Source organism: Rhodohalobacter mucosus (genome assembly GCF_003150675.1).
Classification (GTDB): Bacteria; Bacteroidota; Rhodothermia; order Balneolales; family Balneolaceae; genus Rhodohalobacter; species Rhodohalobacter mucosus.
Genome location: NZ_QGGB01000001.1, coordinates 1 through 57,671, shown reverse-complemented (window position 1 = coordinate 57,671; position 57,671 = coordinate 1). Strand labels below are relative to the sequence as shown.

Below are 57,671 nucleotides of genomic sequence, written 5' to 3'. Positions count from 1 at the left end.
CAGATGAAATTCGGGTGCGGCAGCCGTGCCGCGGTTTTCGAGAATGTAAACATAAGAGGAGCGCCGGTCCGAGGGGTCAATCTTGTTTGCCAGCAGGATGTCGATATCCCCGTCTCCATCGATGTCTCCGGCTGCGGGGATCGACTCCTCCCCGATGTCGATCATTGTGAGAAATTGTTCACTTTGAAGTGTGAAATCACCGTTTTCCTGTTCAAAAAAGAGAAAATTCTCGGCCGTGGTTTCAATGGCGTTGTAGGCCCCGCCAAGCACGCCCAGGAAGAGATCGGTATCACCGTCGTTATCCCAGTCGGTGAGAGTGGGGGCATTGTAGCCGCTGGTGCTGGCAGGATTACCGATCGGAAACGGACGCGGCTCGTTCTGAAATCTCGGATCTCCGCAGCTGCCCTCATTTTCGAGCAGCAAGATGCTGGGCTCAAAAAAATCGCCCCAAAACAGATCCTGGTCGCCGTCTCCATCGATGTCCTGAAACGCCATGCTGTTGGCTCCGTGCATGGTGCCGAACTGTTGTACGATCTCAATGTTCTCAAACCGGTCGGTCACAAGTTCAAATTGCGGCACTCCCTCATCATCCAGTCCGATCGATTCATACCGGGTCAGCGTACCGTCAAGACGGCCTATAAAGAGGTCCAGAAAACCATCACAGTCGATATCGGTAACATTGGGAATATTTTGCCGGTCGGAAAAGATCGGTTCGCCGTTTACATCACGGAGAGAATCGCGCGCAGGCACGAAGACGGGATTTTTCGCTGTACCCTCATTTCGATAGTACCGAATGTAGCTGTAGGGCTGCTCGGCCAATAAGTCTGGGTCTCCATCCTGATCCAGGTCCACAAACCGAAACCACTCTCCAACACTCAGATCCAAAAACTCGTCACTCCTCCAGACCAATGGGAATCCTTCTTCAGTTTCAGCATATTCAAAAAAGATCACCTCGTCTGTGTTCTCCTGCACAAAGAGATCAGTATCGCCATCCCCGTCAATGTCCGTAAACTGCGGACGGGGGGCATTGAAGCCACCCATAAATGGAAAAGAGATCCGGTCTCCTTCCGAATTAAATACCGGGTAGGCGGTTACGTCTCTTATAAATTGATCTTCTGGCTCACCTTTTTGAAGTGGTCCTGCAGACCGGCATGCCGTGAAGAGCACGAACGCAGCCATCATGAGCATACAAAACCTTATGGGACATACCATCAATAAGTGCGTATCTTCTTCGACCTTCAAACGATTGATTCAGAATTTTAAATTACCAGTTTCCGGTTCCGATACCTGTTGTGTTTTTGCCCGTTTCAATCACCTTCACGATTTCGCGCTTCTCCGTGTCGATCACCGTAACGGTTCCCGGCAGATCCGTTTCATCATCTGATGCACCTTCGGGCCTGTAGCTTCCATTTAAATTATTGCTGGTGACAAACAGGTATTTGCCGTCTGAGGAAAGTGCGGCGCCATGCGGCTGGGCAAGGCCATTTCCTTCGATTACCGCATCCACCGTCCGGTTTTCCATATTTAGAACCGTTACGGTATTGCTGCCTTTGTTCGCAAAGTAGACAAACTTTCCGTCTGGTGAAAAGACGGGGTGCCATGGCATCGGGTTTACATCAACTGTATCGGTGAGGAGGGGTGCCATCGGGTCAGAAAGGTCGAAAATGAGTGCATACCCGGATACCTGTCCGGTAAGTATCATTGTGTTTCCATCCGGTGATATGGCAAAATTGATAAAAACATGTGTGTCGCCCTCAAGTGAAATAAGGTCGGCCTCGCCGGTTATAATGTTTCGAGCCAAAATCTGGTTGGAAGAGAGGCTTGAAACGTAGATCCACTCCTCGTCGGGGGATACCGCAATGGCGTGAGGGCGGGTGAAAAAGAGGTCGACCTCCTCCTGATCGGTCATGCCGTAAAAATTTACTTCAGTAAAGCTTTGGGGCGGGTTCACTGCGCTCATTGACCGGCCCACAAAGAGTTTTCCTGATTCCGGAGCCATGGCCATCAGACCGGGTACTTCAATCTCCGCCTGTTCCATCAGCTCATTGTCGCGATTGAATCTGAGCACGCGGTTTTCACCAATCAGCGTTACATACCAGTGCGACCCGTCCGGCTCCGCGATGGCGTGATGCGGACGTGCCATCGCTGAGAATCCAAATTCCCTCAGATCCACAGTCTCCACAACTTCAAGGGTCACGGCATCAATCACAGTCACGCTGGCGCTACCCTGGTTGGTTGCATAAATACGCTGATTGTTGTCATTGGCCGGTTCTGCATTGAGCTGCAGCGGTAAAATAATCAGCGAAAATGATGTCAGTAGTCCGCTAAGCAGACCCATGTTGAGATTGAAGTAACTCAGGAGTGAATTCATATCTGTTGAATGTTATGGGTTGCCCGGCTCCGTGGTCCCGAAGCCGGTTTTTGCAGCTGCCGGTGCTTAGGGTAGATTTACCTGTGGCTGTACGTCCAGGATAAAGAGCCCCTCCCTTCCGCTGGTCATAACAACGATTCCGCTTTTGAAATAAGGATAATTGCTCCAGGTTCCGGAGAAACCGGGGCTGTCTGGTGTAAACGGATGGGTATCGAATGAAGCCACATGCTTCGGATTGGCAGGATCCGAGACATCTACAACCTGCAGTCCGCTCACGTAATTGGATTGGTACATCAGGTTGTCCTTGATGTAAAGGTTGTGATCAGATGAAGGTGTATCGATAAAGAATTCACGAACAAACTGTGGATCATCCAGATCGGCAAGATCCCAAACCAGTGTCCGGGTTCTGTCTACCGCACCCGTCAGCTCATCCAGCTCATCGTTTTGAAAAAAGTAGCGGTGGTCTTCGGTCAGCCAGCCCTGGTGCACGTAACCGTAATCCGGGTAAGAGGCCGTTGAGAGCGGAATCGGGTTATCTTTATCGGTCACGTCCGCAACGCTGATTGCGGTCTCGTTGGATCCGATGCAGATCTCCTTGCCCTTATGCTCCTCATCCGGTCCGTCATAAATCACGCACTGCGCATCATGGCTGTAGCCCGTTCCGCTTCGTCCTGTTGTGGCATCGGCAAAGCAACCCTCAAAAGTGGGATTCACGGGATCTTGAATATTTACCATGTGCAGTCCGCCGCCACAGGTTTCGCCCCCGCCGCTGCTGCCTACGATGTAAGCATAGCCCGTATCCTCATTGATCACAATATTGTGTGCACTTCGGATATTGCGGTAGTGTGCTGTCTCCTCAAATTCGATCGGTTCGCCGCTAAACTCTCGCAACAGCGCCAGGTCCAGCACCTGCATTCCGTGATCGCGGGCATTATCGGCCACAATAAACACATGATCTTTATATACCTTCATGTCGCGCCACACGCTCTGAACGGCCGTCTCCGGCATTTGAAGGTTGCCGATGTAAACCGGATTGTACGGATCGGTTACATCCACAAAAGAGGTTCCCTCGTTGCGCCCAACGATAGCATATTCGCGATCAGTCAACGGATCTGTCCAGCCCCACATATCGTTCAGGCGAACGCCGCGGTTACCGCCAATTTCATGTACCGGCAGGAATGAGATCAGATCCACATTATCGCATCCGAAGAGAGTGGCCTGTCCATCCTGGCATTCAACTCTGCCGTTTGTTACACGCTGCAGTACCGCATCTGAGGTGCCAATCACGATGTTCTGTGCAATCCACTCTCCATTCTCGCTTTGCTGAAGAATTGCGGCCGAACCTGCACCGTAGTCAGCGCCCGTCAAGCCTGCTACGGCAAGTGATCTATCGGCAGCCAGTGTCGCGGCGAAATCGTCGCCGGGTGAACTCTCCGGGAGCGTCACTACCTGAACACCAGACCATCCATCTGCCTCCTCATTTTGGCTGAATTGATAAACAAGTCCGCGGCCTCCGTCAGCGTTGGGAGCTCCGATCCAGAGTCCATTGTTTGTCCATGTAATTGAGCTTCCAAACTGGTATCGTGGCTGAGCATCAAATGCAAGCAGGCGCCCTGTCTGTGTCCAGTTACCCGACTCCTCATCTTTCTGATAGTGATAAACTGCACCTGAAGCTGTATTTTCCCGTGGTGAGCCGATAAACAGGTGGGAGTCGCGCATCAGCATAGCTGACCCGAATCGTGCCCTGCTGTCTGGTTGATTGTTTGTGAGCATCGTCCTCTCGTTCCACGTATTGCCCTCTTCACTGTAGATATAAACGGCACCGCCACCCTGTTGTGGAGCGGCTATTGCCAGATTTGAACCGTCAAAAGATAGTGTGGAGCCAAAACCACTTTCGGCAGATGTATCCGGGCTAGCAATGATTGACGTCTGCGACCAGCCTTCATCTCCGAGACGGTATACGAAGACGGCTCCAAGTTCTTCATTGTAGCCGGGTGCACCGACAAATGCGTGATCTCCGTGAATCAGAACGCTTTCTCCAAACCGGCTTCCATTGGCTCCGTATGGCAGCGCCATTCGTGCCGTTTCACTCCATGAACCCTCCGCGTTTTCAAACAGGTAGGCTGCACCATCGCTTCCACTCAGGCCGGGAGCTCCAATAAAAATCCGGTTGGCGTCAACCGAGAGTGAGGTGCCAAAGCGGTCTTCAATCTCGCCGCCCGATGCCATCAATTCGGCCTGAGAGATCCATTCACCCTCAGCTTGGCCAAACACATAGACAACACCCGCCCTGTGCACATTCTGGGGTTCACCTATAAAAATATTCCCATCTGACACCGCCACGGCCTGAGCAAAGCCTCGCATCTCGCTGAATTGTCCGCCTGCCATCGTTTGTGCCGAAAGCGTAAGCATCGGTGTAAGAAACATAAAAAGGAACATGGATAAACTCTTCATGAGGTAGTTGATTTGGTTGAAGGATTTACGTCAAAATTTAAAAGTCGAAAATAAGGCACAGCGTTCAAATTTGAATCAATTTCCGACGAATTGTTCAATCTATTAACCGAATTTTACTTTTCGGGTTGCGAAAGTTCTGATCTCAGATGTTATTCAGATGTTGTAATAATGGGTGCGATGCCTTTAAAAAGGAACCGCGCCCAATGTGATCATACAGTAAATCTGAAAATTATTAGCTTGGAGAGTAGTGTAATGATCTATGATGAAGGATTATTCGCAGGTTGCCATCATCATCTTTCATATAGGCAAATGAATACTCATCTTTGGTTTCGCTACCGTCGGTTCCGGTTAAGAAATAGTTGCCCATGGCCACCGCCATGTCTCCATCTTCGTCAATAACCGTACCCTCATTTTCCCATCGCACATTGGTATATGGAGCAATGGCAAACCCACCATCCTCCGTACCCTCAGTACCGACGAAATAACTCAGTGCCTGATCAAAATCTTCACGGAACTGATCTTCTGATGCCAGAGTAGGTTTGAACAGAATGGTTTCATCTCCATAGGCGTAGAATTCCCGTACGTGGTTGGATGCCACTTCACGATAATCTTCATTGTTCTTGTAAGCCTGCCCAATTTCTACAATCCCTTGTCCCCATGCTTCCTGTACTGCCTCAGTGATTAGCTAAACGACGTTTGAAGGAGGGCCTCGGAGGTAAAATGAAAAATGTATGAACTGATTAGAAAGGCAGCCCTGATATATCGTTACAAATCGACACGTGTCGTTCGATCGTAAAGATGCACTTTAGCAAAGGTCTATTTTGACATGTTTTTTAAAATACACTCAGGACACTCAGGACACTCAGGACACTCAGGACACTCAGCGTGATCATCGTGTTGTTCTGGCGATTGATCATTAAAAGCGATTTAGAGATGTTCTGTTTAAACCTGCATTTGAGAAGGGCAACAGCCCGGAAGCCATCGAGCACATTCCAGGCGAAGAGTGGGTGGAGTGCCAGGTCTGTGTCGAGAGCCACACTGCGTAAACGGGTTCACTGCTCCGCACTTATCTTTTTCCTGCTTTAAGCGACCTATTTCGGCCATATTTCATATCCAGACCGAGGTGTTAGTCTTTCAAATTTTATTTTTAGCTTAGGCTAAATATTATTTAAATTTGTGCATGATTCGGACGGCAGCCTCCGGTATACAAACTGCTTCATTCACATCAGAAAGGATTATGAAACCGCTATACGCTTTACTTTTTTGTACACTATTGAATCTTAACGAGTTCAGTGCTCATGCACAAACAGCCTTTTCAGGTACCGTTGTGGAAACCGGAAGCGGAGAGCCTGTTCCGGGGGCCACCGTTTTCATTGAAGCTCTGCAAAAAGGCGCATCGGCTGATGACAGCGGGCGGTTTTCACTGGAAAATCTGGATCACGGAAAATGGACCTTAGAAGTGCGCTCTTTGGGCTTTGAGCCGCTCATTGTGGAGATCAGTCATCCTTCGGAAGAAGAAGCTGTCTTTGAACTCCGTGCCTCAGTGGTACAATCGGACGATGTCATCGTAACCGCCTCCCCGATCGGACGCTCGGTTCAGTACCAGCCGGCACAGTCGCTCAGTGCTGAGCAGCTGCAGCAGCGTGCTGCGCCCAGCTTGGGAGAGATCCTGGACGGCAATCCGGGCGTGACTACCCGCTCCTTCGGTTCGGCCCCGGCACGTCCCGTTATCCGTGGTTTTGATGGCGACCGGGTGCTTGTATTGCAAAACGGTGAACGCATGGGCGACCTCTCGGGTACTGCCGTTGACCATGCCGTAGGCCTGGATCCCCTGGCTATGGACCGCGTGGAAGTGGTGCGCGGCCCTGCAAGCCTGATGTATGGTTCCGGCGCCATTGGCGGGGTGGTGAATCTATTTAGCGCCGATATGCCGCGTGAGTGGGATCCCGGTTCCCGTTCGGCGCTTGCCTCCCACGTTTCCAGCATGAACAGCATGGGGGCAGGACTCGTAAGCACGCGCTACGGAACCGACCGGTTTGCGGTGACCGGACGCATGATCTACCGAAACGGCGGTGATCTCACCACGCCGGATGGTACGCTTCCCGATACGGCGCTTCGAAACCTCAGCTTTGGAGGCGGGCTGGGATATCGATTAGGCCCCGTGGAGACGGGCCTCTCTATCACCGGTATGAACTTTGATTATGGTCTGCCGGAAATGATTGATGATCTGAACGAGTCGATCGAAATCCGCATGAACCGTCTCAACATCCAGAGCATATCAACCATGGATATGGACCGCTTTTTTGAGCATGCGGAACTGCGTATGCACTACAGCGACTACAGTCACGACGAAGTGGAGATCAGCAGGGTTCCGCAGGGCACTGTGGAGGAGTTTGTGGCGATAACCTTTGCCCAGCAGACGCTGAGCAGCTCCCTTCTCCTGCGCCATCGCAAAACCGGCCCATTCGAGGGAGCCCTGGGGCTGAGTTTTAACCGGTCGGCCCTGCAGCTTGGGGGAGGGGATGCACTCACTCCCAATGCAGCGGGTACGTTTCTGGCGGGCTTTATCTATGAGGAGATCGGGCTTACCGATGCACTCTCCATGAAAACCGGACTGCGTATGGAGTGGAAAGATACGCGCGTGAAAACCAATGAACTGTTCAGGGATGCATCCATATTCGAAGACCGAACCGACTTGATCTTTTCCGGTGCAGTGGGGCTGAACTACTCACGAAGTGACCGTTTTACGACCGGATTCCAGGTGGCGCGAGCCTATCGCACGCCTACCATCGAGGAGCTCTACTCCTTCGCCCCGCATGCGGCGGCCGGATCGTTCGATCGCGGCAACCCGAATCTGCAAAATGAAATCAGCCTGGGTGCGGATGCCTTTGCAGACTACAGCGGCGAGCGGATCAGCTGGCAGATCTCTCTTTTTGCCAATCGAATCAGCAACTACGTTGATTTCTTTCCCACGGGTGAGACACATCAACCCTCCGGACTTCCGATTTTCGAGTATGGATCCAAAGATGCAATCCTTTATGGTTTCGAGATAATGGCAGGCCTCAGGCTTAGCCGGACATTGTCGGCGGAAGCGGGAGCCGATTATGTGCGCGGGTACGAGTATACCGGCAACCGCAACGATCTTACCTTTATTCCCCCGTTCCGGGTTTACGCTTCCCTCAGGGCCGAACAGGGAAAATGGCATGCGGGTCCGCGCGTACGGATTGTGAGCCGGCAGGACCGTGTCGCACCAAATGAACGTCCGACAGATGGCTATGTACTGATCGGTGCAGATGCCGGCTACCGGCTTGGCCACGGAGTTACCCTCAGCATGCGCCTCGACAACCTGCTCAACGAGCGCTACCGCGACCACCTCAGCCGCGTTGAAAACCGCAACGCCCCCATGCCCGGCCGCAATGTGAATGTGATGCTCCGGTGGGAGTTTTAAACAGGCGTTATATGGTTATCATTTCGGCAGGCACAATTGCTGCGGTCTCTTCTCAAAGAAAAATATGGGTAAGTAATGCGTTTTCAGTGTCCTTCGAAGTACTTTCTTTTCTTCAGAATGATCCAAACTACAGGAGCATTTTGTAGCTTACATAGCTTAGCAGAAGGGTAGTGCATGAATTTGGTATATTTCATGAATCGGAACGTGAGAGTGCTTAAGCTGATGACGAATTCAGGTTATTTGGCCTGATAAAACTAAATCATCAGCTCATTCAAATGAGGGATACACATTGAATATTCTGCTCACAATTGGCTTGATTCTTATCATTGGGTACACCGCCGGATGGGCTTTTGACAAAATGGGCTTACCCAGGATCATCGGGTACATTGCCACAGGGATCCTTTTCAGCCCAAATACCTTCGATTTTGTTCCGGCAGACATTATGGAGAGAACCTTTCCACTCATGGAAGTGTGCCTGGCTTTCATCACATTTGAGGTAGGGGGAGCACTGCGATGGTCCAAAGTGAAAAAACATGAAAAGGAAATTATCAGCATCACCATGATGGCAAGCATGGTTCCTTTGTTTTTGGTTGCCGGTGGTGTTTTGGGGATTGGGCTGGTTTTTCCATCATCGCTCCCTTTCGATACCACTGCACTTCTGATGCTGGCTCTTCTGCTGGGCGCGGTGGCCATTCCCACAGAGCCAGCGGCAACCTTTGCCGTGATGCACCAATATAAAGCCAAAGGGAAAGTATCGGATACGATTCTGGGTGTAGCGGCGCTTGATGACGTACTCGGTGTGTTGATGTTCAGCCTTACGATTACCGTAATTTTCTTCTTTGCGGGGGGCGAAGCCGGATTGTTTGGAAATCCTGCGCTAAATGGTCTCTATGAAATAGTGATCGCCATTCTTATCGGGATTGTGGTTGCGCTTTTCATTGATCCGATTGCGAAGTTTTTCAAGGTAGAAGGTGAGGGACAATGGGTGGTGATTATATTTTCGCTGATTATTTTTTGTGTTGGATTGGCGAAAGCGATACATGCAGATCTTCTTCTGGCTACAATGACCATGGGGATTGTGGTTGTCAATAAGTCGGGGAATCAGAAAGTGATATTTGAAATTATTGAGCGCTATACGGAGGATCTTATCTTTCTTTTCTTCTTTCTGCTGAGCGGTATGCAGCTCAATATTTCAACTATTCCTCAGGCAACACTGTTGATAGTACTGTTTGTAATTCTCAGAACGGTCGCGAAATTTCTGGGAGCGGGCCTGGGTGCAAAAATAGTCAGCGCAAAACCTGCAATACAAAAATATACAGCGGGCGGATTACTGCCTCAAGGGGGTATCGTAATCGGGTTGGTTTTAAGCATTTACCAGCAGGATACTTTTACCGCAATCTCTGATTTACTTCTGGCTGTGATTATGGGTGCCGTGGTAATCCACGAGCTTTTGGGGCCCGTGGCTGCGAAATATTCCCTGATCAAAGCAGGTGAAATAGACCCTGAAAAAACAGAAATAAGCTGACCTGAACCTTCAACGTAAAGCTTCATTGCCACGGAACAACGGGTACCCGCAGCGTATGGTTTGAACAGGAATTTCCTCCCCAACCGATTTCTGCTATATTCCGTCGTAGACCTTTAACAAAACGATTGAACCTGCTCATGTTCAGAACTCTTTTTTCCATCTTTACCGCCTCTTTGTTCCTGTTTATTAATATGAATCCGGCCGCCGCTCAGGTCGATGCGCCCTACTTCACATCCCACCCAACCCTTACGCCCGACGGTGAACACATTCTTTTCAGCTACGAAAGTGATCTCTGGATGGTTCCCTCACAGGGCGGGCAGGCCGTTCGCCTCACAGCCATGGATGGGATTGAAACCCGGCCGGAAGTGTCGCCCGATGGACAGTGGGTTGCCTTTTCATCAGAGCAGTACGGAAATATGGATGTGTATATAATGCCCATTGAGGGGGGCGAGATTCGTCAGCTCACGTTCCACCAGGCCGCAGATGAAGTGGAGGGATGGAGCTGGGATTCGCAAACCATCCATTTCACCTCAAGCCGTGAGAACCGGTTCAGTACATGGCAGATCTCCCTCAACGGAGGCACCCCTGCACGTGTCTTCAGCCACTACCACAATACCGACCATAATGCAGCCGCTCATCCCGACGGCCGCATCTTTTTCAACACCTCCTGGGAGAGCAAAAACCAGGCACACCGCAAGCGCTACAGGGGTTCCTTTGCACCGCAGATAGAATCCTGGAATCCGGAAACCGGGAAGTACGAGGTTCATACGGACTTCAACGGAAAAGACATGTGGCCAGCGATCGACCGTACCGGGACGATCTATTTTGTTTCGGATGAGCATAACGGAGAATACAATCTCTACCGGCTCACTGCCGGCGGAAAGGAGCGTTTGACATCGTTTCCAACCTCCATCAAACACCCGTCTGTCAGCGCCAATGGGGAGAAGGTGGTGTTTACCCGCGACTACCGGCTTTGGGTGTTTGATACAGCCCTTGCGGAAGCTTCACTGGCAGAGGTGCGTCTGGCGGGGAATTCCACGTTGTCGCAGATGCAGGATTTTTCGGTATCCGGCAATATCAGCGGGTTTGACGTTTCACCCGACAAGAAAAAGCTGGCGTTTGTATCAAGGGGCGAGCTTTTTGTGTCGGATGCGGACGGCAGGTTTATCCGCCGGCTTGATACGGCAAAAGAGGGCCGCGTGATGGAGGTGAAGTGGCAGGCCGACAACAAAACCCTCCTGTTTACACAAACCTGGAATGGTTATCAGAATCTGTACCGGATTGCCGCAGACGGCTCAGCTGCAGAGGAGCAGCTTACGGAGGACATGCAGAATAACCGGTCGCTTTCACTAAACGGCGACCGCACAAAGGGTGTCTATCTGAGCGGCCGAGGCGAGGTGCGGTTGCTGGATGTGGAGACCGGTGACAGCGAAACGGTGGTTGAGGATGAGATTTGGGATATCAGGGCTTCAGCCCCTTCTTTCTCTCCGGATGATCGCTTCATCCTTTACACAGCCTACAGGGATTTCGAGCAGAGCCTGTTTTTGTACGATACAGAGGAAGAGCGAGTTATTCAGATTACGGACACCTTTGTATCGGAAACGTCACCGGTTTGGTCGCCCGACGGCAGGTATATTTACTTTCAGACCAACCGCACCGAACCGTCCTTCCCCTACGGAATGCGCGATGCCGACATCTACCGGATTGCACTGGACCGGATTGAGCCCGAATTCAGGTCCGATCGCATCAGCAAACTGTTTGAGGAGGATGGTGAGGAATCAGAGAAGGACTCCGTGGTTACGGTAACCATCCGGGAAGAGGGCCTTGACGACCGCTGGGAGCAGGTGGGGCAGTCGTTCGGCACCCAGTCGTCGCCATTTGTAACGCTCGACGGGGAAAAAACGGTGGTACTCTATCGCTCCAATCACGACGAAGGGCGCACCGCATGGTGGAAAACGACATTTGAGCCTTTCGAGAGTCCAAAAACGGAAAAAATCGGGGGTACGGAATCATGGAGCGGTTCCATCGTGGAGGCAGGAGGTTCGCACTGGGTTCTCCTGGGAGGGGAGATTCACAAGATGAACGTATCGGCCGGAACCGTTGAAAAAATTGAAACCCGGCACACATTCAGGCGAAACCTGCGCGACGAGTTCACACAGATGTTCGAAGAGATGTGGGCCAACTTCGAAGCCAACTTTTACATTGAAACCTTCCACGGCACCGACTGGGAAGAGGTTCGGGAACAGTACCGTGCCTTTTTGCCGCATGTTCGCACGCGCGACAACCTGCGGGAGCTTAAAAACGACATGCTTGGCGAGGTCAACTCATCACACGTAGGATTTTCGTCGTCAGGAGATGAGGAGGATGTCTATTACGGTACCATGACTCAGGCAACCGGGATCCTGTTTGAGCCGGATGATCCCTATGTGGTAAAGCGAATAGTCCGGCAGTCACCCGCATGGCATCATGCCGAGACGATCGAACCCGGCGACAGGCTGGTGCGTGTAAACGGAACGGACGTGGACCCGAACGTTAACAGGGAGTCGTACTTCTCGGCTCCTTCAGGCGATGAAGAGATCACCCTGGCTTTTGATCGCGGCAGGAATTCTTATGAGATAAAAGTGGAACCGGCCAGCTACTTTTCGATTCGCAACCTGCTGTACGACGAATGGATTGACGAACGGCAGAAGCTTGTGGACGAAGCCTCAGATGAGCGAATTGCCTACGTGCATATGAAAAACATGGGCGGCGGAGAACTGCAGCACTTCAAGGAAGAGATGGTATCGGAGGGCAAGCGCCGTGATGCTCTGATCCTGGACCTTCGGTACAATACCGGCGGCAATGTGCACGACGAGGTGCTCCGTTTTCTTTCTCAGCGTCCATATCTCTATTGGGGGTACCGCGAAGGAGAACTTGCCACGCAGTCCAATTTTACACCGGCGGCGAAACCCATTGTGATGCTGATCAATCAGCAGAGCCTCAGCGATGCGGAGATGACTGCCGCCGGTTTCAGAGAGCTGGGCCTGGGCACTCTCATAGGCATGGAGACTTACCGGTGGATCATCTTCACAAGCGGCCGGTCGCTGGTAGACGGGTCGTTCTACAGGCTGCCATCCTGGGGCGTATATACCCTTACCGGTGAGAACCTGGAAAGAACCGGTGTTGCACCCGATATCCGGATCAACAACTCGTTTTCTGATCGTATGAGTGCTGACGATCCCCAGCTTAACCGGGCGATTCAGTATATCATGGAGCAGCTCGGGGAGGAGTAGACGTGGTAAAGTGTTTACGTAGTTAAGTTTGTGCGTGTTGATGTGTGTACCAGGCCGGGATATTTGCTGTGATGCGACAGGATTTATGTGCATTTTGAACAAATTATCGTGACTTTCGTAGGCACGCAACCGGCTGTGGCCGTGAACTTTCACCAATTGGCGCACATATGAAATCAATACTCGTTTCCATTCTTTTGATCACCGTAGTGACCGGGCCTCAACCTGATGCCGGAACTCCTGATGATGATCCTCAAAAGATCGAAGGGATTATCCTGCAGCTGTTTGACGGCATGCGTGAGAGCGACCGTGAAAAGGCGGCGGAGGTGTTTCATGAAACCATGACTCTTTCAACGGTTGTAAACCGTAACGGCAGCGTGGAGCTTGCTCAAACCGATATAACAGGATTTCTGAATGCTGTGGGTCAGCCAAAAGATCAGGTTTGGGATGAGCAGATTTCAGGTCTTCAGGTTCACATTGATGGGAATCTTGCAACGGCCTGGATGAACTACTCATTTTACCGGGGAGAGGATTTCAGCCATTGCGGGGTCAATACCATGAACCTGATCAGGACGGATGACGGCTGGAAGATTTTCAGTATCACGGATACACGCCGCACAGAAGGCTGCGAAATGTGAAACCGAACACAGGTGCCTATTTTATAGTCAGTTGCGGTTGATGAATATTTCATGTGAATTTGAGATAAAAAAACCTCACATTTCGAATGTCTTGTTTCTCATCAACCATTTCATGAACGACTATGAAAGCGACAGACCTCATTCGCGATGAAGTAACCATCCGTTTTGCAGGCGATTCCGGCGATGGTATGCAGCTCACCGGGTCCCTTTTCACCAACACCACCGCCCTCGAGGGCAACGATCTGCGCACTCTGCCGGAATTTCCGGCAGAAATCCGCGCACCGGTCGGCACAGTACCGGGTGTATCCTCTTTTCAGCTCCATTTTGGCAGCAGGGAGATCATGACCCCGGGAGATGCATGCGACGTCCTGGTAGTAATGAATTCTGCTGCGCTGAAGGCAAACCTCTCTATGCTGAAAAAGGGTGGAGCCATCATTGCAAATACAGCCGGATTTGACAAAAAAAACCTGAACCTGGCTAAATATGGTGAGGAAAACAATCCGCTTGAAGACGGCAGCCTGAAAGAATACCGTGTTCTTGAGGTCGATATTACCAAACTGACAAAGGAGAGCCTTTCTGACTCCGGTCTTTCCTACAAGGATATAGAGCGCTCTAAAAATATGTTTGTACTGGGCCTGCTCTACTGGATGTATAACCGTCCACTGGAGTCGACGATCCGTTTTCTTGAGCAGAAATTTGCCAAAAAACCGGACATTGCAAAAGCCAATATCAAAGTTTTGAAAGACGGCTACCATTACGGGGAAACCACGGAGCTTTTCGGTGAAACCTATAGGGTAAAAAGTGCCGATATCGGAAAAGGGGAGTACCGCAACGTAACCGGAAATGAGGCAACGGTACTTGGATTGGTGGCTGCGACCCGTCAGGCGAATTTGCCGCTTTTTTATGGTTCTTATCCCATTACACCTGCTTCGGATATACTGCATGAACTCTCCGCACTGAAAAATTTCGGAGTGTACACCTTCCAGGCTGAAGACGAAATTGCAGCCGTTTCTTCTGCCATAGGCGCCGCATTCGGAGGAAGCCTTGGAGTTACAAGTTCCTCAGGTCCCGGAATTGCTCTTAAGGGAGAAGCCATCGGGCTAGCGGTTATGCTGGAATTGCCTCTGGTGATTTTAAACGTTCAGCGTGCCGGACCCTCAACGGGAATGCCCACCAAAACAGAACAGGCAGACCTTCTTCAGGCGATGTACGGACGTAACGGTGAAAGTCCGGCTGCCATAGTGGCACCATCCACACCGGCCGACTGTTTTGACGCTGCATTTGAAGCGTGCAGGATTGCACTGCAGCATATGGTGCCGGTCTATTTCCTTTCAGACGGTTATCTGGGTAATGGGTCAGAGCCCTGGCAGTTCCCAAAACAGGATGACCTGAGGAAGATAGAGATCTCCTTTGAACCGGCACGTAACGGGGAGGAGTCCGAGCCGTTTATGCCCTACAAGCGCGACAATAACTTTGTTCGCTCCTGGGCTATTCCCGGAACGGCCGGAATTGAGCACCGCGTGGGCGGTTTAGAGAAGCAGGAGAATACGGGAGATGTGTCCTATGATCCGGATAACCATCAGAAAATGACCGATATGCGTCAGGCAAAAGTGGATAAAATTGCTGAATTCATTCCGGATCAGACCATCGATAGCGGAAAAGAGACGGGCGATGTGCTGGTTCTGGGCTGGGGATCCACCTACGGGTCGATCCGGACCGCAGTACGGGAACTTATTGATGAAGGCATGGATGTGTCTCATGCACACATCAAATACCTGAATCCGTTCCCGAAAAACCTTGGTGAGCTGATAAGCGGTTTCAATACGGTGATTGTACCCGAGATCAACAGCGGGCAGCTTGTTCGTCTCATCAGGGACAGATTTATGGTGCCTGCTAAAGGGGTTAACAAGGTAAAAGGCCGCCCGTTTTTTGTGGATGAGCTGAAGGAAGAAATCCGGGAGATCATTTCCAGTATGGAATCTGAACAACTATAAATCACATTTACAGAGGACTTTATGTCATCAGCACTTAACACCATGATCGATCGCCATACCGGTAACGGAAATGGAAACAGCGAAGGGGTTTCGTATACAGGCAAGGATTTTTCATCCGATCAGGATGTTCGGTGGTGTCCCGGCTGCGGTGACTACACCATCCTGAAACAGGTACAAACCGCGATGCCTGAAATAGGCGTCCGCAAGGAGGATATTGTGTTTATCTCCGGAATTGGCTGTGCGGCAAGATTTCCATATTACATGGACACGTTTGGAATGCACTCCATACACGGACGTGCACCGGCCATTGCGACCGGGCTCAAAATTACGCGTCCCGAATTAAGTGTTTGGGTTATTTCCGGCGACGGTGACTCACTGTCCATCGGCGGGAACCACTTTTTGCATCTCCTCAGAAGGAACGTGAACGTCAATTTCCTGCTCTTCAACAACCAGATCTACGGGCTTACAAAGGGTCAGTACTCGCCCACCAGTCCGGAAGGTTCGGTGTTTAAATCCACGCCATTCGGGTCGATTGACCATCCGGTGAATCCGCTTGCGCTGAGCCTGGGTGCTGATGCATCGTTTGTGGCCAGGGCAATGGACCGTGATCCCAGACATCTGAAAGAGATGCTTCTGAGGGCCGGGAATCACCGCGGCACGTCCATGCTGGAGATCTACCAGAACTGCATTGTATTTAATGACGGAGCATTCGAGCTTTTTACCGATAAGAAATCGCGTCCCAATGAGGCGATCTACCTCGAACACGGAAAACCGCTGATTTTTGGTTCATCGGATGAAAAAGGAGTGAGGCTGGACGGTCACAAACCGGAGGTGGTTTCCCTGGAGGACGGAAACTACAGCAAAGACGACCTGTGGATTCACGATGAGCAGGATCGCACAAAAGCGCATCTGCTGTCGCGCTTTTTTGATCAGCCTCAAGATGGGAATCAAAATTTTCCGCGGCCATTTGGCGTACTGTATGCAGTTAACCGAAACTGCTACGATGAAGGCGTAAATGCACAGGTGGAGGATGTGGTTAGCCGCAAGGGAATCGGCGACCTTGATGAGCTCATTCGCGGTTCTGAAACATGGGTAGTGGAGTAGCTAACCCGATCAATCTTTGTAGATAGACGTGTCGGGCATGTCGTTTTTGTCGAAGACGGTAAGATTGCAGAAGCGGATAGCCAGAAATACGGAAAAGATGGTGCCCGAGAAGATGGCCAGCATAATCATGATCTGATACTGTATGGCGGTAAGGGGAGAGCTGCCGCTCAGAATCTGGCCGGTCATCATGCCGGGCAGGGACACAAGTCCGATGGTCGCCATCGATGCCAGTGTGGGGTTGGCCGACCGCTTCAGAGCACGCTGAAAAAACGGAAAGAGAGCTTCAGACCGGCTGGCACCGCTCGCTAGGAAAAACCTGTACCTTTCCCTGTTCTCCTTCAGATTATAATAGAAATCGTTGATCCCGATCACATTGCTGCGCAAACAGTTGCCCAGCACCATTCCTGTGATGGGTATAGCATACTGTGCTTCCAGAAAGGTGTCGAGCTGTATTACAAATTCAAGAAAAAAGAGGTCGATTAGAATAATACCGATGAAGGTGGCTCCAAAAACCGGCACCGCCAAAGACCACTTTGATTGAAGATCTGCCCGGCCAAGAGTGGCAAAGTCTGCCACAATCACCATGATCATGATCCATGCCAGGTTGATCCATGCGTTGTCGAGCTCGAACAGATACTCCAGATAGTACCCGACAAAGAGCAGCTGAAGGGTCATACGAATGGTAGCGACTGCGAGCTGACGGTTGAGTCCCGTTTTATACCACCAAAGAATGGCTGCCGGAATGAGCAGGCTCAGAAAACCGATCGAAAGCTGCAGCCATGATAGTTCAATAATATCCATGATTGATGTTTTTTCTGATTATTCAGGCGGTTTCCAGATCGATAACACGATCGCACCTCTCAACCCACCAGGGATCGTGCGAGGTTGAAAGGAGGGTCCGTTTATGGTCACTTCGCAGGTGCTTAAACGCCAGCTCCTTCGATGATTCATCCAGTGCGGAGGTGGGTTCGTCAAGCAGCAAAACCGGCTTATCAAGCAGAATGCAGAGGGCAATACCCACGCGCTGACGCTGCCCCGTAGAGAGATCGCGGTACTCTTTTTGATACAGGTCACTGTCAAGGCCCAGATCGTTCAGCACATCTTTGCGGGTTTTATGATCGGGCACATGATTCTGGCTCGACTGAAATGTAAAAGGAAAATCCATGACGTGGCGCACACTGCCTTCACCCAGGTTTAAATCCTGCGGAAGCCATGCGGTATCCTTACGGAATGATTTCAGATGATCTCCGGTGAGCGGTTTTCCCCGGTAGTCAAGACGTCCCGAATCGGGTGTTTCAAATCCCAAAAGCAGCCTGAAGAGAGTGGATTTACCGCTGCCGGACTCGCCTTTGAATACCACACTTTCACCTTCCTCAATTTGAAAGCTGAGTCCGCTGAACAGCGTTTCACCGGGGTATGAGAAGGAGATGTTTTCAGCTTTTAGGATCATTACAGAATTACCGGGGTCCGATTGAGGCCTCTGTCTGAACAAAGATGCGGATTAAAATAGGAAAAGAAGAATCCGTCGCACAGTTTCTGGCAACTTCGGGTTTTTTACGGAGAAAAAATGTTTTGGCGTCGGTCATGGAACGGATGATAATTAGTCCCTATTTTCATGCCCCCTCAGATGGAAATGCATATAGTAAATTCCGTCTGAATCCGTTATCACACATACGGTTCTGCCATAACATCGATTTAAAATAAGAAAACGTCTGCCATGGAGTCTATTTCGGTACTCGACATGTTTAAAATAGGGATCGGTCCGAGCAGTTCCCATACGCTTGGCCCCTGGAAAGCCTCCCTGAGGTTTCTGGATGAATTGGGCGAAAGGCTTTCAGAAGTGAATCGGCTTGAAGTTCAGTTATATGGATCCCTTGCCAAAACCGGCCACGGTCACGGTACCGATGTTGCCTTGCTATTGGGACTTCAGGGAGCGGATCCGGTTACGTTCGATGTGGATAGAATTGACGAAACCGTAGCCCGCATCCGTGCCGAAAAAACGATACGGCTCGCCGGTTCTCATGAACTCTCATTCAGCCCGGCGTCAGATATCCATTTTTTGAAGAGTGAGATGCTGCCATATCATCCGAACGCGCTCCGGTTTGTTGCGGAAATGAATGACGCCTCACTTTATAAAAAAACCTACTATTCCGTTGGCGGCGGATTTGTAGTGAAAGAAGGGGAAGAAGATCGTTCTGAAACCCCGGATATACCTCTTCCCCATCCGATTAATACGGCAAAAGATCTTGCCAGATGGTGCCACGAAACCAATCTTCCCATTTCTGGTGTGGTGATGAAAAACGAGATGGAGTGGCGAAGCAGGGGAGAGTCGATAGAGGAAGTGCTGAAAATCTGGCACGTTATGCGTGAGTGTATCTATCGTGGATGCCATCACGAGGGGATTCTTCCGGGGGGCTTGCAGGTGAGCCGCAGGGCTGCGACACTGAACCGAAGGCTGATTGGTGATGCTGAATACAGCAATTACCATGAGTGGCGTAAAGCGATTAAAGATGGCGGTGAAGGGTTTGCATACATTCTCGACTGGGTCAGCTGTTTTGCACTGGCCGTGAATGAGGAGAACGCATCGTTCAGCCGCGTGGTAACCGCACCAACCAACGGGGCGGCAGGGGTCATTCCCGCCGTGCTTCAATACCTGGTAACATTTCGCCAGGACCATCGTGAAGAGATGGTGCTCAACTTCCTGTGCACGGCTTCTGAAATTGGAAGTATTTTCAAAAAATGTGCAACCATATCTGCTGCCATGGGAGGGTGTCAGGCAGAAATCGGTGTTTCGTCAGCTATGGCTGCTGCGGGATTAACCGAGGCCCTGGGTGGCAATGTGGAACAATGCCTGATGGCGGCTGAAATTGCCATGGAGCACCATCTGGGCATGACCTGTGACCCGATCGGCGGACTGGTTCAGGTGCCCTGCATTGAGCGAAACACCATGGGGGCCATCAAAGCCATTACCGCTTCGCAGCTTGCTCTTCACAGTGATCCGGTGCATGCCAAAGTTCACCTCGACGACGTAATTAAAACCATGTGGGAGACGGCTCAGGATATGAACTCCAAATACAAGGAAACCTCCGACGGGGGACTGGCGGTGAATATTCCGATCAGCCTCAGCGAATGCTGAGAAGTGAAAAGGCAAAAGGCAGAAGGGAAAAGAGAGATGTCAGACATGAGGCAGAAGCTGACGTCGTATTTTCTCAATGTTTTTGTGAGATTAATGACGAGTAATGGAAATTGATTTGATAAAAAAAAGGGGTTACTATATTTATTGCATTGATAAACAACAGGTTACATCAGAATCTTGGCTAATACACAATTGAAGTATCTCACTCACGCGGCACTTATTCAGTTATTGCTCATCTCAATAATCATCTCAGCCTGCAGCGGGAGTGAAAATGTAGAGCTTCCAGAACGTACTGCATCTTTAGAAAATGTATCCGTGTTGGATCCAAATGCGGAACCGGAGTATTTAATCAAATTCGAGGAGATCTACTCGGTCGGGAACAGGGAACCCGTCCTCTTCAGCCGCATCAGTGAGGTTGAGGCGGATGACCGTGGATATCTCTATGCTGCGGAAAGCTTCAGCGGTCAGGAGACCGTTTACGTTTTCGACAGAGAAGGAACCCCGGTTACAACGCTTGGGAGGAACGGAGCCGGCCCCGGGGAATTCCGCAGCATCTTCAGTCTTTCCCATGGTGCAGGATTCATCTACGTACTGGACTACAATTTACAGCGGTTTCAGGGGTTTTCGACGGAATCGTTTGAGCCCGTGGTGATCTCGGATCTGACATCCTCGCAATGGGATATTTCGGGAGAGAATACGGCCGTATTTCCTCATCGCATTGAAGCTTATGGTGATGATTCGCTTTTGGGTATCTTTAACTATCTCACCTTTGAAACAGATAAGTTGCTGCTTTACAGAATTGATCAGTCTGGAAGTGTGAGTTCAGAGCGCTTGGCTGATCTTGATTATATAAGGCATCTGCGCGACCCCGTTGAATCGGGCCGGGCGTATTATGACCCTTTTGGCGGAAGGGGGCTGATCTCGGTGTCGGATGACGGCCGCATCTTCTATAACTGGTCGGAGGATTTTCTGATTCGGGTAATGGACCGTGACGGAAACGATCTCTATGCCTTCTACTACCCGGTTGAAAAGGCACAGCTCGAAAGTACGGAAGCGCTCAATTTTTACGGAACGGGTCCCTCAGTGGAATCCTTTCAGCGGACCATACGGAGTGACGGAATCCCGGATTACTGGAGAGCCATCGAACATATGGTTGTGGATGGCGAAAACCGCATCTGGGTCTCCGTGATAACCGATGACCCAGAAACCTACGACTGGTGGGTGATGGACGACCGGGGGCAGCCGCTGTCGAAATTTACCTGGCCGCGCAGCAGGGTTGTCCAAGAAGTAAAAAATGGAACCCTCTACACCATTGAGACCGACGAGGAAACCGGCGTTCAAGAGGTGGTGGCGTACAGGATTAGTCTTGAGTCGTGAGCCTTGAGAAGTGAGAAGGCAAAAGCATGTCCCGAGCGGAGCCGAGGGAGCAGAAGTGATAAGGCTTAAAAGAACAGATGAACAGACGAACATCGAACCGATGAACCGTAGAAGTATTTCAAACCGGTTCCTTCACACTTTAACACGATAAAACTTTACTACACTTGCCCCTGACACACTGTTGCCACTGACATACTGTTGACACTGTCCTCCTGACATACTGTTCACTGTAATGGCAGCAATATGATATCCTCAAAATCGAGTTCTATCGTGTCCAGGATGGGTTCTGCGATTTCAACGATCTCCTCGTCGGAATATTCGTGCAGGCCTTCCAGTTCTACGTAGAGAATGTCGTTCATTTCGTCCACGCTGAAGCGGGCATCGGTCGATTCAAAACTCTCCTTCAGAATTGCGACCAGATAATCCACATCTTCACGCCACGCTTCAAACTCTGCTTCCTGTTCGTTATTCTCCGCCATTGTAATTTCTTTTTTTAATGAAATGGGTGAATGGCTAACTATAAACCGTAACCCCAAAAAACCGGTTGATACTACCGGGCAACATTTTCTAAACTGAAAATATGAATCCATCCTTTAAAAACTTAACGGCAATTGCGGGGAAGAGGAGCCGCACCATCATTGGTCTGATGTCGGGCACATCACTTGACGGTCTGGATATCGCCCTGTGCAGAATTAGCGGTTCAGGAGCAGATACGGCTGTTCATCTCATTAAGTTCTGTACAAAAAAGTACGCTGCAGAACTAAGGGAACGCCTCAGGAGCATTTCGTCTGTGAAACTGGCCGACATGCAGGAGCTATGCAAACAGCACACCGGTCTTGCCGCATATCATGCGGAACTGATTCTGGAAGCACTGTCTGAATGGGAAACGGAACCGGAGGATGTGGACTGCATTGCCAGCCACGGGCAGACTGTTTATCATCTTCCGGCGCGCGTTCAGCGGCACGGAATAAAATCACTCAACTCCACGCTTCAGATCGGGGATGGCGACCAGATCGCTGCGCGTACCGGTATTCTGACGATCAGCGATTTTCGTCAAAAACATACGGCTCACGGTGGTGAGGGAGCCCCGATGGCTGCACTTGTCGACCGTATTCTGTTCGGTGACGAAAAGGAATCCCGAATTCTGCTGAATATCGGCGGAATAGCGAACTATACCTGGATTCCTGCAGAGAGACAGGGCGAATACGATTCATTTACGACGGATACGGGCCCGGGCAATACGCTGATCGACACCCTTTCAAATCGTTATTTTCAAAAAATGTTTGATAAAGAAGGCCTCCTGGCTGCCTCGGGAAAAATAAACAGGGACCTGCTGGACGCTTTATTCAGCGACCCGTGGTTTAATGAATCAGCGCCAAAATCAACAGGACCTGAATATTTTCATTATGCATGGATGGCAGTAAGGGCAGAACAGGCGGGGCTGAGCCTTAACAAGATCCCGCCTGTGGATCAGCTTGCCACCGTTACCGAGCTTACTGCACGTACGATTGCGCAAAACATCCGGGAAAACGTGCCTGAATATGAAGAGTGCGCGATATACGTCAGCGGCGGCGGGGCACATAATGGTTATCTGGTATCACGAATGAAAGAGCATGTTGTGAATACGACAGTCCACGATTTCTCAGAACTTGGTTTTGATCCAGATGCTAAAGAGGCGATGATCTTCGCCGTACTGGCCAACGAGATGCTGGCGGGGGAAGGGTTTGATTTTGAACGAGGTGACGGTTCTATTCAGAAACTCAACTTCGGAAAAATTTCTTTTCCTCTATGAGGATCTCGCAGAGTTATCCGTAGAGTGAAACTCTATTGGTAGCACAAGGATAAAAATCTGCGCAACTCAGTGTTTAATCCGTGCAAATCTGCGTTCCATCTGCGAAACTCTGCGAGAAACAGTCAGTCACCAAAATCCGCTAAGGCCTTACCCAACCCACTCCAACACCTTCTCATACTCCCTTGTCAGCTGCATCCGTATGGGCATGGAGTTCTCGTAAATTTCGGTTTGTCGTTCAAGGTACTCCTTCCGACCGGCTTCGGTTTCAATTTTAATCGGCTCCAGCCCGAACGCGGTGGCATCATAAGGGCTGGCCTGCATATCGATTTTCCGTGCCACCAATGCGTTAAGGAACGCTTTTCTAAGCGTGTCGCCGGAGATCCAGGGGTAGAGCTTGAAAGCCCATTTATAGAGGTCCATGTTTGTATGAACACAGCCTGGCTGCTCCATCTCCGCAAAGGTATCACGGCTGAGAACATTCCGGTTCAGGGGACGCGCTTTCTCCGTGAAAAAACGGAAGGCATCGAAGTGGGTACAGAGCAGCGGCCGCGACTCTACAAATTGCGCTATTTCGTCATCAGATAGGCGAAGGGGAATTGCACTGTGACGTACCTTTTCCGCACGGTAAACCATCGCCCATTCATGCATGCCAAAACATCCGAAAAACGGCTTTTTGTGCATGCTCTGTTTTAGCAGGTTCAGAATCCAGGATACGGATGAGAGACGCTTCTCCGGGAAAAATGCAGGATTGAGTACGGCATGACCATCCTCAACAGTCAGTTCGGATAACTCAGGCAGATCTGCTTTGCCATCCAGCTCAAGAAGTACACCGATGCCAGGCGACCACCGCCTCAGGTGCGACGGGCGAAAGGGATAATATTCGAAGAGAAAGTCCAGAACGGGATCTTTTTCCTGCTGTGATCGTTTTTTCAGGTAGGGATTCAGTACCCGATCGAGCTGTTCTTCATGGAGGTGCTTATGTCGCAGCCACTCTTCGGCCGATAAGCAGCTGAAAGCTGTTTTACTGATATGTTGTGCAGTTCTCATATCTGTAAAATATCACAACTGAGGTTGCCATGTGAAACGGAAACCCATAAACTGATAAAAAATCAATAACCATCCGCAATGATGTTTCGTGAAATCGGAAATTTTATCCTCCATTTACGCCTGCACTATCAGGTCTTGATACTGTCAGGCGGTTATCTGCTCGGCGGATTGATGGCTGGATCGATGGATTCCGGACAATATTGGGTGCAGTTTTTGAATGTACATGTTCTCCTGTACGGTGGCGCTACAGCGTTCAACTCCTGGTGGGACAAGGATGAGGGGCCGATTGGCGGTCTCAAAAATCCACCCGCCATGTCAAAATGGATGCATCCCGTATCAATTATATTCATGCTGGCCGGACTTGCATGGGCGCTTGTGATAGGTTGGTGGTACGCAGCTGTTTTTGCGATTAGCCTGGCGCTTTTTTGGCTCTATTCTACTCCGGCAGCACGGTGGAAGGGCCACCCGCTGCTTAGCATGGTGGCTATTGGTATCAGTACAGGCCTGAATTCCGTTTTGCTTGGGGTTCTTGCTGCAGGAGGAGAAATCACAGCAACCGTCGCACTCGCCGCTTTGGGTGCGTCCCTGATACTGCTCAGTCTCTACCCCGTTTCACAGATATTTCAAATAGAGGAAGACATTCGACGGGGAGATCGTACTTTTGCCGCTGTATACGGACTCAGTGGAGTGAAAAAGTTTTACTCCGTGAGTTATTTTGGGGGATTGTTACTTCTTTGTTATGCTCTTCTTCAGTTTTATCCCGTTCCTTCCATTGCTCTGGGAGTTGCAGGGGCAGTGTCGGGAATCATTATTGGTAAAATCGTTGTTAAGCTGTCAGGGCAGGAAGAGGAGTACAGTACGGTAATGCGCCTGAAATTTATGGCATCGCTCTCATTTGTAATCTTCCTTTTTATTTCAAACCTGATCCGTCATGATTGGGTTTCTATCAGTTCACTCGACATCTATTTTTAAAAAAAACTATTTATGACTGAAGTAAAATCCGAGGCTATTACACAAGAGATTATTGAATCGGCATTCACCTACCGGGAGTACCGGGCATTGATTGATCGACTCCTGTCTGAGAACAAGACCACGGGCGAAAATCACTCCGAAGCGATGATTCATTACACATTGATGAATGCGCACCGAATGAGACGCCTCGATAAGCAGATTGTTCTCAAACCGGAACTCAGAGAGAAGCTCGAACAGGTAGATCGTGACATGATCTGGCTTGTACTGACGGAGGCGTGGTGCGGAGATGCAGCACAAATTATTCCGCTGTTTCATAAAATGGCGGAAGTAAATGACCATATCGAACTGCGACTGATTTTGCGTGATGAAAACCGTGAAATCATGGATGACTTCCTCTACCAGGGAAAAAGCCGATCCATACCGGTATTGATTGCGCTGGATGCGCAGTCGCTGGATGTAATTGGCACCTGGGGCCCCCGGCCAGCTGAGGCACAGGAGCTTTTTGAAGAGCTTCGGTCAGAAACAGACATCCCTTATCAGCAGATAGCCGAAACGCTTCACAAGTGGTATACGGCTGATAAAACCATTTCGACCCAGAAAGAGTGGGTGGATCTTCTTACCCGCTGGACCATGTATGGCTGAAATTGAGTCAGGTCCGGAACCTTTTTTTTGTATTTTCCGGAAATTGTGAGTGATGAAACAAGATAAGGACTCTTTCTATCGCCATATTGCCCAGACAAGTGATGAACCGATGGGCCTGGAGGTGGACCGTGCGTCGGGATGTTATCTTTTTACTACGGATGGCAAAAAGTATGTGGATCTGATATCCGGTATTGCCGTGAGCAGCCTGGGTCACCGCCATCCCAATGTGATCCGTGCCATTAAAGAGCAGCTTGATCAACATTTACATGTAATGGTTTACGGAGAGTACATTCAGAAACCGCAGAGCCGCTTTGCAGATCTGCTGACACGGCAGCTTCCCGATTCTCTCGACAGGGTTTATTTTGTGAACAGCGGGACGGAGTCTGTGGAAGGAGCACTGAAACTCGCCAAGAAATATACCGGCCGTACGAAGCTTGTGGCATTCGAAAACAGCTATCACGGTGATACACATGGTTCCCTGAGTGTAACGGGACGCAATGTGTACCGTGACCCATATGAACCTTTACTTCCTGATGTTCATTTTGCAGCTTTTAATTCAAAAGAAAGCCTAAGCATTATAGACGACTCCACGGCTGCGGTGATTCTAGAGCCTATTCAGGGGGAGGGGGGAGTGATACCGTCTCAGAAAGCTTGGCTTAAAGAGGTGCGGAAGCGTTGTGACGAGCACGGAGCCCTCCTTATCTTTGATGAAATCCAGACAGGGTTTTTTCGCACGGGTACGCTCTTTGCTTTTGAATACTACGATGTGGTGCCGGATATTCTATGTTTGGCAAAAGCAATGGGTGGAGGGATGCCTCTGGGTGCATTTGTCTCATCATCTGAAATTTTTGAGGTTTTTAAAAAAGACCCGCCACTGAACCATGTTACAACATTTGGCGGACACCCGGTTTGCTGTGCTGCGGCCCACGCCAATCTGGAAACCCTTTTGAGTGGAGATTTTTCATCCAAAGCGTACAGCATTGCCGAGATGGCCTGCCACATGCTGTGGGGCGATGGCATTGTGGAAGTTCGCGGCCGGGGCGCCATGCTTGGGCTGCAGCTTCGTGATGCTGTCCTTACACAAAAAGTGGTGGAAGAATGCTTTAAGAACGGCCTCATTCTGGGCTGGACTCTCCATTCCGATTCGCTCATCAGAATTGCCCCCCCGCTCATTATTGAGCCGGATCTGCTTGAGGAGGCGTTTGACATCATTCTTTCTGCTGTTCGGAAGTTTGTGTAGCATTTGGCAAAAGGCAAAAGGCAAAAGGCAAAAGGCAAAAGGGAAAAGGGAAACGTCAGACGTCAAACGTGAGACGGGAAAATATCGACTGGTCTCAAAGATTCGGGACGATGAGTGATTTGTGATTTAAGAAAAATTTACAATCCTGCCCGTTGTACCCTGCTGCGTGTAGTTGGCAGTCCCAAAGCTTAGGGCAAGTCTGAAGCTTGCACCCTGAACCATGTGCCCTGAACCATGAAAGCCTTGAATCCCAACCCGGCATATCGTACATTATATGTACAAAATATGTAAATGCATGAGTCAGCCAATACGGGGGCGAGGAGCAGCCGCCAATCCAAAAAACCGGTTCCGTGATGAAAAAGTTGAGTATGTGGTCGATGTAAACAGCGGCCAGCTGAACAAGCCAAAAACCACACTTCTTAAAGATCACACCGGAAGCATTATTTCGACCAACAACAGTCCGGACATCGGGTTTGATGTGAGCGTGAATCCATATCGCGGATGCGAGCACGGTTGTGTGTACTGCTATGCACGGCCTTCCCATGAATTTCTTGGAATGAGCCTTGGCCTGGACTTTGAAAGTAAAATTGTTGTGAAGTATGAGGCCCCACGCCTTTTAAGAGAAACACTGGCCAAAAAGTCGTGGAAACCGCAAACGCTCGTGATGAGCGGCGTAACTGATCCCTATCAGCCCGTTGAAAAAAAGCTCCGTATCACAAGAGGCTGTATTGAGGTGCTCGCAGGGTGTTTACATCCCCTGGTAATTATCACCAAGAACTACCTTGTAACCCGTGATATGGATCTGTTGTCAAAACTGGCCGAAGTGAACGCTGTACGGGTTGTACTTAGCATTACGTCACTCGATAAATCCGTTACGGACACCATGGAACCGCGCACTTCGAGGCCCAATAAGCGGCTGCAAGCGGTTCGTGAGCTGTGCGAAGCGGGAATTCCGGTTCACGTGAATATTGCTCCGGTTATTCCGGGGCTGACTGATGACGAGATTGTGCCGATTATGGAAGCAGCCTCGAAAGCCGGGGCGGAGTCGGTATCCTGCAACATTGTGCGGTTGCCTTATGGTGTAAAGGATCTCTTTGTGAAGTGGCTGGATGATCATCACCCAAACAGAAAAGAAAAGGTGATCAATAAAATTAAAAGCATGAGAGACGGAAAACTGAACCGCTCTGAATTTGGAGAACGGTTTCGCGGCATCGGACCTTACGCCGATCAAATTCGTCAGCTTGTAGCGATCAACTCGCGGCGCCTGGGGCTGAATGCCGAAAAAAAGCCGCTGAACACTTCAGCTTTCAGTCGCCCGGAAACCGATCAGCTAAGATTGTTTTAATTTATAAACAGGGCACATTTTAAAGGCAGAAGGCAGAAGGCAGAAGGCAGAAGGCAGAAGGCAGAAGGCAGAAGGCAGAAGGCAGAAGGCTTAATTAAGACGTCAGACGTCAAACGTGAGACGGAAAACAAGCGACCGGTGATGAGTGATTGACGATTTATGGAGAATTTCCCGTCATTCCCGTTGTCGCCTGTCGCCTGTCGCCTGTTGCCACCGGACGTGGATCAGCCTTCCAACGCCGGAGGCGTTAAACATCAATAGCCCCGGGTGAAAGCCTGGGGGATATGCGATTGGAGATTGCCGATTGTTGATCTCAGAGGAATGTCCAATGCTACTCATTGCTTCCCGCATCTGCCGCGTGCAGTTCACAGTCCCGGGACATAGGGATATCCTGTAGCCTTTTCTCAGCGAGCTTAAGTGCAGTTGACTGCTGAAGCAGGACTGAATTTTCACTATATTTTGTTGATAACATCAGAATATAAATCTGAAATGAAATCACGATATCTATGTCTGCAGTGAACTCTACAATGCTGGAACTTGGAACAGATGCGCCTCCATTCAAACTTCCGGATACGATCTCTGGAAATATCTACATAAAAGAGGGATTTCGGGGCAATAAGGCGTTTTTGGTGGTTTTCATGTGCAATCACTGTCCGTATGTAAAACTGATAAAAGAGGCTTTGGTCGATTATGCTGAGGACTATATGCCCAAAGGCGTCGGAATGGTGGCAATAAGCTCTAATGATGTTGAGAAGTATCCTGATGACTCACCGAAGGATATGCAGGAAGATGCCAGGAAGTTCGGTTATCCGTTTCCCTATCTCTATGATGAAACTCAGGAAGTGGCAAAAGCATATAAGGCTGCATGTACACCCGATTTATTTCTGTTTGATGAGAACATGAAATTGGTCTATCGCGGTCAGTTCGATGATGCGCGTCCGGGCAACGACGTGGATCCTGATGGAAGTGATCTTCGTGAGGCTACGGATCTGGTTCTTGCGGGAGAAGACGTACCCACAGATCAAACCCCCAGTATCGGTTGCAATATTAAATGGAAACCGGGTAATGAACCCGACTACTTTGGTTAAACGGAGTGCTTGTGAACGTAGCAGATCTGAGAAAACAGTACACAAAAGCAGGACTTCTTGAAGCCGGTCTTCCGGGCGAACCCATGCCATTGTTCAGGCAGTGGTTTCGGGAAGCACTTGAATCGGAGGTCACGGAACCCAATGCGATGGCACTTGCTACGGTGAAACCCGACGGTAAGCCGAGTGTTCGAATCGTTCTTATGAAAGGGATTGAGGAAGACTCCATTTCATTTTATACCAACTACGGCAGCAGCAAGGCTTCCGAGCTGGAAAAAACTCCTCATGCCGCATGTACTTTTTGGTGGGCTGAACTTGAGAGGCAGGTGCGTATTTCTGGCCCTGTAAAAAAGGTGTCAGAAGATGAGAGCACAAAGTATTTTGACTCACGTCCGCGTGAGAGCCAAATCGGGGCATGGGCCTCAAGCCAGAGCCGGCCGGTGAATACCCGGATAGAACTGGAAGAGTTGTTTAGCCGGTTTGAGCGTAAGTTTGATGGCAAAAAAGTGCCAAGGCCGGATCATTGGGGTGGTTATGCTATCCATGTAAACGAAATAGAATTCTGGCAGGGTCGTCCCGGCCGTATGCACGACAGAATTCTCTACAGATTGGAGAAGGGTGAATGGAACCGTCAGCGCCTTGCACCCTGACCCTGCATCCCGGGCCGATAGTGTATTTTCAAGCCTGTCAAAAACCTCACCAAAGCCAGCGATAAATCGACGTGAGTTCAGAAGAATGAATTGAACTTAAAGCCCCGCTCCGAACAGGAATCCATCCGGAAAAAAGGGCGTTTTTTTGCAGAAGGTTATGCAGATCTGACGATATATTAAATTTCTTATGTATGGCTAAAAACAAACTTCAAAAATTTGAAGATGTTGCACGGTTTCAAAACGTATTTGAGTACACCGATTTCGATGAAAAGACCAAGCCCCGCGGATGCTGGCACGGAGATATCTTTAAAAACGAGAACCCGATAACGCTGGAGCTGGCGTGTGGAAAAGGGGAGTATACCGTTGAGCTGGCGAGACGAAATCCGGAACGTAACTACATAGGAATAGATAAAAAAGGGTGGCGTATCTGGACGGGTGCCAAGACCGCAATTGAGGAGAATCTAAACAATGCGCATTTTATGCGCATTTTCATCGATCACCTGGAAGAGTATTTTAAACCGGGTGAAGTAGATGAAATCTGGATTGTATTTCCGGATCCCTTTCTTCGCGAATCGAGGGAGTCGAACCGGCTTACATCCCCGAAATTTTTGAACATCTATAAAAATATTCTTAAACCCGGCTCTGTAATTCATCTCAAAACCGACTCGCCCGAGCTCTTCAGCTACACGCTTGAAGTGATTGAACAGGAGAACTGCCGTATAGTGGATCGCTGTGATAACATATACAAAGAGCGGCCGGATGATGCATTGCTATCCATACGGACATTCTATGAAGAGATGCACCTCCGGGAAGGCAGGACGATCCGGTATGTATCGTTTCAGCTTCCTTAGTCGGTGAACATCATAATCAGGATGATTTCACCTGATTGCTTTTGGTTGCAACTTTGTGCTTACCTGAGTCAACCTGCTCCTGAGAACTAAGAACACCTTTCGGAACCAGCATCAGGAAACTATCTTTCTGATTCTGCCAGTCTGCAAGAATAGTGGCAGCCGTACGGCTTCCCGTACCTTTATGGTATTCATTTAAAAGTTTTTTTAGCAGTCTGAAAGACTTTTCGGTGGGAGCCATAGGCGTAACGTACTCATCATTTACCTGGTGAGCCTGATTTTTTCGCATAAAAAGTACTCCGCCCGTCATTCCCGAACCTACATTGCGGCTCACCTTACCCAGAATAACCACAGTACCGTTACTCATATACTCGCAAGCATGCAGGCCGGTACCTTCAACCACAGCCACGGATCCGCTGTTTCTTACAGCAAAACGATCGCCCGCCAGGCCGTGAACAAAGAGCTTTCCACCGGTTGCACCGTAGAGGGCACAATTGCCGATGATGGCATTATCTTCGGGGTTAAACGAAGCCTCTTTGGATGGATTTATAATCATTTTTCCTCCCGACATGGCTTTGCATACCGAATCGTTGGCTTCACCCCACAGATGAACGTGAAGCCCCTCAGTCATAAATACACCAAATCCCTGGCCCGCACTTCCTTCAAAAGTGAGTTCAATATTACCGTTGAATCTGTGATCGGTCTCCGATTTGCCCTTTTGGCGGATTTCTTCGGCTCGCTTGCTTGCTGTTTTACCCGCGATTTTACCGCTAATTGTGGAGAGTACAGCGCGGTCTTGTGTCGTTATACTCAATGATCTGGCAATACTTCCTTCCTCTTCCACTGCAGACCGGCATATGGAAACGATGTTCTGATTGTATTCACTGATCTCTTCGTTAAAGGGATTCTCTTCAGATTTCTGCTGATGAAGCGACTCATCATAATCGGTGAAGTAGGATAGATCCAGTTTCCTGGCATCCACAAGCGACCGGTGAATTTTTTTGAGTTTAAGAAGATCGGTTCGTCCCGTCAGTTCCTGAAGAGAGGTAAACCCCATACGAGCCAGGTGTCTGCGAACATCCTCTGCAAGGTACCCCATCATTTTAACTACATACTCCTTATCGCCCTTGTATTTGGCCTTGAATTTCGGATCATGTGTGGCGATACCCCGCGGGCAGGTGTTTTTTTCACATATTCGGGCCATGATGCACCCTTCTGCAATTAGCAGAAGCTTGCCAAAGTCGAAACCTTCAGCTCCCAGTATGGCCGCACTGATAATATCAGCACCGGTATGCAGAGCTCCATCTGTACGTAGTTCTACGTACTTTCTCAAATCATGTGCACAGAGGGTTTTATGAACCTCCAGAAGGCCGATTTCCCATGGAAGCCCGGCATGTTTCATCGACGTGAGGGTTGCTGCTCCGGTTCCGCCGTCACCACCTGATACGTGAATGATGTCGGCACCAGCCTTGGCCACGCCAACTGCAATGGTACCGATATTTTCACCGGATACCAGTTTTACATTCACCTTCATGCCGGGTTTGATCTGCTTCAGCTCATATATGAGCTGTTTGAGGTCTTCAATACTGTAGATATCATGCAGAGGCGGTGGCGAAATCAGGTCGAAGCCAGGATTGCTGTGCCGTGCAAAAGCGATATCTTCTGTTACCTTGACGCCCATAAGCTGACCGCCTTCGCCCGGTTTTGCTCCCTGGGCAATTTTGATCTGTATCTCCTCTCCGGTAACAAGATATTCTGCCGTAACGCCGAATCGTCCGCTCGCAACCTGTTTAACCGATCCTGTAACACCCAGCGAATAATAATAGGGGTTTTCTCCTCCTTCGCCGCTATTGCTGCGTCCTCCGGTCTCTTTCATAGCCAGAAATATATCACGCTGGGATTCAGCACTGATAGCACCGAAGCTCATTGCTCCCGATCCAAAGCGCTGCATGATGGCTTTCCGGTTTTCCACCTTCTGAATATCGATGGATTCAAAAGGAATTTTGAAATCAAACAGATGCCTGAAATTTACCGGAGCGGATTCCTCTCCAAGCTTCAGATATGCATCGTAAAGTTCCGGGTTATCAAGGCCCGGCCCTCCATTCATTACCAGCTCATGGATGATCTTTGAGCGCGTGTTTGTCATCGAGTGTTTTTCACCTTCCGAGTCGCGATTATGCTCTTTCCATTGATAGGTGTGAATCAGCTTGTCATCTTCCGATCGGGGTTCGGCCTCTTTCACATAATCAAGAATCTGAGCCGTAATCTCTTTGATGCCGATTCCTTTAACCGGACTGTAGAGTCCCGGGAAAAAGTGTTTTCGCAATTCATCGCCAATCCCAAGTGCGGTGAACAGCTTGGAGCTTTGGTAGCTGCGCGCAACTGATATTCCCGACTTCGACATGATTTTCAGCAGGCCGGTATTGAATGCCTTGATCAGATTGGTTTCCTTTATATCAGCATCCAGTCCCTTCAGCTTTCGGTTGCCGCTGAAACGTGCATATTCCAGCGCTTTGTACGGACATACGGCGGTTGCCCCAAACCCGATCAGGCAGGCAAAATGGTGAGTGTTTTTCACTTCCGCGGTATCAACCACGATAGAGGCATTGAGCCGCAAACCCGAGTGGTTCAGCGCATTCACGAGCGCTCGCAGCATGAACAGGCTGGGAATGGGCGGGTGCTGCCAGGTTGCATTCCGGTCGGATATGATGAGAATGGTTGCGCCGTTCTGAACAGCCTTGATGGCTTTTTCTGTGATTTCCCTTATGGCAGACCGGAATCCTACCTCGCCATGATCCCGGTTGAATATCATGTCAAATTCAGCCGTTTTGATTCTGGATACGGACTCATTGATCGATCTTAGCATCTTCATCTGACCCAGAGAAAGCATCGGGCTTTCAGTTTCAAGTCCGGGAAACTGTGGAATCAACTCTTTTGGGGAGAATATATTGGGACGCTTGCCAAGGTACATGTTCAGATTGGTTACCATTTTTTCCCGGATGTAATCGAGAGGAGGGTTGGTAACCTGAGCAAAATTCTGGTAGAAGTAATCGAAAAATGACCGGGGCTGGTCCGAAAAAAGTGCCGGCCTGGCGGTATCACCCATAGACCCTATCGGTTCCTTACCATCCGTAATCATGGGTACCAGCAGCTTGTCAATCTCCTCGCGCGTGTACCTGAACAGATGCATGCTGGCGAAACTTTGTTCCGTCTCTTCAACGGGGATAGCTGACAACTTTTCAAGTCTGTGCTCAAAGTCGGCATCAAAGTTTTCGCGCGAATAGCTGGGGTCACGAAAATGAATTTTGCCGGTATCCAGATCCATCTTGATACCGTTTCCGGCCTGGAGCGACCCTTTTGATTCAACCATCGATTCATCTATTCCAAACGAACCGGCCTCGGAACTCACATAAAGGTGATCGCGTGTAATCATCCAGCGGCAGGGACGAAAGCCGTTTCTGTCAAGCCGCCCTCCGATGGATGAACCATCCGAATAGGAGATGAGCGCGGGTCCGTCCCAGGGTTCCATGGCACGGCTCCAGAATTTGTAATAATCGTTCTCCTGTGAGGCCGGTGGAATCATGATGGCCAGGATATCCTCTACAAATGGAATACTGCTTCGGTATGTCAGCGATTCGACCATTTCATTGAGACTGCCTGAATCACTGATCTGTTCACGGGTCAGCAGCTCATCCTTGGGAACACCAAGATATTTCTCCCTGGAAATGGCCCACGACCGGTTACCTGTAATCGTATTGATTTCACCATTATGAGCTATAATTCTGAAAGGCTGCGTTTTGTCCCAGGAGGTTCTGGTATTGGTCGAAAACCTTCTGTGGAAAAGTGCAAAACGGGTTTTAAAGGAAGGATTCTTTAGATCGGGATAAAAGTCACTCAGAGCTTCCGATTTGGTAAGAGCCTTGTAGACTATGGTTCTCGCCGAAAGGGATGCAAAGAAAAAATCACGCACAATTCCCGCATCCTTCTCCTTTGTACGCGTCATCTGCTTGGCGGTATAGAGCAGCCTGTCGAAGGAGCTGTCTGTGCGGCAGTGTTCAGGCCTTTGGATAAACGCCTGCAGTATACACGGCATGGAGCTTTTTGCTGTATCTCCAAGTACGGTTGTGTCAATCGGCACCTGTCGGTAATGAAGTACTTTCAGTTCATAAAACTGAAACGTCTCTTCGAATACACGCAGTGCTTTTCTTCGCTTTTCTTTATCGATAGGAGCAAAAATGGTTGCCACGGCTACTTCACCTTTTTCAAACCCAAACATTTCAAACGGGATATCGGCCATAATGCCGGCACCGTCACTAGATATTCCGTCCGCACTGCAGGCTCCGCGGTGCTCTACACAGCTGAGTGCATACAGCGCTCGTTGCAGATTTTTGTGGCTGTAATGATGGGTGCGGCTGGCGACAAAACCGACACCGCACGACGACTTCTCAATCACATTTTGAAACTCTTGCATATCAGGACGGATTCGGGTAGGCTGATTACTGTTAGCTGTACTAATAATCACATTTAAGTTGCACGGCGCAATTAAATTTTTTATGGAAGCGCTTTTAAATTTATTATTTAGGCGTAAAAGATTTTTAGCCTAAAATCTTTAATAGATTAATCTTGCATAATTGTCTGTCCAATGCTCCTCTGTACTCTCTGCAATATCCCGAATGTGTTTACTCCCTCGTGCCCATTACCTTCAGAGCCGAAGCCGTACCTGAATGCCGGCATCGCTTCTGCGATTGCCAGAGATTCGTAAATTGCCGCTGCTTATTTCAGACCGGTCACTGTACACGGTTGTCGACACTTTCGCGTATATATCGAGCATGGAAAAGGTCCTCAGATTCAGCAATGCATAATACCGAACTCCCCGGCCGTAAAGCATGGTATTCGACATCACGTAAAGCAGATCATTTTCAAACTGATAAACCCTGGATTGATAATCGTCGGTCCGGAAAAGTGTAATGCGCATATCCAGTTTCACCCGCCTGTCGGGAACCAGTCTCAAATCCTGAAAAAAGAGAATTCCCCGGGAATAAACACCTTCAGGAGTCTCAGCTCGAACCCGTTCCAGTCGTGTCCGGGTGCGAAGAAAACCGGTGGGGGTCCACTCCGTCTGTATTCTGGCAATCTGTCTTGCAGCCGTGCCCAGTATTCGCACATCACGGCCATAATCATCACGGGCGTAATATTCTGACTGACGCCCTTTAACCCTCGCCAAAACAGAGATGAAAAGTTTACGATGCGGAACCAGATCTGCATGAAGCATATAATCGCTGCCTGATGTGGGGCGGCTGGTCCGAAATCGGGGGGCGGGGAAATGATAGATATCTCCGTACGCACGCAATTCCAGGAACGAGCCAATCTTGTGGATTAAACCTGAGTAAAATCCATATTCATTGGAAGTCAGTCCGCTCTGTTCACCAAAGGCTCCACCAAAAATGGACTGCAGGTCTTGTTCATAACGGCGAAACAGCACTACGGCGTCGGTCTTTGGACCCAAATTCTGTTCAAGTCCGATAAGCAGGCCTTTTCCGCCATGTGAGGTAAAAGCCCCTTCGGTAAACAGGTAGGAGCCCCGGATAAGCAAACCGGCATCGGCTGAGATTCCGGTGAGTCTGTGGCCGCTGAAACGGTACTGCTGATAGGACAGGTTGCCGGGATCGACAGGCCGTGAAAAGTGATTTGTGTAACCGGTTATTCCCGCATGACCGTTTCTGAACCGGTACCGCAAACGTCCGCCTGTGGTTTTTTGTGTCAGATTATGCCTTCTGCTTAATTCGGAAATGGTGCGGTGGTATCCGGATGCACCAGGAAACCGGATATGGACAGAATCCCTGACAGAAGCCGTGCGCTTTCGGTTTGAGTAAAATCCGGAAATCTGAAGCCTGTTTCCGTATGTGAAAGCCACACCGCGAAACCCGGCAGCTTCAGCTGCTGAGCCATAGGGCCGTACCCCGCGCTCGTTTCGGCTAACAGATTTTACCACGTCTCTGCTTTTGCCGAATGAGCCGCCTGTCCATAACAGCAGCCCCTGGCCAAATGACAAGCTGTAGTCGCCGATAACCAGACTCTGCAGCTGTCCGGCCTGCTGAACGGCAATATGCCATGAGCTGTAATCAAAGCCGCCGATGCCCGTAACGGCTTCTCCAGGGTCTTTTTCTTGTGTGATATTCAGAGACAGTTTGCTGCTGGTAAATTTAAAGCGCTGATAATAATGAACCGGTCCCCCGCGAAAGCCCCCAAGACTGTCGGGACGGATATAACCGTCCTGTTTCTGCAGTATGGAGCGGTAACGGCTAATCATCTCTCCGCGCAAGTTATTCAGCCAATATTTTCTGTTCAGATACAGATCGCGAGCCTGCTCCTGTCTGCTGCCGGCCGTGATATAGGGGTGAAGTGATTTCACTGTCGCTTTACCCAGGCCGGGTACGCGAATCAGATCTGCTGCTGATTCAAAGGGTGCATTTTCCAAACGGTAGGTTACTATGGCCGACGCCAGTCGAAAATTTAAACCGGGTATAAGAAGCAGTTCGTCCAAATCAGCCCGGTTAATGTTTACCGGGTTTGCCGCGAGCTCCTGCAGATAAGTCAGTATGTATTCCGGATCGGAATCAGGATCATCCGGCTCAAGGTTCTCTACAGCTTTTTCAAGATCTCGTTCCAGATTTACCATGACGGAATCTGCCTGTCGCGCTGCCAAACATAGAGGAACCAATAACACGACCGATAGAACTAATAAGGAAAAGTGCTTTATCGGCATCTTATTTTCATATAGTGGGTTAGAATGGAACGATCAGATCCATCGCGGCACTCATGCCCAGAGGTTGATTCTGTTGAACTCCCATATTGACTCGGATTGGGCCTGGATCGTAACCAAATCCGAAGCCGTAGGAGGAGGGCCGGCCTGACAAGCCAGAGCGCACTGTCAGAGATTCAATCAGCCTGAATTCAATCCCGGCTCTTGCAGAAAGCGGAAAGTCAGGGTCCTTGACGAAGTCTGCTGTGATATAAGCCCTTTCGGATACAGAGTACCTGATTCCTGCAGCTGTTGAGGCATAAACAGGTTCATTGGAACTGCCTAATTCAGGGCGGTTCAGATACCCTGTGCGTCCGGCAATCTGCAATTGTTCTGTTAGCTCTATTCCAATGCCGGCCAGCACACCAGTTGTTCCCGCTGTACCATATCCGCCTCCGATAGATACATGATGGTACACCACTGATACCCCTGCATGGAGGGCACCCAGCTCTTTTTTGAATGCTGCGGCGATTCGCTGCTCCGAATAGAGATCAAATCCGAACCTGTGAACTCCCGCAGCGGCTGCCCCGAACGGCACATGGATTGTGACACTTGCTGCCATATCGGTCAGCTCATGAAGTCCCGAAAACCGATAGGCGAAAAAAGAAACTGTCTGCTCTTTCGTTGATATCCAGGCAGGGTTATTAAACACTGCCCAGGAAGAGTGCTTCAACGCGGTGCCGGTGTGACCCATTGTGGCAGGCGCGGCACCCATACTGAACTGAGAGTAGACTGTGCCCTCTGCTGTGAAGAAAAGCAATACAGTCCACAGAATTGCCGATATTCCGGCATGGACGTTTACATTCATTTCTCCGATTTTCTATGTTCCCCTTGATACTCTGCATTTATTATGATCAAATACTTCATAAAATCCAATGAACCATGCCCAGAGTTTGTATCCTATTTGTTTTGACTTTTGGCTGGACGCTAGCCGCCCAGGCACAGGAGTTTGACTGCGACGTTTCGGTTAACAACCGTCAGATCAGCGGTTCAGCTTATGACTATGTGATGGAGCTGGAACCGGAAATAGAGAGATACCTCAATGAAAACAGATGGTCGAATGACCGGTTTCAGGAGCAGGAGCGAATACAGTGCAGCATTCAAATCCTTCTTACGGGAGTAGACAGTCAGTTCAACTACAGTGCGGAAGCTATCCTATCTATACGCAGGCCTATCTATGACAGTAACCGGTTTTCAACCGTGATGGTTATCAGTGACAATAACTGGCGGTTTAACTATTCCAGGAACAGAAGCCTGATACGGGACGATCTGCTATTCGATGAACTGACCAGTTTTCTGGATTTTTATGCTTATGTGCTGCTGGGACTGGATTATGATACGTTTTCAGAGCTTGGAGGGACGCAATTCTATAACAGTGCACTGAACATTTTTGAACTGGGCCAGAATTCCGGCGCATTCGGCTGGGGCCGGTCGATCGGTTCACAGCGAAATCGGTTCGGCCTTATTAATGACCTGACCGGTAACGCCTACGGTGACTTCAGAAGGGCACTCTATCGCTATCACCGTCAGGGCCTCGACCGTTTTACGGCGGATCCTTCAGAGGCCAGAGAGGAGGTGATTGCGGCGCTGGAGCTGATCCGCGACAACAAGCGAACCACAACAAATAATTATCTGTACGATCTGTTCTTCGGAACCAAGTACACCGAGATCGTGGCAATCCTGATGGAGGCAGACCGGGAGGTGCGTAACCGTGCACTCACCCTTCTGCAGAATGTGGATCCGGCGCACTCATCTGAATATCAGAGACTGCAGAATCCGTGACAGATACTATTTGATAAAAGTCATTTTTTTGTTCATCACACGGTCCGACGTAATCAGCCTGTAAAGATATACGCCGCTTGAAAGGGAACGTCCGTCAAACTGAACTGAATGGAATCCGGCCTGATATCGCTGATCGGTAAGGGTGAGTACCTTGCGGCCCAATACATCGTAAACATCAATTCTTACTCTGTCTTCAGCCGGCAGTCCGAAACGTATAGAGGTAACGGGATTGAATGGATTCGGGAAGTTCTGATCAAGCATTACCTCTTCAGGAAACTCGCTTCCATCACTTCCTGGCGTTATCAGAAGACTGAAACGCGGATTGGATGAGTTCGATTTTGCTTTGGCAAGAAGCCTGAAATTCTCAACGGTGTTCATGGCATATAGCGACTTGCCCTGGCCGCTTACCTCGAAGTCGTAAAACGTTGTCTCCCGCAGATTAATCCGATTGCCGGTATGATTGTCCTGAAGTTCCACAGTCCAGCTTTCCGGAATGTTTTCAAATTCAGACCATGTCATGGTTACCAGCCCATTGTAAAAGGTTGCATCCTGCAATGCACCAACCTGAACAGGAATTTCAATGGTTTTTCCAAAATCCCTGGGAAGGTTATTTACAGCCAGTTCGGTACCGTCTTCAAAAAGGGAATAGATTTCCAGATAGGTGTCCGCTTCGAAAGGCAGCAGACGGTACGCGTCCTGCGAATCGGTTGCAAAACTTCCATTTTCAGTAAATGAAAAATGAGTGGAAGTGGAATGAAACTCGGTTTCAAGTTCGAGGGCAATTACAGGGATCTGTTCATATCGGTTCTCTTTTCTGAAGATACCACCGGTAGTTTTAGCGCCGGTCTGCACACTGAGCTCCGGATCTTCTGCATTTGCCTTCACCCAAAAAGCCTGAAAAGGCGCAATGAGTCCATTTCCAAGATTGCCTGCTACTCCGTTCCAGTATCGGTATTGATTGCTCGCGCGGTCCCAAACATAAATCACATTGTCTATATTCTCCTTGGTCCATCCCGCGTCGTCCCAATTCAGAGTTGCACCAAAAGGATTACCTACGATGTTCCAGCCTGTATCAGCTGCCGCGGTGTAGGTAACGGGAAACGTAAAATCCGCAGCTGCAGGAATGTTTTCCTGTCCGTTAACGGAAAGCGTGGTTGGCAGATTATCATTGTAGTCGCTGTCTCCGGGAACATCGCCGAATACATAGAAGAAATAACCGCGTCCGGTTTCAAGATTGTCAGCAACGTTGGCAGGAGCCCTCCAGCGCTGATTATCCGTACCCTCAACCGATTCGTCGTACCACAGGATATTGGGTTGCCGGTCAATGAACGTTGTTCCGCCGATTCCCTGAACGGTGAGTTCTCCAAAAAGGTCATCGAATGTAGACGTTATGGGGGAACTCATTAACCGCCAGCCCGGTTGACTGATGGTTCTCTGAAAAGTAAGTGAACCGTTGTTATACGTGATGTCTGGAGCTATAAAATTGCTGCCTGATGCAATGATCAGCTCACCGTTTTCAAGTACCAGGGTACCGTCAACCAAAATGTCCTGAAAAGTTCGTACGCCGTTAATGTTGTTTATGATCACATTCTTCATTTCACTCAGGTTGGCAATCTGCTGCTGTTCAAGATCCGGAAAATCAACAAAATTTTCGTCGAGACGGATTCCGAAAATGACGGTTCCTTCGCTTGCATCAACGCGGTTCAGATCAAAATTGCCCCGAACTACAAGTGTATTATCGTTCAGTAGAAGGGTTCCTTCACCTGTTATGGTATTTGTGGCATCGAGTGTGATGCCAGCCCCGGTCTGGAGTTCCAGCGTATTGCCGTCAGATATAAAAATGTCATTTGAATCAATCAGGTCGCCGGTGGTAACCAAAACATTATTGAGCACTTCAAGGCGTTGGGCAAGAATGTTCGGAGAATTAACTACCTGCTGCGATTCGCCATTCAAACGGATGATGGAATCATTTGTTCGGGCAAGAAAACTGTCAATGGTCACATCACCGCCGAGATCAATCTCAACGGACACCCCAGTTGAAAAAGAGCCTGTGCCGGTAAAGTCGCCGCGAATATCGAGAAACGTGTCGTCTTCGATATCAAAGATTCCGTTCACTTCTGCGCTTCCGGATATGTCTATTGAATTTCCCCCAAAAAGCACCAGTTCCCCACCGGATTCTATCTCAATACTTCCAATACTGACATTCAGATCCAGATCGGGATAATCTGCTGCTCCGCCCGGAATGATCACGAAATCGGTGGGTCCGGGTACGGTTCCCAAAGACCAGTTTTCGGTGCGAGTCCAGTCATTTCGCTGATTAGGTGCCCCGCTGGGCTGCCATGTGTTCGGTGCAACGATGCTGACCTGTGGGTTTTGCGGGAGTGCGGTGCCATTGTAGTCGGCAGATATTTCCACTACTTCCCGGGTTGTGGTTGACGAAAGGTCTGCCTTGTATTCCCCGCTGAGAGGGAAAAATGTAAGTGCACCCAGCGTTGCGTCCGGCGTTCCACCGGTTGGAATGCCATTTTCTGAAATTTGAATGGACGATAGAGAAATGGATGAGGTATAATCTGCGAATACCTGATTTAAGAATTGATCCCTCAAAATGACAGTTACAGTGCTTTGATCCACCCCGTTATTTTTGATCACGGCCGGATTTACGGATACCTGCGATAAGGATGGTTCCGGATCGTTTGCCACAACTACAAAAGGAACACTTGTACCGCTGATGCCAAAAAGACTGGGATCGGTGACTGAGAGTGTGATATCGTCTCCGGTGGATGTAATGGTAACGGGGTGATTTTCAAGAAATCCGTTATTAATGACCGCAGTCTCACCACTGCTGATGTCTGCCTCGGATGTAAACTGGAGATTGCCGGAAAAGCTTACTATCCGGTTGCCGCTTATGTCAACGGCCTCAACGGAGATGTTAAATGGCATACCGGCAGTCTGTACAGCCGGGGCACCTGCGTTCTCTGGCAGTGTGATCAGAAATGCATTGATCTCACCGGAAACAAACTCAACATCGGTAGTAGCAAATGCTGTGCTGTTTTCAAGTGCCGTGATGGTTGCCACATCAATCGAGTCTGCGGATGTGAGTGTCGCTGAATATGTACCGTCACTGTTATCATCCGCAAAAAGAGACGATTCACCGGCCACATTCTGGTTACTTAGCTGACCGGATGTCGTGGTTAACTCGATGGTTTCACCGCCGCTGTTCACCTGATTCCCAAATTCGTCCCTGAGTGTTACCGTGAGATCTGATGTAGATGTACCGTTTGCCACAATCCGTTCCGGATTTGCGGTTACTTCAGAGGAAGCGAAGTCAACACCTGCAGGGTTGACGGTGAATAATTCCGATGTGCCGGATACGGTTTCACCTGTAATAGTTGCTGTCAGGGTATGCTCACCAGACGTGGTCAGGGAAACGGTATGGGCGGCCAGTACACCAGCTGTAAAAGCCGCTGTGGTTCCGCCCCCGCTTGCAATTGAGCTTGTCGACGTAATATCCACTGTGCCCGTAAAATCAGTAATAGTTGTTCCGGAACCGTTGACAGCCGTTATGCGCACATCAAAAGGTACGCCGGCAGTCTGTGTGCCGATTGCCGAACCATCTGTTGCTTCGATAAGAAAATTGGAGACCTGATCGTCACCCAAAACCGTGATATCACCGCTAATCTGATCTGCAATGGAGCCGCCTGCTGCTGATGCCCTGATGGTTTTGGTTCCCTGCGTAGCGAATACGGCGTCGTCAAAGGCAGCGACACCCGCTGCATTCGTTAGCTGATCACTGGCGGTAAAGGTGCCGGACCCGCTTTCCAGAGCCAGGCTGATGGATATTCCGGATACAGGAGCCGGATTGTTAAAAGCATCATACAGACCGACTGTGATTGAAGGTGATATAATGATTCCCTCTGTAACATTTTGTGGCAGTGTTAAAAACTGCATCTGTGATGGAGCTCCAGCTTCTACCGTGATCGGATCCGATATGACCGAACTCAGAGAGCCTGACGAAAACTCCAGTGTAATGTTTCCGGCAGCCGTTAGTGCAAGATCGCCGAATGATACAAGGCCGTTCACAGAGGTAGACGTTAACGTGCCAAGAAGGGATCCTCCACCGCTTAGAATGGCTGCTGATACATTTGTGGAGTTGTCTACTGTTGCGCGATTTCCGAAAAAGTCGAGCAGTTCAATCACCGGTTGCCTGTCAAATGGAACTCCTGCAACAGCATTTTCTGAAGGCTGAGTTTGAATAACCATTTGGCTGGCTTCTCTGGGAAGAACAGTGATTGTGCCCGAGGGATTTAAAATAGCACCGCTGAAAAATGCTTCAATATTCGCAGATCCGGTTAAATTGGAGGAAAAGGTGGCACTGCGAAGGTTAGCGGCAGGGGTCAGGTTGCTTTGATCAAGGTTCCCGGTGATGTTGATAAGTCTCCAGTCGGATGCTCCGCCAAGTGCTATATTTTCAATAAAATTACCTCCCGCATCTCGTGCAATTGCAAATACCTCAAGACTCTCGGCTGCAAGTAGCGACTGTGCCGATACGATACTGCCGGTTCCGTCAGCGACGGTTTCAACATTTACCTCCTCAATACTTCCCGGAATCGTGCTTAAACTGCCATAATTCACGCCGGTCGGGCCTGTGGAGCCGGTATTGGTGATTTGTCCGGTATTTGGAACGCTGGTAGTGGTTGGAATAAGTTCAAGGCCGCTGATGGTCACCCGACCGGGCCCCTGCCCTGCGCCCCGGCTGCGGCTTTCGGATGTTACGCGAAATGTTGCTTCCGTTGCGGATATCGATTCAAATACGACGTTTAAGCCGGTATTCTGAGCTCCAACAGGTGCGATATCCACGATAATATTGGTTCCTGTGAGTGAAGAATTCCACTCAAATCCTGAGGGCAGTGTAAGTACGATGGTTCCATTATTGGAAAGCTGACCTGCGCTGGTTTCACGAATGGTGGGTCCGCTGATTGATGTAAAAACGCCGTCAATCACCGTATCGATGGAAATAATGGTTCCTCCCGAGGCCTGAATCACATCCTGTGCAGCTGCTTCACGTACCCCTCCTATCACAGACAATAATGCCAGTCCAAAAACAAACATTTTTGTGAATAGGGGCTTACTCATATGTATTTTTCACCTGAAGCGGAGGTGAAGCAAATGGTAGTGTTGATTTTTTATTTATCTTAAAATAATCATTATGTACTCTATTAGGGAATTAGAATCGATTTAAGGACGCTTCCGGAGCACTTTTATTACGGCTTTCGGTAATTTAGTAAGTGATAAATTTTTAATAATTAACTATGAAAGGAATTATTCTAGCAGGTGGAACAGGCTCACGGCTGTATCCGCTCACCAAAGTAACCAATAAACATCTTCTTCCCATAGGTTTCAAGCCGATGATCTACTACCCCATTGAAAAGCTTACGGGAGCGGGAATTGATGAAATACTGATTGTTACAGGCACCGAGCACATGGGAGATGTGGTGAACCTGCTTGGTTCGGGGAGTGAATTCGGCTGCCGTTTTACCTACAAGGTTCAGGATGAGGCCGGAGGTATAGCTCAGGCGCTCGGACTGGCGCAGAACTTTGCGGGAACAGAGCCGATGACGGTCATATTGGGTGATAATATTTTTGAAGCCGGGATTGGCCAGGCTCTGAGTAACTACCCGGGAAGCGGTGCGCAGATACTGATCAAAAAAGTACCCGATCCGGGGCGCTTTGGCGTGCCGGTGCTGGATGGTGAAAAAATCGTCTCCATTGAGGAAAAACCGGATCAGCCCGGCTCTGAATTTGCTGTTACAGGAATTTACATGTACGATTCTACCGTGTTTGAGATTATTAAAAACCTGGAACCCTCAAACAGAGGAGAGCTTGAGATCACCGAGGTAAACAATTACTACATCCATGAGGGAAATATGGTATGGTCGGAACTGGAGGGGTGGTGGACCGATGCGGGCACGCATGAATCCTACCGGGCGGCGAACGATCTGATCTTCAAATCAGTCGGAAAATGAAATTTCTGATAACTGGTGCTGGTGGCCAGCTGGGCAGTGAGTGGGCTAAATTTTTAGCTGCGGCGGAAGGGCATAAAGCGATTGCCCTCACATCATCCGAGATGGACATCACAGATCCGGAGTGTGTAATGAGTATGCTGGAGGCGAAAAGACCCGATGTTGTAGTCAATTGCGCGGCGTACACTGCGGTGGATCAGGCTGAGTCGGAACCTGAAGCGGCATTTCGGGCGAACCGTGACGGGGTGAGACATCTGTCAGATGCCTGCGCCGAAAATGACATTATGCTGGTTCACTACAGCACAGACTACGTTTTTCCGGGCAAAGCGGAAGACCGCAGTAAATATCCGAAGGGATATCCCGAGACTGCAAACCGGGCACCCGTTAACCGCTATGGCGACTCGAAGCTTGCAGGGGAGCAGGAACTTGAAAAGTCAGAAGCCAAGTGGCTTTTAGTACGCGTATCATGGCTCTGCAGTGCATCAGGTACCAATTTTGTAAACACGATGATCAGACTGGGCAACGAGCGGGAAGAGTTGAGCGTAGTTGACGATCAGATCGGTTCACCGTCTTTTACCTTTGATGTGGTTGATAAAACCATGACATTACTTGAAAAGGAAAGAACAGGGACATTCCATGTTAGCTGTACAGGGGTTGTTTCATGGGCCGATTTTGCCGAAGAAATTTTTGAACAGCTGAATATGGATACGGGTGTTATAAGAGTGACAACCGCAGAGTATCCCACTGCAGCCGTCCGCCCAGCATTTTCACTGCTTGCAACGGAAAAAATACGTTCTGAAGGACTTATACCCCTTCAGTGGAAGGATGGTCTGCGTAAATTGCTGGAGTTAAAAAAGGAAACCTATGAAGATTGAACCGGCGCCGTTAAAAAACATTCTGCTCGTTAAGCCGGATATTTATAAAGATAATCGCGGCTTATTTCTGGAAACTTTCCGTCAGGAGTGGCTCAAAACCCAGGGCCTTGATTATGAATTTGTTCAGGATAATCTGTCTGTTTCAAAAAAGGGAGTTATCCGAGGACTGCACTATCAGCTTCCGCCTGCTTCGCAGATTAAATTGGTGATGGTGGTTCATGGAGAAATCCTTGATGTAGCAGTCGACATGAGAGAAAGCTCCCCCACGTTCGGGCAATATTACTCTGCAGTGTTAAGCGCCGAAAACAGGCACATGGTGCTGATACCCTCCGGCTTCGCTCATGGATTTTCAGTGCTTTCAAACGAAGCGGCGGTTTATTACAAGTGCAATACCTATTACAACAAACAACTTGAACGCGGTGTTAGATGGGACGATCCAGCGCTGAATATCGACTGGCAGGTGAATGAACCGATTTTATCGGAAAAAGACAGGAATCTGCCATACATTGATGATATGGATACTAAAGACTTATTCTGAGTGCTTTAGGGGTAAAAAGAGATAACAAAATAAAAGTGCGTATCCGTTATGAAACTGATTGTAACCGGGGGAGCCGGATTTATAGGGTCAAATCTGATTTTGCATATTCACGATACCTATCCGGATATAGAAATCCTGAATATTGACAAGCTGACCTATGCTTCGGACATAAACTTTCTGAGTCCGCTTAAGAATTCAAGGCGCTATCACTTTAAGAAGCTGGACCTCACAGACCGCAACCGGGTGAAGGATGTGGTGAAATCCTGGCAGCCCGATGGAGTTTTTCACCTGGCAGCAGAATCGCATGTTGACAACTCCATACTGGGGCCCGAGCCGTTCGTTCTCTCAAATGTAGTGGGTACGTTCAACATTCTGGAGGAGTGCCGTCAGCTTTGGTTTGATGAGGTCAATGACAATAAGGTGAAGCGGTTTCTTCATGTCTCCACGGATGAGGTGTACGGTACGCTGGACGATGAGGGAGCTTTCAGTGAGGATACACCGTATGCACCGAACTCACCCTACTCAGCCACAAAGGCCGGGAGTGATATGCTTGTAAGGTCGTATTACCACACCTATGGGTTGAACACGGTGATTACAAACTGCTCCAATAACTACGGGCGGCATCAGCACGATGAGAAACTTATCCCCACAGTGATACGAAAAGCCCTGGCCCATCAACCTATTCCTGTGTACGGAAAAGGTGACAATGTTCGCGACTGGCTGCATGTCGATGACCACTGCCGCGCACTCGTGACCGTGTTTTTTGAAGGTGCCGCTGGAGGGCATTACAATATCGGAGGCGAGAACGAATGGAAAAACATCGAGCTTGTGAGGCATATCTGTGAGATACTGAATCGCGAAAAGGGAGAGGGACCCGACGGCGATTACAAGAGCCTGATTTCATTCGTTACCGATCGTCCCGGACACGATTATCGCTACTCGGTGGATATATCTAAAATCAAAGAGGAACTCAACTGGGCGCCCTCAAAAAACTTCGATGAGCTGCTCACCCAAACCGTAAAGTGGTACATTGATCGGTACAGTTGAAGGCATTGTCTTTGCGTCTTTTGGCACCCCGAGACTTCGGGGCGCGTAGTTCGTCGGATTGTTGACCTGGCCAGACATGCAGAAGCTAATTGATGAGTTATGTTAAGCCTATGTTCACGGGTATTTGAGAAGTACAGTGCACAAAAGGTTAAACCGCAAAGGCCTCAGAGGGACGCAAAGGGATTTATTATACATCAAAAAACCACTTCGGTATGAAACTCCCCATTCTCACCCATCGGGTCGATATGGTCAGGGAGTGAGTAAGCATAATCACGGTTATACAGATCTCCGGGGGCTATATGCTCACGGCAGGACTGCATCACCGCCGACACCCGAATGGTTACCGGTTCTTTCTCAAGCCTGTCAATCAGCTCGTCAACAGATTTAGCCCAGATGGGAAATGCAGTGTTATACCCCAAGGCATGAAACTGCTCCTCCCTCCATTTACGGATATCCTTCAGGTGCAGATCGCCGAATATCAGCCTTTCGATTTGATATGGAATTGCCTGAAAGGCATTTTTTAAAGCATTCAAATAGGTGTCATTATCTGCTGGATATGAGATGGGTACAGCGAAGTGGATCAGACTCAGCGCGGCAGCCTGCCGCCTGATTCTCTCAATCGGTATTTGCTGGTGAGGAACCAGTCTGCTCTCATCATCATATGTGGTGATCAGAAGCGGATCGGTTTTATATTCATCCTTGTAATAGCGTAGAGCCAGAAAAGCATCCTTTCCGCCGCTCCAGAATAACAGGTCCCTTTTTGGTATTTGATTGATTTCGGTCATCCGTTAAATTCCTTGGAATGCAAAAAATATATAACACGTTGGTTGTATCGCTGAAGCGAGAAGCGAGCATGAAAAAATAGTACTCCGCGTCCTCAGCGCTTCTGCGGTAATCAAACCATGAATATAAACCCTATTTATTGATGAGTAAAAAACAGTACTGGCTGATGAAATCCGAACCCTATGCGTACAGCATAGATGATCTGGAACGCGACGGACAAATCCACTGGAGCGGGGTTCGCAACTACGAAGCGCGTAACATCATGAGAGACCGCATGAACGTAGGCGACCGTGCCTTTTTCTACCACTCGAACGTAAAGCCTCCTGCTATCGTGGGTGAGATGGAAGTATGCACCGAGCCGTATCCGGATCCTCTGCAGTTTGACCCCGACAGTAAATACTTTGACGAAAAAAGCAGTGAAAGCGATCCGCGCTGGCAATTGGTGGACGTTAAGTTCATCCGCAAGTTCGACAATCCGGTTACCCGTGATGAGCTGAAGGAGCACGACGACCTGCTGGAGATGCAGCTCTTCAAGCGAAAAAGACTCTCCATCACGGAAGTAACCGAAGAGGAGTACAGGAGAATTCTGGAACTGGCGGGAGTGAAGGAAGGATAATTGTTGAAGCACTGAAACTTTCGCGCTATAATATCCGAATGAGATTCAGTAGCGGATTTTACTGGAAAAGTTCGTTCGGGGTTTGCCTCTCTGTTTAGTTTTTCACCCATTAATAACCTCTGTATAAAAGTTAATTGTTTATGAATACTAGGATTTTATTCAGGTATGGATTAATAGCATGTGGGCTGTTATTCACAGTTGCCTGTTCTACAACACAAAATGCCGCTTCCGCTCAGCAGGAAACTTCTGAAAAAGGAACATCCGAATTTGAAAAAGCCATAGAGAAGTCCATTGCCTACGAAGGGCTGTTCACGGTTTATCAGGACACCACAAACGGCTCAACTAAACTGGCTATTAAAGAAGATCAGCTCGATAAAGAGTACATCTATTTTGGTCTGTCACAGGATGGGGTTCTTGAAGCCGGTCATTTCAGGGGCGCTTACCGCGACAATAAAGTGTTTAAGGTGCGTAAATATTATGACCGGATTGAGTTTGTAGCTCAGAACACAAATTACTATTTCGATGAGGATAGTCCGTTGAGCAGGGCAGCGGAAGCCAATATATCCGAGGCCACCTTAGTCTCTGCAAAAATTGAGGCCGAAGATAAAGAGAACGGTATCATGCTGATTGACGGTAATGCCATATTTTTATCGGAAAATTTCAACCAGATTAAACCAAGCCCGAGCCCGGCTCAGCGACCGGGATCTTTTTCGCTGGGCAGCCTCAGCAGGGAAAAAACCAAATATTCTGAGATCAGAAGTTATCCCGAGAATACAGATGTCGTTGTGGAGTACGTGTACGACTCACCGTTCTCAATGGGCGCCACAAGCGATGCCGTTACGGATAACCGGTTTGTGACCATCCGCTTTCAGCACAGCTTTATTGAAATGCCTGAGAATGACTACCGTTCCAGATATGATGATCCGCGTGTCGGGTATTTCATGACGGAAACGGATGATCAGGTCAGTACGGATGCAACGCCCTATCGCGACCTGATTCACAGGTGGCATTTGGTGAAGCAAAATCCAGAAGCTGAACTGTCTGATCCGGTGGAGCCGATTGTCTGGTGGATTGAAAACACCACCCCTCTCGAATTCCGGGAAACAATAAAGGAGGCAACCCTTGCGTGGAATGAAGCTTTTGAGGCCGCCGGCTTTACAAATGCAATCGAGGTTAAGGTACAGCCCGATGATGCCGAATGGGAAGCAGGCGATATCCGATACAATGTACTCAGATGGACTTCCTCTCCGATCCCCCCGTTTGGTGGGTACGGGCCCAGTTTTGTGAATCCGAGAACCGGGCAAATACTGGGTGCGGATGTGATGCTGGAGTGGGTCTTTTTCTCCAATCGAATGAGGGAGCAGGATATTTTTGCGGACGACATCGCCATGAGGGAGAGGCTGGGGGAAGCCATGAATGGATCCTACTGTACGTTTGGCCATCATATGCAACAAAATAACCAGTTTGGAATGAGTGCCCTTCACGTGATGGGCGCCCCGGAGGAGGAATTTTCCGAATTTCAAAAGGAAGCTCTTACCATGCTGATTTTGCATGAAGTGGGGCATACGCTGGGTCTAAGTCATAATATGCAGGCAAGTACGCTTCATTCACCCGCTGATATACACAGCGAAGAACTTGCAAATACCATTGGGCTGACCGGTTCGGTAATGGATTACTCAACGGTTAATGTAAGCAGCGATCGCAGCAATCAGGGCCGGTACTATGATATCAAGCCGGGTCCTTATGATATCTGGGCAATAGAATTTGGTTACAACCCGGAACTCGATGATGAAGATTACAGGGAAGACGTACTGTCGAGGTCAACCGAACCTGAACTTGCTTTCGGAAACGATGCCGATGACATGCGTTCACCTGGCAAGGCAATTGACCCCCGTGTGATGATTGATGATATGTCAAGTGATCCAGTTGCTTACGCCGTAGACAGGATCGAACTGACAGGTGAATTAAAGAATGGACTTGTCGAGAAATACGGAACCCGTGAGGGACAGTCATATCAGGAGCTAAGAAATGCCTTTTTTACCCTGATGGGGCGCAGGGCCACCCAGGCCGGAGTTATATCCCGCCAGATAGGAGGTGTGTATCGTGATCGAGCTTTTATCGGTCAGGACGGAGGTTCCAGACCATTTACGCCAGTACCGGCTGAAAAGCAGAAGGAGGCCATGAGCTACCTGGCAGAATATCTTTTTGCACCGGAAGCGTATAGTTCATCGCATGACGTGTACAGCTACCTTCAGATACAGCGCCGCGGATTTAACTTCTTTTCTTCAACGGAAGACCCGAAAATTCACGATTTGGTTCTCGGAGCTCAAACCAATGTTCTGAATCATCTGATGCATCCGGCCACAATGAAGCGCATAACCGATTCCAGAACCTACGGAAATGAGTATTCCGTTGCTGATGTGACCGCAGATTTGACCGCTGCCATCTTTGAGGAAGATGCGGACAGTAACGTGAATACGTTCAGGCAGAACCTGCAGATTGCATACACCGAGCGATTGATCGGTATACTTGGAAGCGATGCCCATGACAGGATTGCAAAGTCGGCTGCGCTTTACAACCTGCAGCAAATCAAAGAGATGACAGGAGCCAGGGGGGCGGCAAATAACGAAACCCGTGCACACACGGCTCATATCCATTTGCTGATAGACAAAGCGATGGAATCCTAAAATTTAATAGTCCTAAAACTTTGAAAGCCATTCCGATTTTTTGCCGGAATGGCTTTTTTTATTAGCATACATGTTTCTCTCTTCATGATCAAAAGATTCCGGGGAGTATCCATCTGAACCGCGACTCCGCGGTTACCCAACCCCAAAGAACTCAGCCCTCTCCTTAAAATAGGGCCCGAACACCTTTTTCAGTTCCCGATGCTCAGGGAGTTCAAGGTCCGGATCAATTTTGATGATATTCCATGCGTCATTTTTTGCCTGTTCGAGCAGCAGCCGGTCTTCTACAATGTCGGCATACCTGAATTCGGGCAGTCCGCTCTGCTTGGTGCCAAGAAAGTCGCCGGGGCCCCGAAGCTTCAGGTCGGCCTCGGCTATTTCAAAACCATCGCTGGTATCGATCATCTTTTTAAGCCGGAAACGTCCGTCTTTACTCAGTTTTGTGTCCGGCATCAGGATGCAGTAGCTCTGCTTACCGCCCCTACCGATCCGGCCACGCAGCTGATGCAGCTGCGACAGCCCGAATCGTTCTGCGTGCTCAATGATCATGATGGAGGCGTTTGGTACGTCCACTCCCACCTCAATCACGGTGGTAGAGACCAATATCTGGGTTTCTCCCTCCACGAACCGTTTCATTATGCCCTCCTTCTCATCCGGTTTCATCCTGCCGTGAAGCAGATCGATATGGGACTCAGGGAACCGGCGCTTTAGCTTTTCGAATCCCATGGTGGCGTCTTTCAGGTCCATCGCTTCCGACTCCTCTATCAGCGGAAAAACCACATAGGCCTGATCGCCCGCACGGATACTCTCTTCCAGAAAATCGTATACATTTTCGCGCTCCTTGTCAGTTCGCACGGCCGTTTTGATCGGTTTGCGCCCGGCTGGCATATCCTTGATGATTGAGATATCGAGATCACTGTAAATGGTCATGGCCAGCGAACGGGGGATAGGCGTGGCCGACATCACCAGCAGGTGGGGGTGATCGCCTTTGAGCAGCATCTCGTTTCGCTGCTTTACACCGAACCGGTGCTGTTCGTCAATCACGGCAAGGCCCAGTTTGTGGAACTTTACAGCCTCCTGAAAAATGGCGTGCGTACCCACAACAATCTGGCACGTACCTCCCTCAATATCCGTGAGAATGTCTCTGCGCAGGGCGGTTTTTTGTCCGCCGGTGAGCAGCCGGAAATTCAGGCCGAGGGGTTCAAGATATTTTTGAATTGTCTGATAGTGCTGTTCGGCAAGAATTTCGGTTGGAGCCATGAGTGCCGCCTGAAGGCCGTTATCGACTGCGATAAGCATCGAACCGATGGCCACAACGGTTTTTCCGGCTCCCACATCACCCTGGATCAGGCGATTCATCTGCAGGCCGGACTGCAGATCTGTTTTGATGTCGCCCAAGGCATCTTTCTGGCCATCTGTCAGTGAAAAAGGGAGAATTTCATTAAAAAAAGCTTTTGTAAGCGTGCCCGGTTTCAGAACGGTGCCTTCCGCTCTCGAAATTCGGATATTTTTAACTTTTGCCATGCTGAGTTCAAATAGAAAAAACTCTTCATATTTGAAGCGCAAAAGGGCATCCTGAGACTCTTTCCGGCTCCGCGGTTGATGGATGGTCTGAAAGGCCCGGTGCCTTTCAGGAAACGAGTGCCGCTTCAGGATCTTTTCAGGGAGACATTCGGCCACCCTGGTTGATGAGAGAATCTGGTCTGTCCAGCTTTTAATAAGCGAATTGGAGATGTAAGCTTTGGAAAAGTACTTGTTGCCGGGGTAGATGGGAATGAGGGTTTCAAACTGTTCAAGGTTATCCGGATCCTGAACGGGATCTACTTCCGGGTGGGCCATACTCATGGATCTGCCAAACTGTTTTGCCTTTCCGTAAAGGGCTACCCACTCATCTTCCTTGAACTGGGTAATGAAGTACTTCCATCCCTTAAAAAAAACAGCTTTCATTGCACCGCTTTGATCCCGGATGGTCACTTCAAGCCGTTTGCTTCTGCGAAATCCGGTTACATTTTTTGAGATAACCTTGCCCACTACAGTTACGGGTTCACCGGATTCGCGCAGCATGGCAATGGGGACGATATTGGATTTGTCGATATAGCGCCTTGGGAAAAGCAGCAGCAGCTCTTCAGGATATTCAATCCCGGATGCCTGCAAGGCTTCGAGGCGTTTACGGCTCAGATTATGAAGATCTAGTAATTTCAATAGTGATATACTGATTTATATCAGTTAAAATATATAAAGCGTCACAATTGACGCCTGAAACCTCAGTTTTGAAATGAATAAAAGGATTTACGTGTAAAAGAGAAAAATTGAAGTGAAAATTTTGCTTTAGTGTAGGTTAAATCCATATCTTAGTGAGCTCTTGATTTTACGAAAATAAACAGGTAAATCCGTGCCTACAATACAACAACTCATACGCAAAGGTAGAAAAAGCAAGACGAGCAAAACAACTGCTCCAGCTCTGCAAAACTGCCCACAAAAACGGGGAGTATGTACCCGTGTCTATACAACCACTCCAAAGAAGCCAAACTCAGCGCTGCGAAAAGTGGCAAGGGTTCGACTTACCAACGGTATGGAAGTGACGGCTTATATACCCGGTGAAGGCCATAATCTGCAGGAGCACAGTATTGTGCTGATCCGCGGCGGCCGGGTAAAAGATCTCCCGGGCGTTCGATATCATATCGTACGCGGAACCCTGGATACAGCCGGTGTTGACGACCGCAAGCAGGGGCGGAGCCACTACGGTACCAAGAAACCAAAAGGGTAACAAGGATTTTTAACCTTTATATACTATGCGCAGAAGAAAGGCAGAAAAAAGAGAAATACAACCGGATCCGATTTTCCAGGATAAATTGGTTACCCGGTTCGTGAATAACTTGATGCGGGACGGCAAAAAAGGCGTAGCGCGAAAGATCTTATATCAGGCATTTGAAATAATTGAAGAAAAAACCGGTGAGGCGCCCATCGAGGTGTTCCGTACGGCGTTGAATAATGCTACACCGGTTGTGGAAGTTAGGAGCCGCCGGGTGGGCGGTGCAACCTATCAGGTTCCTGTTGAAGTGAGAAGTGATCGGGGAACCGCGCTGGGTATGCGATGGATAATCCGCGCTTCACGCCAGCGAAACGATAAATCCATGTCGATCCGCCTTAGCCGTGAACTTATTGACGCTTCAAAAAATGAAGGCGGCGCTGTCCGTAAAAAAGACGAAACGCACAGAATGGCCGAAGCCAACAAGGCATTTGCCCATTTCAGATTCTAAGCTTAACGAAGAAATTATTTAAAGCACAGTTATTATGTCAGAAGTAATGCCAAAAACAGATCCGAAGATTATCGATCGCATCCGCAGGACGCGGAACATCGGTATCATGGCGCATATTGATGCCGGTAAAACGACTGTTACAGAACGTATTCTGTTCTATACCGGACGAAGCCATCGTATGGGTGAGGTGCATGACGGCGCCGCTACCATGGACTGGATGGAGCAAGAGCAGGAACGCGGAATTACCATTACTTCTGCGGCAACTCATTGCCATTGGAAAGATCACCGAATTAACATTATAGATACACCCGGTCACGTTGACTTTACAGTTGAAGTGGAGCGTTCCCTGCGTGTGCTCGACGGTGCAATCGGTGTATTCTGTTCAGTTGGGGCTGTTCAGCCTCAGTCTGAAACGGTCTGGCGTCAGGCGAACAAGTACAATGTGCCAAGGATGGCATTTGTAAACAAGATGGATCGTACGGGAGCCGACTTCTATAATGTAATTGAGCAAATGAGAAACAAGCTCAGCGCCAACCCGATTCCTATCCAGATCCCGATCGGAGCAGAAGAGAACTTCAAGGGCGTTGTTGACCTCATTAATATGGACGGTATTGTCTGGGATGATGAGTCGCTGGGTGCCAAGTATGAAGTGGTGGATATTCCCGGGGAGATGAAGGATAAAGCCGAGGAATATCGAAAAATCATGCTCGAAGCCATTGCTGATCACGATGATGAGTTGATGGAAAAATACCTCATGGAAGAGGAGATCAGCGAAGAAGAGATTAACGGTGCTATCAGAAAAGCGACGCTAGCAAGGGATATCACCCCGGTACTGTGCGGAACTGCGCTGAAAAATAAAGGAGTTCAGATTCTTCTCGATAAAGTTATTGAGTACCTGCCGAGCCCGCTCGATGTGGAAGCGGTAACCGGAACGGATCCGAACGATCCCGATAAGAAAATGAAGCGTAATCCGGACGTGGAAGAGCCTTTTGCAGCTCTTGCATTTAAAATTATGACCGATCCTTACGTCGGTAAACTCACATTCTTCAGAGTTTACTCGGGAGTACTTGAGAAAGGATCATACATTCTTAATGCCACGACGGGTCAGCGCGAACGCGTTGGCCGTATCCTGGAGATGCACGCAAACGATAAGAAAGACATCGACGTAGTACGTGCCGGCGACATTGCCGCTGCAGTGGGTGTGAAGCAGGTAAATACAGGCGATACATTCTGTGATGTGGACAGCCCGATTCTGCTTGAGAAGATCACCTTCCCTGAGCCCGTTATTAAGCTTGCGGTTGAGCCCAAGTCAAAAGCGGATGCTGAAAAACTGACCAACGGACTCGTTAAACTTGCAGAGGAAGATCCTACATTTAAGGTGACAACCGACGAAGAAACCGGTCAGACCACAATTGCCGGTATGGGTGAGCTTCACCTCGAAATTATTGTCGACCGTCTGAAGCGAGAGTTTAAAGTGGAGGCTAATGTAGGTCAGCCACAGGTATCGTATCGTGAAACTATTTCACAGCCTATTGAACACAGGGAAGTGTACAAGAAGCAAACCGGTGGTCGTGGTAAATTTGCCGATATCGCTTTTGAGATCGCGCCAATTGATCATTTCGAGCAGTATGCGGATGATGACAAGAAGGTAACGGCCAGCGAGGGTTTCAAATTTATCAATGAAATCGTAGGCGGTAATATTCCAAGAGAATATATCCCCTCTGTGGAAAAAGGATTCCGTGAAGCGATGAAAAACGGTATTCAGGCCAATTACGCCGCACAGAATATAGGCGTGCGTCTGTTTGACGGCTCCTATCACGATGTGGATTCGGATGCATTCAGTTTCGAACTGTGTGCCCGGCTGGCATTCAGGAATTCAGCAAAAAAAGCTGCTCCGGAGCTTCTTGAGCCTGTAATGACGGTGGAAGTAACAACTCCTGAGGAGTACATGGGAGATGTAATTGGCGATATCAACGGCCGTCGCGGAATAATCCAGAAGATGGACAACAATGCGGAAGGCTCTGTTGTAAAAGCACAGGTGCCGCTATCCGAAATGTTTGGCTACTCAACCGACTTACGGTCTCTGACACAGGGACGCGCCGCATACGCTATGGAATTCTCAGAGTATGTCGCCGTACCCGATTCCAAGGCCCAGGAAATAATTGAACAACAAGCTTAATACACTAATTAACCAACCAACACCATGGCAAAAGAGACATTTCAGCGTACCAAGCCGCACGTAAACATCGGTACGATTGGTCACGTAGACCACGGCAAGACGACGTTAACGGCAGCGATTACTAATGTAATGGCGAAGACCTACGGGG

The 57,671-nt window shown here is 49.2% G+C and carries 42 protein-coding genes (1 of these 42 running past the window's edge); 27 read left to right on the top strand and 15 right to left on the bottom strand.

The window, feature by feature from the left end; translation table 11 throughout:
* From DDZ15_RS00210 to DDZ15_RS00190, 5 genes are all read right to left on the bottom strand, one after another.
* Positions 1 to 1,182, bottom strand: partial view of an FG-GAP repeat domain-containing protein gene (locus DDZ15_RS00210; RefSeq protein ID WP_158278564.1) — the 5' portion only. Its footprint begins 594 nt before the window's first position; 1,182 of the gene's 1,776 nt are visible here — the first part of the coding sequence; it begins with the start codon at positions 1,180 to 1,182; the stop codon falls past the left edge of the window.
* Between the two features lie 82 nt (positions 1,183 to 1,264).
* Positions 1,265 to 2,371: a beta-propeller fold lactonase family protein gene (locus DDZ15_RS00205; RefSeq protein WP_109643664.1), complete on the bottom strand. Its 1,107-nt coding sequence runs from the start codon at positions 2,369 to 2,371 to the stop codon at positions 1,265 to 1,267.
* A gap of 66 nt (positions 2,372 to 2,437) precedes the next feature.
* Complete coding sequence (locus DDZ15_RS00200; protein WP_109643662.1) at positions 2,438 to 4,825, bottom strand: choice-of-anchor B family protein; 2,388 nt, start codon at positions 4,823 to 4,825, stop codon at positions 2,438 to 2,440.
* Positions 4,826 to 5,057: 232 nt separating this feature from the next.
* The gene (locus tag DDZ15_RS00195) at positions 5,058 to 5,423 is read right to left on the bottom strand and encodes a hypothetical protein (protein ID WP_109643660.1); all 366 of its coding nucleotides are present in this window, start codon (positions 5,421 to 5,423) and stop codon (positions 5,058 to 5,060) included.
* A gap of 235 nt (positions 5,424 to 5,658) precedes the next feature.
* On the bottom strand, positions 5,659 to 5,862 hold the full coding sequence (locus DDZ15_RS00190) for a hypothetical protein (RefSeq protein ID WP_109643658.1): 204 nt from the start codon (positions 5,860 to 5,862) through the stop codon (positions 5,659 to 5,661).
* 200 nt (positions 5,863 to 6,062) lie between these two features.
* Here DDZ15_RS00190 and DDZ15_RS00185 point away from each other — a divergent pair, with 200 nt between their 5' ends.
* The 6 genes from DDZ15_RS00185 (at position 6,063) to DDZ15_RS00160 (ending at position 16,803) form a co-directional block, all read left to right on the top strand.
* On the top strand, positions 6,063 to 8,273 hold the full coding sequence (locus DDZ15_RS00185) for a TonB-dependent receptor (RefSeq protein WP_158278563.1): 2,211 nt from the start codon (positions 6,063 to 6,065) through the stop codon (positions 8,271 to 8,273).
* Positions 8,274 to 8,562: 289 nt separating this feature from the next.
* A complete protein-coding gene (locus tag DDZ15_RS00180; protein ID WP_158278562.1) occupies positions 8,563 to 9,798 on the top strand; it encodes a cation:proton antiporter in 1,236 nt (411 codons plus the stop codon).
* A gap of 137 nt (positions 9,799 to 9,935) precedes the next feature.
* Positions 9,936 to 13,070 carry a S41 family peptidase gene (locus DDZ15_RS00175; RefSeq protein WP_109643652.1) on the top strand — a complete coding sequence of 1,045 codons (3,135 nt, stop codon included), beginning with the start codon at positions 9,936 to 9,938 and terminating at the stop codon, positions 13,068 to 13,070.
* Positions 13,071 to 13,237: 167 nt separating this feature from the next.
* Positions 13,238 to 13,705 (top strand): nuclear transport factor 2 family protein, encoded by a 468-nt coding sequence (locus DDZ15_RS00170; protein ID WP_109643650.1) that lies wholly within the window; start codon positions 13,238 to 13,240, stop codon positions 13,703 to 13,705.
* A gap of 122 nt (positions 13,706 to 13,827) precedes the next feature.
* Complete coding sequence (locus DDZ15_RS00165; protein ID WP_109643648.1) at positions 13,828 to 15,699, top strand: 2-oxoacid:acceptor oxidoreductase subunit alpha; 1,872 nt, start codon at positions 13,828 to 13,830, stop codon at positions 15,697 to 15,699.
* A gap of 42 nt (positions 15,700 to 15,741) precedes the next feature.
* Positions 15,742 to 16,803: a 2-oxoacid:ferredoxin oxidoreductase subunit beta gene (locus DDZ15_RS00160; protein ID WP_109644000.1), complete on the top strand. Its 1,062-nt coding sequence runs from the start codon at positions 15,742 to 15,744 to the stop codon at positions 16,801 to 16,803.
* Between the two features lie 9 nt (positions 16,804 to 16,812).
* Here DDZ15_RS00160 and DDZ15_RS00155 read toward each other — a convergent pair whose 3' ends face one another.
* Together DDZ15_RS00155 and DDZ15_RS00150 are read right to left on the bottom strand one after the other, a co-directional pair.
* Positions 16,813 to 17,604, bottom strand: a complete 792-nt coding sequence (locus DDZ15_RS00155) for an ABC transporter permease (RefSeq protein ID WP_109643646.1) — start codon at positions 17,602 to 17,604, stop codon at positions 16,813 to 16,815.
* 22 nt (positions 17,605 to 17,626) lie between these two features.
* Complete coding sequence (locus tag DDZ15_RS00150; RefSeq protein WP_109643644.1) at positions 17,627 to 18,253, bottom strand: ABC transporter ATP-binding protein; 627 nt, start codon at positions 18,251 to 18,253, stop codon at positions 17,627 to 17,629.
* A 267-nt stretch (positions 18,254 to 18,520) separates the two neighbouring features.
* Here DDZ15_RS00150 and DDZ15_RS00145 point away from each other — a divergent pair, with 267 nt between their 5' ends.
* Together DDZ15_RS00145 and DDZ15_RS00140 are read left to right on the top strand one after the other, a co-directional pair.
* On the top strand, positions 18,521 to 19,939 hold the full coding sequence (locus DDZ15_RS00145; protein WP_109643642.1) for an L-serine ammonia-lyase: 1,419 nt from the start codon (positions 18,521 to 18,523) through the stop codon (positions 19,937 to 19,939).
* A gap of 177 nt (positions 19,940 to 20,116) precedes the next feature.
* On the top strand, positions 20,117 to 21,316 hold the full coding sequence (locus tag DDZ15_RS00140) for a 6-bladed beta-propeller (RefSeq protein WP_158278561.1): 1,200 nt from the start codon (positions 20,117 to 20,119) through the stop codon (positions 21,314 to 21,316).
* 224 nt (positions 21,317 to 21,540) lie between these two features.
* On the opposite strand, the gene DDZ15_RS00135 is transcribed toward DDZ15_RS00140, so the two are convergent.
* The gene (locus DDZ15_RS00135) at positions 21,541 to 21,795 is read right to left on the bottom strand and encodes a hypothetical protein (RefSeq protein ID WP_109643638.1); all 255 of its coding nucleotides are present in this window, start codon (positions 21,793 to 21,795) and stop codon (positions 21,541 to 21,543) included.
* A gap of 101 nt (positions 21,796 to 21,896) precedes the next feature.
* Here DDZ15_RS00135 and DDZ15_RS00130 point away from each other — a divergent pair, with 101 nt between their 5' ends.
* The gene (locus DDZ15_RS00130) at positions 21,897 to 23,108 is read left to right on the top strand and encodes an anhydro-N-acetylmuramic acid kinase (RefSeq protein ID WP_109643636.1); all 1,212 of its coding nucleotides are present in this window, start codon (positions 21,897 to 21,899) and stop codon (positions 23,106 to 23,108) included.
* Between the two features lie 147 nt (positions 23,109 to 23,255).
* On the opposite strand, the gene DDZ15_RS00125 is transcribed toward DDZ15_RS00130, so the two are convergent.
* The gene (locus tag DDZ15_RS00125; protein WP_109643634.1) at positions 23,256 to 24,155 is read right to left on the bottom strand and encodes a 3-methyladenine DNA glycosylase; all 900 of its coding nucleotides are present in this window, start codon (positions 24,153 to 24,155) and stop codon (positions 23,256 to 23,258) included.
* A gap of 78 nt (positions 24,156 to 24,233) precedes the next feature.
* On the opposite strand from DDZ15_RS00125, the gene DDZ15_RS00120 reads away from it, so the two are divergent.
* The 7 genes from DDZ15_RS00120 to trmB all read left to right on the top strand — a co-directional run bounded on the left by DDZ15_RS00120 (position 24,234) and on the right by trmB (position 30,940).
* Positions 24,234 to 25,127 carry a UbiA family prenyltransferase gene (locus DDZ15_RS00120; RefSeq protein WP_242978799.1) on the top strand — a complete coding sequence of 298 codons (894 nt, stop codon included), beginning with the start codon at positions 24,234 to 24,236 and terminating at the stop codon, positions 25,125 to 25,127.
* Between the two features lie 12 nt (positions 25,128 to 25,139).
* Positions 25,140 to 25,769, top strand: coding sequence for a thioredoxin family protein (locus DDZ15_RS00115; protein ID WP_109643632.1), 630 nt, complete (start codon positions 25,140 to 25,142; stop codon positions 25,767 to 25,769).
* Between the two features lie 52 nt (positions 25,770 to 25,821).
* The gene (locus tag DDZ15_RS00110; RefSeq protein WP_109643630.1) at positions 25,822 to 27,009 is read left to right on the top strand and encodes an aspartate aminotransferase family protein; all 1,188 of its coding nucleotides are present in this window, start codon (positions 25,822 to 25,824) and stop codon (positions 27,007 to 27,009) included.
* Positions 27,010 to 27,304: 295 nt separating this feature from the next.
* Positions 27,305 to 28,354, top strand: coding sequence for a PA0069 family radical SAM protein (locus DDZ15_RS00105; RefSeq protein ID WP_109643629.1), 1,050 nt, complete (start codon positions 27,305 to 27,307; stop codon positions 28,352 to 28,354).
* A gap of 506 nt (positions 28,355 to 28,860) precedes the next feature.
* Entirely contained in the window at positions 28,861 to 29,442 is a 582-nt protein-coding gene (locus DDZ15_RS00100; protein WP_109643627.1) for a thioredoxin family protein, read from the top strand.
* A gap of 11 nt (positions 29,443 to 29,453) precedes the next feature.
* A complete protein-coding gene (gene pdxH / locus DDZ15_RS00095) occupies positions 29,454 to 30,089 on the top strand; it encodes a pyridoxamine 5'-phosphate oxidase (protein ID WP_199222836.1) in 636 nt (211 codons plus the stop codon).
* 191 nt (positions 30,090 to 30,280) lie between these two features.
* Positions 30,281 to 30,940, top strand: coding sequence for a tRNA (guanosine(46)-N7)-methyltransferase TrmB (trmB, locus tag DDZ15_RS00090; protein WP_109643622.1), 660 nt, complete (start codon positions 30,281 to 30,283; stop codon positions 30,938 to 30,940).
* 16 nt (positions 30,941 to 30,956) lie between these two features.
* Here the strand turns inward: trmB and gltB are convergent, their stop codons facing one another.
* From gltB to DDZ15_RS00075, 3 genes are all read right to left on the bottom strand, one after another.
* A complete protein-coding gene (gene gltB / locus DDZ15_RS00085; protein ID WP_109643620.1) occupies positions 30,957 to 35,408 on the bottom strand; it encodes a glutamate synthase large subunit in 4,452 nt (1,483 codons plus the stop codon).
* Between the two features lie 231 nt (positions 35,409 to 35,639).
* Entirely contained in the window at positions 35,640 to 37,616 is a 1,977-nt protein-coding gene (locus DDZ15_RS00080) for a ComEA family DNA-binding protein (protein WP_158278560.1), read from the bottom strand.
* A 106-nt stretch (positions 37,617 to 37,722) separates the two neighbouring features.
* On the bottom strand, positions 37,723 to 38,547 hold the full coding sequence (locus tag DDZ15_RS00075) for a hypothetical protein (protein WP_109643616.1): 825 nt from the start codon (positions 38,545 to 38,547) through the stop codon (positions 37,723 to 37,725).
* 74 nt (positions 38,548 to 38,621) lie between these two features.
* On the opposite strand from DDZ15_RS00075, the gene porD reads away from it, so the two are divergent.
* Positions 38,622 to 39,521 (top strand): type IX secretion system protein PorD, encoded by a 900-nt coding sequence (gene porD / locus DDZ15_RS00070; RefSeq protein ID WP_109643614.1) that lies wholly within the window; start codon positions 38,622 to 38,624, stop codon positions 39,519 to 39,521.
* Between the two features lie 6 nt (positions 39,522 to 39,527).
* Here porD and DDZ15_RS00065 read toward each other — a convergent pair whose 3' ends face one another.
* Positions 39,528 to 44,654 carry an invasin domain 3-containing protein gene (locus tag DDZ15_RS00065; RefSeq protein WP_109643612.1) on the bottom strand — a complete coding sequence of 1,709 codons (5,127 nt, stop codon included), beginning with the start codon at positions 44,652 to 44,654 and terminating at the stop codon, positions 39,528 to 39,530.
* A 176-nt stretch (positions 44,655 to 44,830) separates the two neighbouring features.
* Here DDZ15_RS00065 and DDZ15_RS00060 point away from each other — a divergent pair, with 176 nt between their 5' ends.
* The 4 genes from DDZ15_RS00060 to rfbB are packed head-to-tail and all read left to right on the top strand — an operon-like array spanning position 44,831 to position 48,001.
* A complete protein-coding gene (locus DDZ15_RS00060; RefSeq protein WP_109643610.1) occupies positions 44,831 to 45,544 on the top strand; it encodes a sugar phosphate nucleotidyltransferase in 714 nt (237 codons plus the stop codon).
* Positions 45,541 to 46,416, top strand: a complete 876-nt coding sequence (gene rfbD / locus DDZ15_RS00055) for a dTDP-4-dehydrorhamnose reductase (RefSeq protein WP_109643608.1) — start codon at positions 45,541 to 45,543, stop codon at positions 46,414 to 46,416. Before DDZ15_RS00060 ends, rfbD begins: the two co-directional genes overlap by 4 nt.
* Positions 46,406 to 46,954 carry a dTDP-4-dehydrorhamnose 3,5-epimerase gene (gene rfbC, locus DDZ15_RS00050; protein WP_109643605.1) on the top strand — a complete coding sequence of 183 codons (549 nt, stop codon included), beginning with the start codon at positions 46,406 to 46,408 and terminating at the stop codon, positions 46,952 to 46,954. Before rfbD ends, rfbC begins: the two co-directional genes overlap by 11 nt.
* A gap of 48 nt (positions 46,955 to 47,002) precedes the next feature.
* Positions 47,003 to 48,001 carry a dTDP-glucose 4,6-dehydratase gene (gene rfbB, locus DDZ15_RS00045; protein WP_109643603.1) on the top strand — a complete coding sequence of 333 codons (999 nt, stop codon included), beginning with the start codon at positions 47,003 to 47,005 and terminating at the stop codon, positions 47,999 to 48,001.
* A 194-nt stretch (positions 48,002 to 48,195) separates the two neighbouring features.
* Here the strand turns inward: rfbB and DDZ15_RS00040 are convergent, their stop codons facing one another.
* On the bottom strand, positions 48,196 to 48,786 hold the full coding sequence (locus DDZ15_RS00040) for a Dph6-related ATP pyrophosphatase (RefSeq protein ID WP_109643601.1): 591 nt from the start codon (positions 48,784 to 48,786) through the stop codon (positions 48,196 to 48,198).
* Between the two features lie 140 nt (positions 48,787 to 48,926).
* Between DDZ15_RS00040 and DDZ15_RS00035 the strand changes: the two genes are divergently transcribed.
* Both DDZ15_RS00035 and DDZ15_RS00030 read left to right on the top strand, forming a co-directional pair.
* The gene (locus DDZ15_RS00035) at positions 48,927 to 49,400 is read left to right on the top strand and encodes an EVE domain-containing protein (RefSeq protein ID WP_242978797.1); all 474 of its coding nucleotides are present in this window, start codon (positions 48,927 to 48,929) and stop codon (positions 49,398 to 49,400) included.
* Positions 49,401 to 49,540: 140 nt separating this feature from the next.
* On the top strand, positions 49,541 to 52,087 hold the full coding sequence (locus DDZ15_RS00030) for a zinc-dependent metalloprotease (protein ID WP_109643599.1): 2,547 nt from the start codon (positions 49,541 to 49,543) through the stop codon (positions 52,085 to 52,087).
* 132 nt (positions 52,088 to 52,219) lie between these two features.
* Here the strand turns inward: DDZ15_RS00030 and recG are convergent, their stop codons facing one another.
* Entirely contained in the window at positions 52,220 to 54,286 is a 2,067-nt protein-coding gene (gene recG / locus DDZ15_RS00025; protein ID WP_109643597.1) for an ATP-dependent DNA helicase RecG, read from the bottom strand.
* Between the two features lie 190 nt (positions 54,287 to 54,476).
* On the opposite strand from recG, the gene rpsL reads away from it, so the two are divergent.
* From rpsL to DDZ15_RS00005, 4 genes are all read left to right on the top strand, one after another.
* Positions 54,477 to 54,851: a 30S ribosomal protein S12 gene (rpsL, locus tag DDZ15_RS00020; protein ID WP_109643595.1), complete on the top strand. Its 375-nt coding sequence runs from the start codon at positions 54,477 to 54,479 to the stop codon at positions 54,849 to 54,851.
* A gap of 25 nt (positions 54,852 to 54,876) precedes the next feature.
* Positions 54,877 to 55,344, top strand: coding sequence for a 30S ribosomal protein S7 (gene rpsG, locus DDZ15_RS00015; protein ID WP_109643593.1), 468 nt, complete (start codon positions 54,877 to 54,879; stop codon positions 55,342 to 55,344).
* A gap of 34 nt (positions 55,345 to 55,378) precedes the next feature.
* Entirely contained in the window at positions 55,379 to 57,523 is a 2,145-nt protein-coding gene (gene fusA / locus DDZ15_RS00010; protein ID WP_109643591.1) for an elongation factor G, read from the top strand.
* Between the two features lie 24 nt (positions 57,524 to 57,547).
* Positions 57,548 to 57,671 (top strand): GTP-binding protein (locus tag DDZ15_RS00005; protein ID WP_242978818.1); only part of this gene is annotated, 124 nt, incomplete at its 3' end.

What these genes read in the sequence shown, in the direction of transcription:
- DDZ15_RS00205 (WP_109643664.1), bottom strand. Translation starts at nt 2,371, where the DNA reads ATGAATTCACTCCTGAGTTACTTCAATCTCAACATGGGTCTGCTTAGC.
- DDZ15_RS00200 (WP_109643662.1), bottom strand. Translation starts at nt 4,825, where the DNA reads ATGAAGAGTTTATCCATGTTCCTTTTTATGTTTCTTACACCGATGCTT.
- DDZ15_RS00185 (WP_158278563.1), top strand. Translation starts at nt 6,063, where the DNA reads ATGAAACCGCTATACGCTTTACTTTTTTGTACACTATTGAATCTTAAC.
- DDZ15_RS00175 (WP_109643652.1), top strand. Translation starts at nt 9,936, where the DNA reads ATGTTCAGAACTCTTTTTTCCATCTTTACCGCCTCTTTGTTCCTGTTT.
- DDZ15_RS00170 (WP_109643650.1), top strand. Translation starts at nt 13,238, where the DNA reads ATGAAATCAATACTCGTTTCCATTCTTTTGATCACCGTAGTGACCGGG.
- DDZ15_RS00165 (WP_109643648.1), top strand. Translation starts at nt 13,828, where the DNA reads ATGAAAGCGACAGACCTCATTCGCGATGAAGTAACCATCCGTTTTGCA.
- DDZ15_RS00160 (WP_109644000.1), top strand. Translation starts at nt 15,742, where the DNA reads ATGATCGATCGCCATACCGGTAACGGAAATGGAAACAGCGAAGGGGTT.
- DDZ15_RS00155 (WP_109643646.1), bottom strand. Translation starts at nt 17,604, where the DNA reads ATGGATATTATTGAACTATCATGGCTGCAGCTTTCGATCGGTTTTCTG.
- DDZ15_RS00150 (WP_109643644.1), bottom strand. Translation starts at nt 18,253, where the DNA reads ATGATCCTAAAAGCTGAAAACATCTCCTTCTCATACCCCGGTGAAACG.
- DDZ15_RS00145 (WP_109643642.1), top strand. Translation starts at nt 18,521, where the DNA reads ATGGAGTCTATTTCGGTACTCGACATGTTTAAAATAGGGATCGGTCCG.
- DDZ15_RS00135 (WP_109643638.1), bottom strand. Translation starts at nt 21,795, where the DNA reads ATGGCGGAGAATAACGAACAGGAAGCAGAGTTTGAAGCGTGGCGTGAA.
- DDZ15_RS00130 (WP_109643636.1), top strand. Translation starts at nt 21,897, where the DNA reads ATGAATCCATCCTTTAAAAACTTAACGGCAATTGCGGGGAAGAGGAGC.
- DDZ15_RS00125 (WP_109643634.1), bottom strand. Translation starts at nt 24,155, where the DNA reads ATGAGAACTGCACAACATATCAGTAAAACAGCTTTCAGCTGCTTATCG.
- DDZ15_RS00120 (WP_242978799.1), top strand. Translation starts at nt 24,234, where the DNA reads ATGATGTTTCGTGAAATCGGAAATTTTATCCTCCATTTACGCCTGCAC.
- DDZ15_RS00115 (WP_109643632.1), top strand. Translation starts at nt 25,140, where the DNA reads ATGACTGAAGTAAAATCCGAGGCTATTACACAAGAGATTATTGAATCG.
- DDZ15_RS00110 (WP_109643630.1), top strand. Translation starts at nt 25,822, where the DNA reads ATGAAACAAGATAAGGACTCTTTCTATCGCCATATTGCCCAGACAAGT.
- DDZ15_RS00105 (WP_109643629.1), top strand. Translation starts at nt 27,305, where the DNA reads ATGAGTCAGCCAATACGGGGGCGAGGAGCAGCCGCCAATCCAAAAAAC.
- DDZ15_RS00100 (WP_109643627.1), top strand. Translation starts at nt 28,861, where the DNA reads ATGTCTGCAGTGAACTCTACAATGCTGGAACTTGGAACAGATGCGCCT.
- trmB (WP_109643622.1), top strand. Translation starts at nt 30,281, where the DNA reads ATGGCTAAAAACAAACTTCAAAAATTTGAAGATGTTGCACGGTTTCAA.
- gltB (WP_109643620.1), bottom strand. Translation starts at nt 35,408, where the DNA reads ATGCAAGAGTTTCAAAATGTGATTGAGAAGTCGTCGTGCGGTGTCGGT.
- DDZ15_RS00080 (WP_158278560.1), bottom strand. Translation starts at nt 37,616, where the DNA reads ATGGTAAATCTGGAACGAGATCTTGAAAAAGCTGTAGAGAACCTTGAG.
- DDZ15_RS00075 (WP_109643616.1), bottom strand. Translation starts at nt 38,547, where the DNA reads ATGAATGTAAACGTCCATGCCGGAATATCGGCAATTCTGTGGACTGTA.
- porD (WP_109643614.1), top strand. Translation starts at nt 38,622, where the DNA reads ATGCCCAGAGTTTGTATCCTATTTGTTTTGACTTTTGGCTGGACGCTA.
- DDZ15_RS00065 (WP_109643612.1), bottom strand. Translation starts at nt 44,654, where the DNA reads ATGAGTAAGCCCCTATTCACAAAAATGTTTGTTTTTGGACTGGCATTA.
- DDZ15_RS00060 (WP_109643610.1), top strand. Translation starts at nt 44,831, where the DNA reads ATGAAAGGAATTATTCTAGCAGGTGGAACAGGCTCACGGCTGTATCCG.
- rfbD (WP_109643608.1), top strand. Translation starts at nt 45,541, where the DNA reads ATGAAATTTCTGATAACTGGTGCTGGTGGCCAGCTGGGCAGTGAGTGG.
- rfbC (WP_109643605.1), top strand. Translation starts at nt 46,406, where the DNA reads ATGAAGATTGAACCGGCGCCGTTAAAAAACATTCTGCTCGTTAAGCCG.
- rfbB (WP_109643603.1), top strand. Translation starts at nt 47,003, where the DNA reads ATGAAACTGATTGTAACCGGGGGAGCCGGATTTATAGGGTCAAATCTG.
- DDZ15_RS00040 (WP_109643601.1), bottom strand. Translation starts at nt 48,786, where the DNA reads ATGACCGAAATCAATCAAATACCAAAAAGGGACCTGTTATTCTGGAGC.
- DDZ15_RS00035 (WP_242978797.1), top strand. Translation starts at nt 48,927, where the DNA reads ATGAGTAAAAAACAGTACTGGCTGATGAAATCCGAACCCTATGCGTAC.
- DDZ15_RS00030 (WP_109643599.1), top strand. Translation starts at nt 49,541, where the DNA reads ATGAATACTAGGATTTTATTCAGGTATGGATTAATAGCATGTGGGCTG.
- rpsG (WP_109643593.1), top strand. Translation starts at nt 54,877, where the DNA reads ATGCGCAGAAGAAAGGCAGAAAAAAGAGAAATACAACCGGATCCGATT.
- fusA (WP_109643591.1), top strand. Translation starts at nt 55,379, where the DNA reads ATGTCAGAAGTAATGCCAAAAACAGATCCGAAGATTATCGATCGCATC.